The sequence below is a fragment of the Granulicella cerasi genome (assembly GCF_025685575.1).
Classification (GTDB): Bacteria; Acidobacteriota; Terriglobia; order Terriglobales; family Acidobacteriaceae; genus Granulicella; species Granulicella cerasi.
In genome coordinates this window covers 574,712-632,382 of sequence record NZ_JAGSYD010000002.1, presented here as the reverse complement: position 1 = coordinate 632,382, position 57,671 = coordinate 574,712, and the positions used below count along the sequence as shown (strand labels likewise).

The 57,671-nt window shown below is 56.4% G+C and carries 50 protein-coding genes and 2 pseudogenes (2 of these 52 running past the window's edge); 22 read left to right on the top strand and 30 right to left on the bottom strand.

The genetic code is table 11. The features are described 5' to 3' along the window. Together OHL11_RS08165 and OHL11_RS08160 are read left to right on the top strand one after the other, a co-directional pair. Positions 1 to 297, top strand: partial view of a VirB8/TrbF family protein gene (locus OHL11_RS08165; protein ID WP_263370995.1) — the 3' end only. 510 nt of this gene lie to the left of the window's left edge; 297 of the gene's 807 nt are visible here — the last part of the coding sequence; its start codon lies beyond the left edge, outside the window; its stop codon occupies positions 295 to 297. Next, a pseudogene (locus OHL11_RS08160) lies at positions 294 to 1,238 on the top strand (CpaF family protein); the annotation flags it as partial. The gene OHL11_RS08165 and the pseudogene OHL11_RS08160, both read left to right, overlap by 4 nt. A gap of 571 nt (positions 1,239 to 1,809) precedes the next feature. Here the strand turns inward: OHL11_RS08160 and OHL11_RS08150 are convergent. From OHL11_RS08150 to tnpA, 4 genes are all read right to left on the bottom strand, one after another. Continuing rightward, complete coding sequence (locus OHL11_RS08150; protein WP_263370994.1) at positions 1,810 to 1,968, bottom strand: hypothetical protein; 159 nt, start codon at positions 1,966 to 1,968, stop codon at positions 1,810 to 1,812. 32 nt (positions 1,969 to 2,000) lie between these two features. Next, positions 2,001 to 2,450 (bottom strand): SDR family NAD(P)-dependent oxidoreductase, encoded by a 450-nt coding sequence (locus OHL11_RS08145; RefSeq protein ID WP_263370993.1) that lies wholly within the window; start codon positions 2,448 to 2,450, stop codon positions 2,001 to 2,003. Positions 2,451 to 2,561: 111 nt separating this feature from the next. Beyond that, complete coding sequence (locus OHL11_RS08140) at positions 2,562 to 4,193, bottom strand: hypothetical protein (RefSeq protein WP_263370992.1); 1,632 nt, start codon at positions 4,191 to 4,193, stop codon at positions 2,562 to 2,564. After that, positions 4,181 to 4,591 carry an IS66-like element accessory protein TnpA gene (gene tnpA / locus OHL11_RS08135; RefSeq protein WP_263371270.1) on the bottom strand — a complete coding sequence of 137 codons (411 nt, stop codon included), beginning with the start codon at positions 4,589 to 4,591 and terminating at the stop codon, positions 4,181 to 4,183. The genes OHL11_RS08140 and tnpA overlap by 13 nt, the downstream gene beginning before the upstream one ends. A 106-nt stretch (positions 4,592 to 4,697) precedes the next feature. Between tnpA and OHL11_RS08130 the strand changes: the two genes are divergently transcribed. Continuing rightward, the gene (locus OHL11_RS08130) at positions 4,698 to 5,147 is read left to right on the top strand and encodes a hypothetical protein (protein WP_263370991.1); all 450 of its coding nucleotides are present in this window, start codon (positions 4,698 to 4,700) and stop codon (positions 5,145 to 5,147) included. A 1-nt stretch (position 5,148) separates the two neighbouring features. On the opposite strand, the gene OHL11_RS08125 is transcribed toward OHL11_RS08130, so the two are convergent. The 7 genes from OHL11_RS08125 to OHL11_RS08095 form a co-directional block, all read right to left on the bottom strand. Next, complete coding sequence (locus OHL11_RS08125) at positions 5,149 to 6,321, bottom strand: acetate/propionate family kinase (RefSeq protein ID WP_263370990.1); 1,173 nt, start codon at positions 6,319 to 6,321, stop codon at positions 5,149 to 5,151. Positions 6,322 to 6,330: 9 nt separating this feature from the next. Then, positions 6,331 to 8,712: a phosphoketolase family protein gene (locus OHL11_RS08120; protein WP_263370989.1), complete on the bottom strand. Its 2,382-nt coding sequence runs from the start codon at positions 8,710 to 8,712 to the stop codon at positions 6,331 to 6,333. Then, entirely contained in the window at positions 8,709 to 11,219 is a 2,511-nt protein-coding gene (locus tag OHL11_RS08115) for a glycogen/starch/alpha-glucan phosphorylase (RefSeq protein WP_263370988.1), read from the bottom strand. The genes OHL11_RS08120 and OHL11_RS08115 overlap by 4 nt, the downstream gene beginning before the upstream one ends. Positions 11,220 to 11,303: 84 nt before the next feature. Further along, positions 11,304 to 12,752, bottom strand: coding sequence for an efflux transporter outer membrane subunit (locus tag OHL11_RS08110; protein ID WP_263370987.1), 1,449 nt, complete (start codon positions 12,750 to 12,752; stop codon positions 11,304 to 11,306). Continuing rightward, positions 12,749 to 13,879 carry an ABC transporter permease gene (locus tag OHL11_RS08105; protein WP_263370986.1) on the bottom strand — a complete coding sequence of 377 codons (1,131 nt, stop codon included), beginning with the start codon at positions 13,877 to 13,879 and terminating at the stop codon, positions 12,749 to 12,751. Before OHL11_RS08105 ends, OHL11_RS08110 begins: the two co-directional genes overlap by 4 nt. A gap of 2 nt (positions 13,880 to 13,881) precedes the next feature. Beyond that, on the bottom strand, positions 13,882 to 16,617 hold the full coding sequence (gene rbbA / locus OHL11_RS08100) for a ribosome-associated ATPase/putative transporter RbbA (RefSeq protein ID WP_263370985.1): 2,736 nt from the start codon (positions 16,615 to 16,617) through the stop codon (positions 13,882 to 13,884). Beyond that, positions 16,617 to 17,663 carry an HlyD family secretion protein gene (locus OHL11_RS08095; protein ID WP_263370984.1) on the bottom strand — a complete coding sequence of 349 codons (1,047 nt, stop codon included), beginning with the start codon at positions 17,661 to 17,663 and terminating at the stop codon, positions 16,617 to 16,619. The genes rbbA and OHL11_RS08095 overlap by 1 nt, the downstream gene beginning before the upstream one ends. Before the next feature lie 820 nt (positions 17,664 to 18,483). On the opposite strand from OHL11_RS08095, the gene OHL11_RS08090 reads away from it, so the two are divergent. Beyond that, on the top strand, positions 18,484 to 20,103 hold the full coding sequence (locus OHL11_RS08090; protein ID WP_263370983.1) for a Na+/H+ antiporter: 1,620 nt from the start codon (positions 18,484 to 18,486) through the stop codon (positions 20,101 to 20,103). A gap of 6 nt (positions 20,104 to 20,109) precedes the next feature. On the opposite strand, the gene OHL11_RS08085 is transcribed toward OHL11_RS08090, so the two are convergent. Then, a complete protein-coding gene (locus OHL11_RS08085) occupies positions 20,110 to 20,721 on the bottom strand; it encodes an RNA polymerase sigma factor (protein WP_263370982.1) in 612 nt (203 codons plus the stop codon). Positions 20,722 to 20,818: 97 nt separating this feature from the next. On the opposite strand from OHL11_RS08085, the gene OHL11_RS08080 reads away from it, so the two are divergent. Together OHL11_RS08080 and OHL11_RS08075 are read left to right on the top strand one after the other, a co-directional pair. After that, positions 20,819 to 22,399, top strand: coding sequence for a DHA2 family efflux MFS transporter permease subunit (locus OHL11_RS08080; protein WP_263370981.1), 1,581 nt, complete (start codon positions 20,819 to 20,821; stop codon positions 22,397 to 22,399). 66 nt (positions 22,400 to 22,465) lie between these two features. Beyond that, complete coding sequence (locus tag OHL11_RS08075) at positions 22,466 to 23,113, top strand: TetR/AcrR family transcriptional regulator (protein WP_263370980.1); 648 nt, start codon at positions 22,466 to 22,468, stop codon at positions 23,111 to 23,113. 892 nt (positions 23,114 to 24,005) lie between these two features. Here the strand turns inward: OHL11_RS08075 and OHL11_RS08070 are convergent. Beyond that, positions 24,006 to 24,488, bottom strand: a complete 483-nt coding sequence (locus OHL11_RS08070; RefSeq protein WP_263370979.1) for a MarR family winged helix-turn-helix transcriptional regulator — start codon at positions 24,486 to 24,488, stop codon at positions 24,006 to 24,008. Between the two features lie 84 nt (positions 24,489 to 24,572). Here OHL11_RS08070 and OHL11_RS08065 point away from each other — a divergent pair, with 84 nt between their 5' ends. The 4 genes from OHL11_RS08065 (at position 24,573) to OHL11_RS08050 (ending at position 27,923) form a co-directional block, all read left to right on the top strand. Further along, positions 24,573 to 25,319 carry an SDR family NAD(P)-dependent oxidoreductase gene (locus tag OHL11_RS08065; protein ID WP_263370978.1) on the top strand — a complete coding sequence of 249 codons (747 nt, stop codon included), beginning with the start codon at positions 24,573 to 24,575 and terminating at the stop codon, positions 25,317 to 25,319. A 13-nt stretch (positions 25,320 to 25,332) separates the two neighbouring features. After that, positions 25,333 to 26,376: an alcohol dehydrogenase catalytic domain-containing protein gene (locus OHL11_RS08060; protein WP_263370977.1), complete on the top strand. Its 1,044-nt coding sequence runs from the start codon at positions 25,333 to 25,335 to the stop codon at positions 26,374 to 26,376. 181 nt (positions 26,377 to 26,557) lie between these two features. Next, on the top strand, positions 26,558 to 26,848 hold the full coding sequence (locus OHL11_RS08055; RefSeq protein ID WP_263370976.1) for an aldehyde dehydrogenase family protein: 291 nt from the start codon (positions 26,558 to 26,560) through the stop codon (positions 26,846 to 26,848). Beyond that, the gene (locus tag OHL11_RS08050; protein WP_317890640.1) at positions 26,751 to 27,923 is read left to right on the top strand and encodes an aldehyde dehydrogenase family protein; all 1,173 of its coding nucleotides are present in this window, start codon (positions 26,751 to 26,753) and stop codon (positions 27,921 to 27,923) included. The genes OHL11_RS08055 and OHL11_RS08050 overlap by 98 nt, the downstream gene beginning before the upstream one ends. 1,014 nt (positions 27,924 to 28,937) lie before the next feature. On the opposite strand, the gene OHL11_RS08045 is transcribed toward OHL11_RS08050, so the two are convergent. Continuing rightward, positions 28,938 to 29,819: an SDR family oxidoreductase gene (locus tag OHL11_RS08045; protein WP_263370975.1), complete on the bottom strand. Its 882-nt coding sequence runs from the start codon at positions 29,817 to 29,819 to the stop codon at positions 28,938 to 28,940. 70 nt (positions 29,820 to 29,889) lie between these two features. Here OHL11_RS08045 and OHL11_RS08040 point away from each other — a divergent pair, with 70 nt between their 5' ends. Beyond that, complete coding sequence (locus OHL11_RS08040; RefSeq protein ID WP_263370974.1) at positions 29,890 to 30,606, top strand: TetR/AcrR family transcriptional regulator; 717 nt, start codon at positions 29,890 to 29,892, stop codon at positions 30,604 to 30,606. A gap of 589 nt (positions 30,607 to 31,195) precedes the next feature. On the opposite strand, the gene OHL11_RS08035 is transcribed toward OHL11_RS08040, so the two are convergent. Continuing rightward, positions 31,196 to 32,011: an NADPH-dependent F420 reductase gene (locus tag OHL11_RS08035; protein WP_263370973.1), complete on the bottom strand. Its 816-nt coding sequence runs from the start codon at positions 32,009 to 32,011 to the stop codon at positions 31,196 to 31,198. Positions 32,012 to 32,144: 133 nt separating this feature from the next. Between OHL11_RS08035 and OHL11_RS08030 the strand changes: the two genes are divergently transcribed. Beyond that, positions 32,145 to 32,846 carry a TetR/AcrR family transcriptional regulator gene (locus OHL11_RS08030; protein ID WP_263370972.1) on the top strand — a complete coding sequence of 234 codons (702 nt, stop codon included), beginning with the start codon at positions 32,145 to 32,147 and terminating at the stop codon, positions 32,844 to 32,846. A 258-nt stretch (positions 32,847 to 33,104) separates the two neighbouring features. Here OHL11_RS08030 and OHL11_RS08025 read toward each other — a convergent pair whose 3' ends face one another. Genes OHL11_RS08025 through OHL11_RS08010 form a run of 4 tightly spaced genes read right to left on the bottom strand, consistent with a single transcriptional unit; the run spans position 33,105 to position 36,365 of the window. Continuing rightward, positions 33,105 to 34,112, bottom strand: a complete 1,008-nt coding sequence (locus tag OHL11_RS08025; RefSeq protein ID WP_263370971.1) for an amidohydrolase family protein — start codon at positions 34,110 to 34,112, stop codon at positions 33,105 to 33,107. Continuing rightward, on the bottom strand, positions 34,096 to 35,061 hold the full coding sequence (locus tag OHL11_RS08020; RefSeq protein WP_263370970.1) for an MFS transporter: 966 nt from the start codon (positions 35,059 to 35,061) through the stop codon (positions 34,096 to 34,098). Before OHL11_RS08020 ends, OHL11_RS08025 begins: the two co-directional genes overlap by 17 nt. Beyond that, entirely contained in the window at positions 35,049 to 35,369 is a 321-nt protein-coding gene (locus OHL11_RS08015) for an MFS transporter (RefSeq protein WP_263370969.1), read from the bottom strand. Before OHL11_RS08015 ends, OHL11_RS08020 begins: the two co-directional genes overlap by 13 nt. Before the next feature lie 54 nt (positions 35,370 to 35,423). Further along, complete coding sequence (locus OHL11_RS08010) at positions 35,424 to 36,365, bottom strand: AraC family transcriptional regulator (protein WP_263370968.1); 942 nt, start codon at positions 36,363 to 36,365, stop codon at positions 35,424 to 35,426. Between the two features lie 137 nt (positions 36,366 to 36,502). On the opposite strand from OHL11_RS08010, the gene OHL11_RS08005 reads away from it, so the two are divergent. From OHL11_RS08005 to OHL11_RS07995, 3 genes are read left to right on the top strand one after another with little or no spacing between them, the layout of a single operon-like run. Then, positions 36,503 to 37,486 carry an aldo/keto reductase gene (locus OHL11_RS08005; RefSeq protein ID WP_317890635.1) on the top strand — a complete coding sequence of 328 codons (984 nt, stop codon included), beginning with the start codon at positions 36,503 to 36,505 and terminating at the stop codon, positions 37,484 to 37,486. Between the two features lie 45 nt (positions 37,487 to 37,531). Continuing rightward, on the top strand, positions 37,532 to 38,314 hold the full coding sequence (locus tag OHL11_RS08000) for an SDR family oxidoreductase (protein WP_263370967.1): 783 nt from the start codon (positions 37,532 to 37,534) through the stop codon (positions 38,312 to 38,314). Positions 38,315 to 38,316: 2 nt separating this feature from the next. Then, positions 38,317 to 38,628: a putative quinol monooxygenase gene (locus OHL11_RS07995; protein ID WP_263370966.1), complete on the top strand. Its 312-nt coding sequence runs from the start codon at positions 38,317 to 38,319 to the stop codon at positions 38,626 to 38,628. A 189-nt stretch (positions 38,629 to 38,817) separates the two neighbouring features. Here OHL11_RS07995 and OHL11_RS17330 read toward each other — a convergent pair. Continuing rightward, a pseudogene (locus OHL11_RS17330) lies at positions 38,818 to 38,958 on the bottom strand (YdeI/OmpD-associated family protein); the annotation flags it as partial. A gap of 438 nt (positions 38,959 to 39,396) precedes the next feature. Then, on the bottom strand, positions 39,397 to 39,813 hold the full coding sequence (locus tag OHL11_RS07990) for a DUF1761 domain-containing protein (protein ID WP_263370965.1): 417 nt from the start codon (positions 39,811 to 39,813) through the stop codon (positions 39,397 to 39,399). 178 nt (positions 39,814 to 39,991) lie between these two features. Here OHL11_RS07990 and OHL11_RS07985 point away from each other — a divergent pair, with 178 nt between their 5' ends. Together OHL11_RS07985 and OHL11_RS07980 are read left to right on the top strand one after the other, a co-directional pair. After that, the gene (locus tag OHL11_RS07985) at positions 39,992 to 40,459 is read left to right on the top strand and encodes a MarR family winged helix-turn-helix transcriptional regulator (RefSeq protein WP_263370964.1); all 468 of its coding nucleotides are present in this window, start codon (positions 39,992 to 39,994) and stop codon (positions 40,457 to 40,459) included. A 67-nt stretch (positions 40,460 to 40,526) separates the two neighbouring features. Next, positions 40,527 to 40,925 (top strand): SDR family NAD(P)-dependent oxidoreductase, encoded by a 399-nt coding sequence (locus OHL11_RS07980; RefSeq protein ID WP_263370963.1) that lies wholly within the window; start codon positions 40,527 to 40,529, stop codon positions 40,923 to 40,925. Between the two features lie 377 nt (positions 40,926 to 41,302). On the opposite strand, the gene OHL11_RS07975 is transcribed toward OHL11_RS07980, so the two are convergent. Continuing rightward, positions 41,303 to 42,481 carry an ATP-binding protein gene (locus tag OHL11_RS07975; RefSeq protein ID WP_263370962.1) on the bottom strand — a complete coding sequence of 393 codons (1,179 nt, stop codon included), beginning with the start codon at positions 42,479 to 42,481 and terminating at the stop codon, positions 41,303 to 41,305. A gap of 547 nt (positions 42,482 to 43,028) precedes the next feature. Here OHL11_RS07975 and OHL11_RS07970 point away from each other — a divergent pair. Next, positions 43,029 to 43,310, top strand: a complete 282-nt coding sequence (locus tag OHL11_RS07970) for a helix-turn-helix domain-containing protein (protein WP_263370961.1) — start codon at positions 43,029 to 43,031, stop codon at positions 43,308 to 43,310. A gap of 71 nt (positions 43,311 to 43,381) precedes the next feature. Here OHL11_RS07970 and OHL11_RS17325 read toward each other — a convergent pair whose 3' ends face one another. Beyond that, the gene (locus tag OHL11_RS17325; protein WP_396269489.1) at positions 43,382 to 43,501 is read right to left on the bottom strand and encodes a helix-turn-helix domain-containing protein; all 120 of its coding nucleotides are present in this window, start codon (positions 43,499 to 43,501) and stop codon (positions 43,382 to 43,384) included. Between the two features lie 219 nt (positions 43,502 to 43,720). Between OHL11_RS17325 and OHL11_RS07965 the strand changes: the two genes are divergently transcribed. The 4 genes from OHL11_RS07965 to OHL11_RS07950 all read left to right on the top strand — a co-directional run bounded on the left by OHL11_RS07965 (position 43,721) and on the right by OHL11_RS07950 (position 51,298). Next, positions 43,721 to 44,365 carry an RNA polymerase sigma factor gene (locus OHL11_RS07965; protein WP_263370960.1) on the top strand — a complete coding sequence of 215 codons (645 nt, stop codon included), beginning with the start codon at positions 43,721 to 43,723 and terminating at the stop codon, positions 44,363 to 44,365. Positions 44,366 to 44,578: 213 nt separating this feature from the next. Then, entirely contained in the window at positions 44,579 to 45,643 is a 1,065-nt protein-coding gene (locus tag OHL11_RS07960; RefSeq protein WP_263370959.1) for an anti-sigma factor domain-containing protein, read from the top strand. Positions 45,644 to 45,724: 81 nt separating this feature from the next. Continuing rightward, entirely contained in the window at positions 45,725 to 48,844 is a 3,120-nt protein-coding gene (locus OHL11_RS07955) for a TonB-dependent receptor (RefSeq protein WP_263370958.1), read from the top strand. A gap of 66 nt (positions 48,845 to 48,910) precedes the next feature. Continuing rightward, positions 48,911 to 51,298, top strand: a complete 2,388-nt coding sequence (locus OHL11_RS07950; protein ID WP_263370957.1) for a hypothetical protein — start codon at positions 48,911 to 48,913, stop codon at positions 51,296 to 51,298. Between the two features lie 32 nt (positions 51,299 to 51,330). Here OHL11_RS07950 and OHL11_RS07945 read toward each other — a convergent pair whose 3' ends face one another. The 7 genes from OHL11_RS07945 to OHL11_RS07915 form a co-directional block, all read right to left on the bottom strand. Next, positions 51,331 to 51,471, bottom strand: coding sequence for a hypothetical protein (locus tag OHL11_RS07945; protein WP_263370956.1), 141 nt, complete (start codon positions 51,469 to 51,471; stop codon positions 51,331 to 51,333). Between the two features lie 44 nt (positions 51,472 to 51,515). Then, the gene (locus OHL11_RS07940; RefSeq protein ID WP_263370955.1) at positions 51,516 to 53,378 is read right to left on the bottom strand and encodes an asparagine synthetase B family protein; all 1,863 of its coding nucleotides are present in this window, start codon (positions 53,376 to 53,378) and stop codon (positions 51,516 to 51,518) included. Positions 53,379 to 53,455: 77 nt separating this feature from the next. Further along, positions 53,456 to 53,833 carry a lasso peptide biosynthesis B2 protein gene (locus OHL11_RS07935; RefSeq protein ID WP_263370954.1) on the bottom strand — a complete coding sequence of 126 codons (378 nt, stop codon included), beginning with the start codon at positions 53,831 to 53,833 and terminating at the stop codon, positions 53,456 to 53,458. After that, positions 53,814 to 55,826 carry a prolyl oligopeptidase family serine peptidase gene (locus OHL11_RS07930; protein ID WP_263370953.1) on the bottom strand — a complete coding sequence of 671 codons (2,013 nt, stop codon included), beginning with the start codon at positions 55,824 to 55,826 and terminating at the stop codon, positions 53,814 to 53,816. Before OHL11_RS07930 ends, OHL11_RS07935 begins: the two co-directional genes overlap by 20 nt. Further along, on the bottom strand, positions 55,823 to 56,980 hold the full coding sequence (locus OHL11_RS07925) for an aminoglycoside phosphotransferase family protein (protein ID WP_263370952.1): 1,158 nt from the start codon (positions 56,978 to 56,980) through the stop codon (positions 55,823 to 55,825). Before OHL11_RS07925 ends, OHL11_RS07930 begins: the two co-directional genes overlap by 4 nt. Positions 56,981 to 57,150: 170 nt before the next feature. Beyond that, positions 57,151 to 57,408, bottom strand: a complete 258-nt coding sequence (locus tag OHL11_RS07920; protein ID WP_263370951.1) for a PqqD family protein — start codon at positions 57,406 to 57,408, stop codon at positions 57,151 to 57,153. Positions 57,409 to 57,549: 141 nt separating this feature from the next. After that, positions 57,550 to 57,671, bottom strand: partial view of a hypothetical protein gene (locus OHL11_RS07915; protein WP_263370950.1) — the final stretch only. 1,432 nt of this gene lie beyond the right edge of the window; only the last 122 of its 1,554 coding nucleotides appear in the window; the start codon falls outside the window, past its right edge; it ends in the stop codon at positions 57,550 to 57,552.

Below are 57,671 nucleotides of genomic sequence, written 5' to 3'. Positions count from 1 at the left end.
CAAGGCGTCCGTGTGGCCCGAGGAACGGCGCTCATCACGCTGGACAAGCTCTACTCAGAACACACCTCTCATCAGCCGCGTACGGAGCATTGGCTGCTGTCCGCAACGTACTATCTGAATCCGAAGCAGGTCAGCGATCAGGCGAAGATCTTCCCTCAGTATGAGTTCATCAATCCGCTCGGGCTTACGTTGACAGAGTTCCATGAGAACCGTGTTTCTGTGGACGTACAGACGCCCGGCACAACCGAAGCGAATACGAACGCCATCGCCCAGCCCACTCCGGGGGCAGGACGATGAGCTTCGAACTCATATTGCCGTTCTTCCCGGAGGAGCTTCGCGCACTCCTCCAGGACGACTCGATCTCCGATCTCATGATTAACGGGACTACGGGTGTCTTCGCGGATCGCGGCGGAGTCGTGGGACACATCGCACTCTCCGCACCGTATGCCAACGACCGCCTTCAGGCTGCAATCGAGCGTGTCGCCCGCATTCTTGGCCAGGACCTCACCGGCCAGAATCCGATCCTCAACACACGCTTGCCTGACGGCTCGCGCGTGGCTGTCGTCGGAGCGCCATCGTCCATCAACGGGCCGACCCTGACTGTCCGCAAATTCAACCGCTGGTATACGAGTGATCAGCTGGTCGAAGCTGGCAGTTTTCCCCAGTCGGTTCGCGATGATGTGGTGGAGCTAATTCGCAAGCGGAAGAACGGCATCATCAGCGGCGGTACGGGCTCGGGTAAGTCGACCCTGATGAAGGCGCTCCTCGATCACGTTCCGATGGACGAACGCCTCGTCGTCATCGAGCAACCGGCAGAGCTGAAGATCGCTCATCCGAACGCCGTTCGGTGGGAGGCTGTCGCCGCGATTCCGGGACAGGTTGCCGTTACTCCGAGCCAGCTCGTGGCCGCTGCTCTACGCCATCGTCCCGACCGCATCATCATGGGCGAGATTCGGGATGAATCGGGCTATGACTTGCTCCAGGCCATGAACACCGGCCACGGCGGGACGATGGCGACTCTCCATGCGGATTCGGCCGTGGATGCCCTCGATAGGCTCGCAGACATGGCGCTGAGCGCCAGGACCAATCTGGACCAGACATTCGTTCGGTCACAGACCGGAAGAGCGGTCGACTTCGTTCTCCATTGCGAGCGCGATCACAAGGGCCGCCGCCGCGTCCGGGAGCTGATTACGGTCTCCGGATATAGCCACGCTGAGCAGCGCTTCCTGACGGAGGATAAGGATGTCTCCTTCGATCCGAAGGAGATGCGTCATTTTGACCACGGCTACGCCGTCACGTCGCACAGTTCTCAAGGACTAACATCGCAGCGCGTTCTCGTGAACATGGACACCGACGTCCATTCCGACCTCATCAACGCAAGATTCGCCTACGTCTCGGTTTCCCGTGCGTCTCACGACGCGCAAGTCTTCACAAACGACGCCTCTAACCTCGCAGAACGCCTCAGCGCGGATATGTCGAAAACCTCTGCTTTGGACTTTGGGAAGCACGCTGCTCAGGTGCCGTCAATAGCCACAACGCAGCCCCAACTCTCGAAGCAGGTGAACGGGTTAGGGCTGGCTCTTTCGCAGTGAGAGCCCTAAAGGCACCCCTCAACTTCCGCCAAGCCGCCCTCTCGTACTGAGTGCGATTGTGATTTAGCGCTTACCGAAATTCACCGATTCAGAATGACAAAGAGACAGGACCATAGGCCCATTGGGTTCAGCTTCCCGGATTAGCAGGTCCTCCGAAGGAGGCGCTTTCAAAATAAGCTCCAGGCTGTTTGGCTAGGCAACTTACTCATGAACTGTTTTATTCTCGCGATCTGTAACGGGTCGCGGGCGTGCCACGAAACATCCCTTGCAGCAGAGCTCCAGAGACAGCTTCGTAGTTGCTCAACAGGGCCTCATCTTCCAGCAAGGGAGCCGTGATCTGCTCGCCGCGATCCAGTCCCATAAGTGCTGCGTCCACGCAATCTTCTGTCGTCATGATGACGGAAGGGTTCAAGGGGTCAAGATCAGCGCCCCAGCAACATCCCATCCTTCCGACAGCACTGCGCCAGGGGTAACAAGCTGAACGCGAATTCCCGTTCCGGCTACCTGCGGCTGAAGAATCTGTGTGAACTGCATCACGTATGCCTTGGTGGGACCATAGACAGGAACCATGGGCAACGGGGCAAAACCAACTCCTGAGCCGATATTGACGATGCTTCCGGTGTTCTTCTTTTGGAAGAGCATAAGTGCTGCTTTGGATAAGGCCGTCAGTGCGGTGTTGTTGAGCGCAATCATGTTGCTGAACTGTTCCAGCGTCGTCAATTTTGAGGTCTGGAGCGGCGAGGTATTCCTCTGCTGCGATACGTTGCTGTCTTTCTGTTGCCCAGATGCGGTAAGTAGCAATGAGCGCGCAGATCGCAGCACATATCCCGAATCCCATCCGGGCATGGCTTGCGTCATAGAAGTGCGCAAAGAGTGCGGCTATCACTGAGAGAGAGCCGGACATAAGCGATCCGGTGTCTTTGAGCAGTACACCTAAGAATCCTCGGATAGATGCACGAGGAACCATATTTAGGCACCGACTCTATACAGTAGACGTTCCATTTCGTGAGCTTCCGTGACACCGAGGCCCACTAGATGGCTCAGGAACCTGTCCAGCCGTGTCCGCACAGCGTCAACATCGAATGCCTGTGGTGATTCGTTCAAAATCTTTACAAGAACAGCACAGATGCGACGACCGACGCTCCACTCGACCCAAAACTGATTGCTCTCGGGAAACCGTTCGAGCCATTTTTCAGCGCAGCCTAATACGCATGGCACCTGAACTTCATGCGGAGCAACCTCGAAGTAGTTCAAATAAAGAAAGGTCAAAAACGGAGAACGGCAAACGTCGATGAACTCTTCAAGAAGAGGCAGAAACGAGTCTGTGTCTCGAATGAGGTTCGGAGGAACAAAACATTTTGCAGGAGCAAAGCCACCGTAATAGATATTGAAGCAAACCGCTGCAAACGCAGTGGCGATATCTGATGTCACAGTTGTTTCGTCCCGATCCTTGTTCCAGGTAAACATGCGTGTACTTTGCAGTTGCGCCATAACGAAAGCACGAACCCTAGTCATTTGCGAGACGGAGAGAGTTTGGAAATCAAGATAACCAACATCGGCACTGCGTAGAAACGGCGTCACGGTATCCATCAAGGGCTCCTCTGGAAGCTCCGCAAAGAAGTCGCGGAGTCGCTGGTCAAACGCTTCCTCTTCCATGTGCTTCATACATCTGGCTGCAGCTTCAAAGTAGACGGAATTCCACTCAGAGGGGCCACGTTCAAAACGCTCCTGTTTATCTCCTCCATATCCGTTTGCTTGCTGCGTCCAGATCAGGTAGGCCTCAATCATCTCCGTCAGCCATGGCGCGGGAGTCTTTCCAAGCAGTGAACGGCTATGTCTGAGCCACAAAGCTGCGCGATGATAGTCAACACGCACATGTCTCAACTCTTTTGGGGCAGCTTCAGGTGTTTCAGGAGAAGGCGTTTGCTTCCGTGGTGGTTTAGGCTTTGCGCGCTTGATCGGGAACGCCGGCCACGCCGGTTCGCTTGCGCCACCGTTGAGCCAGCTCAGTTCATGTCGGATACGTTCCGAGAGCCGGTCTTCTAGGAGTTTGCTCCGTTGAGCCTTTTCTTCCTCTGAGATATTCCATGCGTTGTCAGGCCTGATCGCTCCTTCAAAAGCACAGCGCATCAGCGAAGCAGTGAGATTGGGCTGGGTTTGCTGAATCAGAGGTAAGGTCGCCCCATAGCCGTGAGCAGCGCCATACCCAACAGCGCAGGCGAACCGAAGGAGTTGGTCTTCATCTCCGGCACGACGGGAACGACGCATTAGTAAAACCTGTCCCGCAAAGGCAATGGCTGGTGGATTGAAACGCAAACCGTCCCGATGCAAATAGACCGGGTCAGCCTCACCTTCATACACTCGTTCAAATATGGACCGCACCCAGGAGCCTTCTTCCTCCAGAAGCTCCATCGAACCACTACGCGCCACGAGCGTTGCAGTAGATACGACTGCTTCCGCCATTGTCAGAAAATCCCCGGTGACATCGAACTCCAGTCGGTTGTCGAAGACGTTCTCGTGCTTCTTCGCCCACGTCAGAGCTTCAGCAAGAAACTTCTGTGTTGTTTCGGGACGTTTATAAAGCTCATTCAAAATCGCCATTCGAAGGGAGTTTTCTTGGAGATGCGGAGCCGCCTTCTGTCGAATCGGTCCCAAAGCGCCGCATCCACGGCGCCTTCAACGCTGATCATCGCTCGCCCGGGCAGTTCGATGTGGATCGTGCCGCGAGACGAAGCACTGGGGCTCACCTGCGCCTGGGCTGCTTCGGGCACGTCGTCGATGCTGACCGGCAGCAGCTTAACGGAGGCCTGCGGCAGCGCTTGTAAGCCGCCGCCCTCGTACAGCCTGCGCCACCCGAAGACCTGGTTCGCGTTCACTCCATATCGCTGCGCCACACGCGCAACCGATGCGCCAGGCTCCAGCGTCTCTTCTACGATCCTTCGCCGCTCCTCAACACTCCACCGCCGCCGCGGTGACCGCACAGCTACGAACTGGCCCATCTCCATGCCTGCCATACTGACATCGTCAACTCGGCAGCACACCTCGTCCAGGTGCCTTCACCGGACGCTTACGTTCGACTGGAGCCTCTGTTCGAAGAATGCTGACTTGCGCCGCTTTGTGTCGATGCTGACCAGGATGAGAAGACGCTTTGGCTCGACGTTTCGCGGCCACGGACTTTCGCTGCGCGAAATGTTGGAGCACTCCCACATCGAATGGCATGGAGCGAAGCTGTATTGTCCTGACTTTTCGGATGACTCTAATACACTGGCCGCTACCGTATATGCAGAAGATGGACTGGCACTTCACATGATGCTGAATGCCTTCTGGCAGCCCCTGCAGTTTGCGATACCTCCTGTACCCGATGCCACCCTCCATTGGTTCAGAGTGTTGGATACCTTCGAAACGACTCCAGAGTGCAGCCTCGAAGACGCGGACAAACAGATCGTAGGAGCAGAGTATCTTCTGCAGCCTCGGTCAATTGCTCTGTTGGGAATTAAGAGCGAGAAAAGGCAGTGGCCTGATCTGTCCTTCATGGCGCGGCGCACTTCTGAGTGAGCTATTCCTCCTCGACGCCAGCACCTGAAGCCGAGAGAGTGCCGAGTAGTCTTCGGCAGTGCCGAGCCATCTGAAGTTCCTCCTCTGCACGCATCACCATAAGCTTTCCGTCGCGGTCTCCGAGATCGAGACCAAGGAATGATAGACCAGCGCAGATTTTCTCTCTTACTTCGGCGCTGTGTTCTCCGATTCCGCCGGTGAAAACGAGAAGGTCCAGGCCTCCCATGAGGGCAGCGTAGCTGGCAATGAATTTCCGTACGGCTATACAGAATCCCTCCAGGGCAAGCACGGCCGCGGCATCCCGGGCCGCCACACGTTGCAGCAGCTGATGCATGTCGCTCTCGCCCTTGGACAGACCGAATAGTCCGCTCTCCCGATCGACCAGGGCTTCGAGAGCATCGACGCCCAGACCTTCGCTCCTCATCAGGTACAGCAGAACGCCGGGATCGAGATCGCCGGTGCGGGTTCCCATGGGAACTCCTCCGGTTGGCGTCAAACCCATAGAGGTATCGATGGACAGTCCGTTCCGCACGGCTGTAACACTCGACCCATTCCCAAGATGCGCGAACACAGCCCTCTCAGGAACCGCCGTGCCCAGACGATGCACGATGGACTCGTAGGAGAGTCCGTGAAACCCGAAGCGCATTACTCCTTGCTCGAAATAGCGTTGCGGCAATGGAAGATGGGTCGCAACTTCGGGCATCGTGTTGTGAAAGGCCGTGTCGAAACAGGCAAAGTGAGGAATTTGAGGGAAGATCTCCTGAGCCTGCTTTACGAGCGTCAAGGCAAGGGGGATGTGCAACGGCGCGAAGTGTTCGGCGGCAGCGAGTTGATCGAGAACGGAAGGAGTCAGCAACTGATGGTTCCGGAGATGAGGGCCGCCATGAACAATGCGGTGTCCGATCGCAACCGGGGATGTGCGGAGGTGTTCGTCGAGTGCGGCCGCGAGAGAACGCAGCGCATCTGGCTGCGATTCGAGTACAGGCGACTGTTCCCTAAGTACGGTCCCATCGGCTGCTCGAATACGGAGGCTTCCGGACTCGCGCCCGATGCCTTCAGCACTCCCTGAAAGCAGCTGTTCCTCATCCTCATAACCCGGCGCGAACAGACCGAACTTGAGAGAAGAGGAACCACTGTTCAGGATGAGAATTGTATTCTTGTGCTCATCTGCCACGAAATACTCCTACTTGATGGGCCAGGTCCAATCACGAATCTCCGGCTTATCGATTCCTTCCGCATAGGCATAGTTCAGGTGTTCGATGATCTGCTCCTTGAGCCAGTCCTTCACGTGTGCACCCGTCTTTTGCAAGTGCGACACACGGTCAATTACGTCGATCGCCAGATTGAACCGATCAATCTGGTTGATGATTGCGAGCTCGAGCGGCGTATTGATGTTGCCCTTCTCCTTGTATCCGCGCACATGAAAGTTCGCATGATTGGTTCGCCGATATGCCAGTTTGTGGATGAGCGATGCATAGCTGTGAAAATTGAAGATGACCGGCTTGTCTTTCGTGAACAACGAGTCGAAATCGCGGTCCGATAGTCCATGGGGATGTTCGATGTCCGGCATCAGCCGGAAGAGATCCACAACGTTGACAAACCGAATCTTCAGATCAGGAAACTTTTCTTTCAGAATCGCAACTGCGGCGAGAGACTCCATGGTTGGTACATCGCCGGCAGAGGCCATGACGACGTCGGGATCATCGCCTGCATCTGTACTGGCCCAATCCCAGATGCCGATCCCCTTGGTGCAGTGTTTCACCGCGGCATCCATATCGAGGAAGGTCAGATGGGGCTGCTTGTCCGAGACGATGACGTTGTAGTAGTCCTCGGAGCGAAGGCAGTGGTCTACCACGCTGAGCAGGCAATTCGCGTCCGGTGGCATATAAATCCGGACCACTTCAGGACTCTTATTCGTGACTACATCCAGAAAGCCCGGATCCTGATGCGTGAAGCCATTATGGTCCTGCCGCCATACGAGGGAGGTGATCAGCAGGTTGATCGAGGAGATTGGGGCTCGCCATCCAAGTTCGGTCTTCGATTTCTCGAGCCACTTCGCATGCTGGTTGAACATGGAGTCGATAACATGAACGAAGGACTCATAGGTGGAGAAGAAGCCATGACGTCCCGTAAGAACATAGCCCTCGTACCAGCCCTCAAGCGTATGCTCGCTGAGCATCTCCATCACACGTCCATCGACTGCTATCTCGGTTCCGTCCGCGTCTTCCGGCTTGTACTCGGCGACCCAGATCTTCTCCGAGGCCTTATAGATCCCGTCCAGTTTGTTGGAAGCTGTTTCGTCCGGACCGAAAACGCGGAAGCTGGTCATGTTCTGACGCATGACGTCGGCCAGGAACGTTGCGGCTGTCGCGGTCGGAGAGACATACTTTTGCCCGGGAGTCTTCACCTCGACCGCGTAGTCCTGGAAGCGGGGAAGGTTCAACGGCTTGCGAAGCAGACCGCCGTTCGCATGCAGGTTCGCGCTAATACGGCGCGAACCCTCCGGAGCCAGCTCCTGCAGTTCCGGGACGAACCTTCCCAATTCGTCGAAGAGCTCTTCCGGCTTATAACTCCGCATCCAGTCTTCGACGATTTTCAGACTCTTGCTGTTCGTCACCGGATCCAGCACCGGCACCTGGTGGGCCCGCCAAAAGTCTTCGACCTTGTGGCCGTCGACCTCTTTTGGACCAGTCCAGCCTTTGGGTGAGCGAAGCACGATCATCGGCCAGAGTGGCCGCTCAAACTTCCCGGTGCTTCGCGCCTGTTCCTGAATCGACCGTATTTCAAGAATGCATTTTTCCATGGTCGCCGCCATGAGCTGATGCATGGTATCGGGATCGTTTCCCTCAACGAAGTAGGGCGTGTAGCCGTATCCAAGAAAGAGCCCTTCGAGCTCACGGCGCGAGATGCGCGCCAGGATCGTGGGATTGGCGATCTTGTACCCATTCAGGTGAAGGACAGGCAGTACGGCGCCATCGCGGATGGGATTAAGAAATTTATTGGAATGCCATGACGTGGCAAGGGGGCCGGTCTCAGCTTCTCCATCGCCCACCACGCAGGTCACGATCAGATCGGGGTTATCGAAGGCTGCGCCGTACGCGTGAGAGAGGCTGTAACCAAGTTCTCCACCCTCGTGGATGGAACCCGGTGTTTCCGGGGTGCAGTGGCTGCCTATACCACCTGGAAATGAGAATTGCCGGAAGAAGCGAAGCATGCCCGCCTCGTCCTGGCTTCGATCGGGATAGATTTCGGAGTAATGCCCCTCGAGGTAGCTATTAGCAAGTGTTGCGGGCGCTCCATGCCCCGGACCGGAGACGTAAATCACATTCAGATCGTATTTCTTGATCAACCGATTGAGATGAATCCATGTGAACGACTGCCCTGGGTCAGAACCCCAATGGCCCAGCAACCTGTTCTTGATGTGCTCCGGCTTCAGCGGCTCTCTGAGCAAAGGATTTTCCCTCAGATAGATCATGCCGACCGCCAGATAGTTGCAGGCTCTCCAGTAGGCATTCATCTTCCTGAGCTCTTCGGCGGTGAGTACGACTTCGACAGTGGGGCTCATTTCGATCTCCGTTTGGTTTGCGGGTTGGGAGTGGTATTCTTCGGGGCACCTGAAGATGACGGAACCGGTACCTTCCATATGTCGCTGCAATACTCCCGGATGGTTCGATCCGAAGAGAACTTGCCGGAACGTGCCGAATTCAGGATAGACATGCGGTTCCATCGCTTCGCATCCGCATAGGCTGCGCCTACCTGGGCCTGGGTGGATGTATACGAATCGAAGTCGGCGAGCAGGAAGTAAGGATCGACATTCAGCAATTGATCGAGCATAGGACGGAACACTTCGCGATCGCCGCGACTAAACCTTCCTTCCGAGAGCCCGTCAATGACCTCACGCAACTTCGAACTGCGTTCATAGAATTCCTGCGGTCGATATCCCTTTTGGGTAATCTGGTCGATATCCTGGGTCGTCAGGCCGAATAGAAAGAAGTTGTCCTGGCCGACTTCTTTGCGGATCTCGACATTCGCACCATCGAGCGTTCCGATGGTCACCGCGCCGTTCATCTGAAACTTCATGCAGCCTGTTCCTGACGCTTCTTTGCCTGCCGTCGAAATCTGCTCCGAGACGTCAGCGGCGGGATAAATCCGTTGTCCGAGGGAAACGTTGTAATCGGGAAGAAAGACGACCTTCAGGCGGCCTTTCACGTCAGGATCGTTATTGACGAGATCGCCCACCGTGCAGATCAGCTTGATTATCAGCTTCGCCATCACATAGGAGGGAGCAGCCTTGCCACCGAAGATGAATGTCCGTGGAGTGAACGTCACATTAGGATTCCCTTTGAGCTGACAGTACAGACTGAGAATGTGCAGCGCATTCAAATGTTGCCGCTTGTATTCGTGAATACGCTTCACTTGAATGTCGAAGATCGATTGTGGATCGGTCTTGATGCCCTGAGTCTCTTCGATGTACTGCGACAGCTTTGCCTTCGTCGCTTCCTGGGTCCTACGCCAGCGTTCAAGGAACGCCGAATCCGAGACGAATCGCTCGAGCTCACGCAATTCCCAGAGGTCGGTATGCCACTTGGTCCCGATCGCCTCGTTGATGAGACTAGATAAGGGAGGGTTCGCCAGCATCATCCAGCGCCGCTGGGTTACACCGTTCGTTTTGTTGCTGAATCGGTCGGGAAGCGCCTCGTAGAAATCGCGCAGCGTGCTCTGCTTCAGGAGATCCGAGTGAAGCTCCGCGACGCCATTGACCGCTTTGCTGCCCACGACTGCGAGGTTGGCCATACGAACAGTTCGTTCGCCTTCCTCTCCAATCATGGACATCCTCCTGATCCTGTCTGCGTCACCCGGAAAGCGGTTCCGCATCCGGTCCAGAAAACGTTCGTTGATCTCGTAAATAATCTCCAGATGGCGAGGCAGGAGGGCGGCGAAGAGCGGAAGCGACCAGCGTTCCAATGCTTCAGGGAGCAGTGTGTGATTTGTGTAGCCGAAGGTCGCTTGCGTAATCTCCCAGGCTTCCTCCCATCCGAGCAATTCTTCATCCAGCAAGATCCGCATCAACTCCGGTATGCCGATCGAAGGGTGGGTGTCGTTCAGTTGGATCGACCATTTCTGGTGAAATTCTGTGATCGGTTTACCCTGCAGCTTGTGCAAACGAACCATGTCCTGCAAAGAGCAAGAAGTGAAGAAGTACTGCTGCGCAAGACGGAGGCGTTTGCCCGCATCGTTGTCGTCACTCGGATATAGGATCTTCGAGATGGTCTCCGACTCGACTTTCTGACGGACTGCGCCCATATAGTCGCCGGCATTGAAGTCGGAGAGGTCGAACGAGTCCACGGCTTCAGCGCTCCACAACCTCAACCGGTTGACGAAACCGTTCCGATACCCCGGGACCGGGGTATCGTGTGGGACCCCTCTCACCTTACGTCCTGGAATCCAGCGCCAGCGTACAAGACCGGAGTCGTCCGTATAGGTCTCCGTGCGACCGCCGAAGCCTACCTCGAAGCTGGCGTCCATGATCGGGAGTTCCCATGGGTTGCCGAATTGGAGCCATTTGTCTGTTCGTTCCACCTGCCAGCCATCCCGAATCTCCTGGCGGAAGATTCCGAATTCGTAACGGAGGCCATAACCAATGGCGGGGACTCCGAGAGTGGCGAGCGAGTCCATGAAGCAGGCCGCAAGCCGTCCCAATCCACCATTCCCGAGCCCAGGTTCCGGTTCCTCGCGCGCAAGATCGTCGAGATCGACCTGCAGAGAAACCAAGGCCTCGCGACACGACTCGGTCGCGTCCAATGCCTGCAGATCATTCATCAGGTGAGGTCCGGGAAGATATTCGGCCGAGAGGTAGCCGACCACGCGAACGTTCTTGTTCTTATAGCTCTCGACGGCTTGGATCCATTGCTCCATCAACTGGTCGCGCACCGTATGGGAGAGCGCGTGATACCGTTCGACCATCGAGGAGAACTCGAGAGGTCTCCCGATCGTGTGGGTGAGATGGCTGAGAAATCCACTGCGGATTCCGTCAGATGTAATTGCATTCTTCTTAACCGCCCGTTGAGCCATTGGTGCATCTCTCCTTCTATGCCGAGACACATACTTCAGTTTTCACGGCACCAGACCCGTCCAGCGGGGTCGCAGCCGAGAACATTACTGCCATCCGCCACCGAGGGCGGCGTATAGCTGGACGAGAGAAAGTGCCTCCTGCTCCTGCACACTTGCCAGATTCAATTGCGCGGAGAAGAGATTGGTGTCGTTTGTAAGAACTTCGAGATAGCTGCTGCGGCCATTGTCGTAGCGAAGCCGCGCAAGCTTCACCGACTGACTTGCAGCTTCCGTTTGCTTCTCCTGTGCGATACGGTCTTCCTTCGACTTCTGGTAAACAATCAGAGCATTCGAGACATCCCGGAATGCGGAGGCGATCGTCTTCTGGTAGTTGACGACCACCTCTTGCTGCGTGGCCTCAGCCGCCTTGAGATCGTTCTTCAGTCGTCCGCCGGCAAACAGCGGCTGGCTGATCGCGCCGTTCGCAAGCCAATAGCTGCTGCTTGAATCGAAGAGCTTGTTTAGCTGGCTTGTTGACGTTCCTCCAAGCGCAGTGAGGCTGATCTGAGGAAAGAATTGCGCGCGGGCCACACCGATGCGGGCGTTGGCAGCCACCAGTTCTGCTTCGGCTCTCTGGATGTCGGGACGCCGCTCCAGGAGTTGAGAGGGAATCCCCGTCGGAATCTCTTCCGGATGAGGCTGCTCGGTATTGCGCTTGCCGCGCACAATGGGCCCTGGGTTGCGTCCCAGCAGGAGTGACAAGCTGTTTTCCTGCTGGCGAATCTGGCTTTCAAGCTGCGGCTGAACTGACTCGGCAGCATACAGAAGCTGCTCCGCCTGATGGACATCGGCCATCGTGGTTGCTCCGGTCCGCTCCCGCAGACTCACCAGACGCAGGGACGCCTTCCGGGAATCAAGCGTGGCCTTTGTAATTTCGAGCTGGGCGTCGAGCGCACGAAGCTGGACATAGGCCGACGCAACGTTGATGACAATAGAGCTAAGCGTGGCGCGGCGGCCCCACTCTGTCGCCAGCAGTTCGGCTCGTGCGGCTTCGTTTTGACGCCGATAGAGTCCCCAGAAATCGAGGTTCCACGCCGCCGTTGCAGTGAAACCCCCACCGTAATACTTTGGGGAGGTCTCGTTGCCAAGAAGTCCGCTGGGAATGCCGACGGCGCTGTAGGCCGCTCCGGCATTCGCGGACGGCAGCATCTGGGCTTTCGTCACCCCGACCTGAGCCTGCTGTTCGAGAATACGTTGCGCCGCAATGCGTACGTCGTAGTTGTTCTTAATCGCCTCGGCTAGCAGAGCTTTCAGATCTTCATCCTTGAAGACCTCTGACCACTTGAGATCAGCTACGGAGGCCTGCCCTCCCGGATCCTTCGTCACCAGCTCTGCGTCACGGTAGGTGGGCGGGGCCACAACCGCGGGGCGCTTGTAGTGAGGGCCAACCATGCATCCGCTGAGTAATAACATGCTGGCGACAGAAAGACCGGCAATTTCGGCCGGCTTTGTTTTTCGGCCCCGTTTCTTGTTGGCTTGTATAGGCTGCGTCATGATTGCATCGATCCAATCGACCGCCGGAATCGCACCAGCGCGGCTGTAAAAAAGAGAGCGGCAATCCCAAGCATCGCAAGGAACTGTGGCCACACAACATCGAATCCCGCCCCACGGTAAAGAATCGCCTGAGCCAGGCTCACGAAGTGCGTGGTGGGTGCAACCCGCATGATCTTCTGCACAAGCAGCGGCATGCTCTCGCGTGGTGTCAGTGAACCGGAGAGGATCTGCAAGGGCAGGAGAATGAGGATCATCAGCAGGCCGAACTGAGGCATCGAGCGGGCAATCGTACCGAGGAAGATGCCCATGGAGGTCGTCGCGAGCAGGCTGATCACCACACCGGCAAGAAACAGCGGCACGGAACCGGAGATCACTACTCCGAGAGCTCCCTTGACCATCACTTCCAGTCCGAATGCGGCGGCGAGAAGAACCACCAGGGCCATCGACCAGACTTTCGAGACCATAATCTCGAACGGCGTAAGAGGCATCACCAGCAGGTGCTCGATGGTTCCATGCTCGCGCTCGCGGATCAGCGCGGCGCCCGTAAGGATAATCGAAAGCATCGTGACGTTATTGATGATCTCCATCACGCCGGAAAACCAGGACTGTGTGAGGTTAGGGTTGAACATCATGCGCGGTTCGAGCGATATAGGGGCTGCTTCGACCGAACGATACCGCTGGGCGAAGTCGGTGACATCGCCACTCACGATGCTCTGCAGATAGCCTGCACCGATAAAGGCTTGACTGACCAGAGTTGCGTCTACATTCACTTGAACCGCGGGCGAGCGCCCCGCGAGCACATCCCTCTGAAAGTTGGGAGGGATGTCCACGGAGAAGGTATAGCGGCCAGCATTCATACCCGCGTCCGCGTTCTGCTGCGTGGTGATTGTCGGAGCATTGAAGTAGGGAGGGTAGATGCTATCGATGATGTTCATCGATAGCTGGGACCGATCCTCGTCGACAATGGCGACGGGCGCGCGTTGCAGCGTTTCCGGCTGGGCGTGAGCCGCCACATAGATCCCGAGAGAGAATGACCACGCAATGAGGATCAGCATGGCAGGATCGCGATACAGGCTCCGGAACTCTTTGATGCCGAGATGAAAGATATTCCCAAGGCTGCGGAGCATCGCTACTCTCCCTGCTTCTTCAGCAGCAATACGCTGCCGATGGTGAGTACCGGAATCGTTGCAAGCAAGGCGAAGAACGATCCAGACAGATCGGAGAAGGAGAGTCCCTTCGAAAAGGCACCGCGGCAGATGGTGAGAAAGTGTGTGGTGGGATAGATATGGCCGATGAATGCTCCGAAGCCGGAAAGAGACGATACAGGATTCAGCAGCCCCGCAAACTGGACTGCGGGCAGTAGGGTTCCCATAGCCGTCCCAAAGATCGCTGCAATCTGGCTTTCCATAAGCGTCGAGGTGAGCAGACCGAAGGCGGTCGACGCTGTGACATAGATAACGGCGCCTGTGGCAAGCGCGAGCAGGCTGCCATTGATTGGAACACGAAACAGAAATACTGCCATAAGGGTCATAAGGACGAAATTAATCATGCCAACGACGATGTACGGCAGTTGCTTTCCAAGTAGAAACTCGAGCTTCGTGACCGGCGTGGTGTAAAGATTGAGGATCGACCCAAGTTCCTTTTCACGCACGACCCCAAGAGCCGTCAGCATGGACGGAATGAAGATCAAAAGCAGGGGAATCACTGCGGGAACCATCGCGATCAGGCTTTCCACGTCCGGGTTGTAGCGGTACCTTGTTTCGAGAGAATAGAGACCCGCCGTGCTGGCGCCGAGGCGGTGGACCGCAAGGTCGGAGAGATAGCCCCCATGCATGCCCTGCACATAGCCCAGGGCCGTCTCGGCCCGCTGCGGCATGGAGCCATCGAGCCACACGCCGATCGCCGGCTGGGCACCCCGGAGAAGATCGCGTCCATAGTTCGGCGGAAGCTCGATGGCCAGGCTCAGCTCGCCGCTGCGGAGCCGTCGATCCATCTCCTGATAGTCCGAAATCGGCGGTTTTTCTACGAAGTAGCGTGAGCCGGAGAGATTGAGCGCATAGTCCTGGCTGGCTGCACTCTGGTCGTGGTCGAGCACCGCAAAGGTCAGGTTGTCGACGTCCATATTGATGCCGTAACCAATGATGAACATGAGCAACAGCGTCCCGCCCAGAGCGAGGGTAATGCGGATGGGATCGCGCCGCAGTTCCAGCGCCTCTCGATAGGCGTAACTCAGCAACCGCTGCAGGCTGAAGGTCCTGTGCTGTCGCGTTTTGTTCCCAGCTTGCGTTGGAGCTGGTTGAGTAGCAGTCTCCGGAGTGGCATCATGCTTTGCATCGGAAGCCTGGGCCTGCTCGAGATACAGGATGAATGTGTCCTCGAGTGTCTTTTGCCCGCTCTTTGCGACCAAGTCGGCGGGCGTTCCGGTGGTCAGGATTCGTCCCGCATGCATGAGCGAGATCCGGTCACACCGCTCCGCCTCATTCATGAAGTGTGTCGAGATGAAGATCGTCACGCCATCACTCCGGGAGAGGTCCAGCATCAGCTCCCAGAAGGTGTCGCGTGCTACCGGATCGACCCCAGAGGTCGGCTCGTCGAGGATCAGCATCGCAGGTTTGTGAATGACTGCGACCGCGAGCGACAGGCGTTGGCGAATTCCCAAGGGCAATCCTTCAGGAAGTTGATCGATGACCGAGGCCAGATCGAAACGCTGCACCATCTCATCCACACGCCCATCGATCTGCTCTTTAGGCACTTGAAAGAGCTGCGCATGAAGTACCAGGTTCTGCCCGACCGTAAGCTCCGTGTACAGCGAAAACGCCTGAGACATGTATCCGACATTGCGGCGGGTTTCGATGTCACTGCTCACCGATTTGCCGAACAACAGTGCTGTGCCTTCGGTCGCCGGAAGAAGTCCGGTTAGCATCTTCATGGTGGTCGACTTGCCGCAACCGTTCGATCCGAGAAAACCGAAGATCTCCCCACGCTCCACGGTCAACGTCACATGATCGACGGCGGTAAATTTGCCGAAACGCCGGGTCAGGTCACGCGCTTCAATCGCCACCTCCGCATTCGGCTTTCGTGGCGGAATCACAAGCGTACGGTGGCCCTGCCGGTCCTGTTCCGGGAGTAATTTCACGAACGCTGCGTCGAGTGTCGTTTGACCGGTACGCTGCCGTATTTCCGCTGCGGTCCCTGTGGCCAAAACGCGGCCAGCATTCATGGCGACCAGCCAGTCGAAGCGTTCCGCTTCTTCCATATAGGCGGTCGCAACGATCACGCTCATGCCGGCACGACGCGAGCGTATCCGGTCGATCAACTCCCAAAACTGACGACGTGAGAGAGGATCGACACCGGTGGTGGGCTCATCGAGGATCAGCAGATCGGGATCATGGATCAGCGAGCAGCACAGGCCAAGTTTCTGCTTCATGCCACCCGAAAGCTGACCCGCCGGACGGTCGCGAAAGGCAGACAAGTCTGTGCTCTCAAGCAGCTCGTCGATGTGCCACATTCTTTCCGACTTCGATTGACCGAAGAGGCGCCCGAAGAAGTCGATGTTTTCGAGCACAGAGAGCGTGGGATAGAGGTTTTTTCCCAATCCCTGCGGCATGTACGCAACCCGTGGGCAGACGCGCTCACGATGGCCGCTATCCGCCATGCTGCCGCCCAGCACTTCGACAGAACCGCTCTGGATCTTTCGTGCTCCTGCGATTAGCGCCAGCACGGTAGACTTGCCGGTTCCATCGGGGCCGATAAAGCCGACCATCTTTCCTTCGGGGATATCGAGCGTGACCCCGTCGGTGGCGAGCGTCTTGCCGTAACGATGCGTTACGTCTTGAAGGCGCACCACGGAAGAGGTCTGAGCCATTATTGGGTGATCCTTGTCTTCAGGTTGTCAGGCCAAGGCACAGAGGGATCCACGCGAACGTAGGCAACTCCGGGCAAGCCGGACTTCACCTGCGTAATGTGCTTGCGCAGCAGATCGGGATCGATCCTCGCCTTAATGCGGAAGACAAGCTTTTGGCGCTCGCTTTCGGTCTCGACTGTTTTTGGTGTGAACTGAGCGACATTGGCGACAAAGGATACGGTGGCGGGGATGACATACTGCGGAGCAGCATCCAGCACAATATGAACTTCAGATCCCATCGCCACCTTTCCGGCCACCGTCTCCGGCAGGAAGAAGGTCATATAGACATCGCTGAGATCGACCATGCTGAGGACTTTGCCGCCTGGGGAGACGACCTCACCCGGTTGGGCAATGCGGAACTGGACCCTTCCGGACCGCGCAGCGCGCAGCTCGTTGTCCGCGATCTCTGACTTCAGACGATTCTCCGTGGCGATAGCGGCGTCCACATGAGAGCGGGCTTCCAATACCTGGGAGTTCGCTGCGGTGACCGTTGCCTTTGAAGCGGCGGCCTGCGCCTTGGCTGCAAGGACAGCTGCCGCGCTTCCTTTCTGGCGAGCCATGTCGTCTTCGTACTCCTGGATGGAGGCCGCATGCTGTTCAGACAGAACCCTGGTGCGTTCCGCGGTCTTCTCGGCCGAGACCTGCTCCGCCTCCCGCTGGGAGACAACAGCGTTCGCGGCCGCGACTTCGCTCTGATGCTGACCGACAACCGAAAGCGCGGCCTCGATCGCGTTCCGCGCCTCGGCTTCTTCCGCCTTTGCCTGCTGCAGTTGTGCCTGAAGGACATCCGTATCGATGCGGGCTACCACCTGGCCAGCGGTGACGAAGTCACCATCGTTCACCAGCATCTCGGTAATGCGTCCGGCATTCTTGGACGCAATATCCAGTTCGGTGGCTTCCACGCGTCCGTTCCCGCTCGCGAAGGCCGGACCTAATGTCTTCGGCCGCAGGCGTAGCCATGCAATGAATCCCGCAGTAGCCAGCACAGCAACAATCAGCACAGCCACGACTCCCCTAATCAGGCGGTGGACTGATGACGGAGCCGTGGGGATACTGGATGGCGGCTTTATGGCAATGCCAGCTGCGGGTTGAGGAGGCTGTTGCGAAGAAGGGGTGTCATTCATGCTGTCAGCGGTCGGTCCTGGACTAGAGAATTCGCGGGCGGACTAGAACGATTTTGTCGGCCGACCGCGCGTACTTCTCAGATTCAACTCGCTGCAGCAAAGTCGCAGAACTTCACTCGGAGTCCTTCGGATGAGCTTACACTTTCGAGCGATACGCATCCCTATACATACTGTATACGAAAGGCGAACGGGGTGGTAATCGGTCTCACGGCAATGAGAAGTACGTAGAACCGGGTTCATCAATGAGGGACTGTCTGAGACAGACTATATGCAAGCCCTAACAAGCTCCGCAGGCAGGGTTTGTGACGCCAATCACATCCGAAACGAACGCAGGGTACCTGCCGCGGTTCTGAACGAGAGGGGTTTCTTGGTCATGGACGTTCAGGTTTCGTGACGACGGCGCAGATACGGTACCGTCTTTTCGAACGCACGACGGATTCCCGTTGAGAGGAATTGAGCCTAAGCTTCCAAAGCTGCCGACAAGGTGCCTGTGTCATATACATACTGCATCGAGAGCGCCACCGGCCTCAGGTGGTGAGTCACGATAAGGAAGTCGTCGCGGGCCTCTACCTTCTGGTCAAGTTTCATTTGAAGTGAACCAGAAATGCGACTGTCCTATCCGAGGGTTCATCAAACCCATGGCAGGGCATAGGAGATACACCTCCTCATACGCCCTGCGGACTTATTGAGGAATGGGCCGCGCTTGGAACAACTCACTACGATTCTTGTTCTGCTTTTTGCAGTGTGCGTAACGGGTGTGCTTTCGCTCGTATCGCGAATCCCATTGCCGCTCCTGCAGATCGGTCTCGGCATAGCTCTGGCCGCTCTTCGCGTCCACAGCGCTATGGAGCCATCCTTGTTTCTTCTATTATTTGTGGCGCCCCTACTTTACGTGGACGCCTACCGCTTTCCTCGCGCGGAATTTGTCAGCCTGCGGACTCCCATTTTGAGGATGGCTGTAGGCCTGGTGGTGTTCACCGTCGTCGGAGCTGGTTACTTCATTCACTGGCTCATTCCATCCATGCCGCTGGCTGCCAGTTTCGCCCTCGCCGCCGTCTTGTCGCCTACGGACGCTGTCGCCCTTTCAGGTTCGATTCGAGGTGTGCGTATCCCCTCTCGTCTGCTTCACCTGCTGGAAGGAGAAGCCCTTCTTAATGATGCGTCAGGGCTTGTCTGCTTCCGGTTCGCGGTTGCGGCAGCACTTACGGGCGTATTTTCCGCGACTCATGCTCTGATGACCTTTCTTCAGGTTTCACTGGGTGGCGTTGCTGTCGGGGCAGTGGTTGCCTTTCTCGTGATGCAAGGGGAGCGATGGATTGGAAAGAGACTCGGTTCTCATCCCGCCTCCCAGATCCTGATGACTCTGTTGCTGCCGTTCGCTGCCTATCTCGCAGCGGAACACATGGGTTTCTCTGGCATCTTATCGGCCGTCTCAGCTGGATTCATCGGCAATCTTGTCCTCCAGGAGATCCCGGAAGCAGAGACCCGGATCAAGTCGGAAGTCATCACCGATATGATCGAATTCACCTTCAACGGCCTCATCTTCATCCTTCTTGGTCTGCAACTGCCCGCGATCGCGAGGAGCATTCCGGCCGTCATCGAGGAACATCATCTTCACTCGTCGTGGGTTCTGGGCGCATTTGTTTTGGGGATCACAATCGTTCTCGGGTTCCTGCGATTCTTCTGGTCATGGTCCTCCCTAAAATGGACTTCTCTCCTGAGGAGACACAAGGAGGACGTCCGGACCCGCACGCCCAAAAGACTGCTCGTGGCTACAGCCTTCGCTGGCGTTCGGGGTGCGGTGACGCTCGCTGCGGTACTTTCACTACCTACCAGTTTGAACGATGGCACGCCATTCCCCGGACGGCAGTTGGCGATTCTCCTCGCTGCCGGCGTGATTCTGTTTTCTCTCGTGTCGGCCTCAGTGGCGCTGCCTATGGTCATGAAAGGGATTCACGATCCACCAGAGTCTTCTCTTGCGGCGCAGAGTCGAAGAGCTCGGATCTCAGCGGCTCATGCAGCGATTCGAAGGCTCGACGAGCTTGAAAAGGAGTCGGCAAAGGAAAGCAGTCTGCCGGAAGACGTAGCAACGGTTTCGAACCGTCTGAAGGATTACTATCGCAGGCGGGTCGTGGGGCTTGATGGTCAGGGTGCGGGCAGTGAAAGAGCCAATACACATCGGCAACAGGAGAAGAGGCTTCGCATGGAGGCACTGCGTGCGGAGAGGCACGAGATCAACCGCCTGGTTCAGGAAAGGCTTCTCGACTCGGAAGCTGCGCGTGTCATCCTGCACAAACTCGACAATAGCGAGGTGACGCTGTAGGGACGTCTACGCGCGGATACGGGCCGACGCGCGTCCATGCCAAACCGACGCAGCGGCGGACATTCTCTTCTGCAGCTCGCGGCGCGCACGCAGGCGCCGGGATTTTACGGCTGCCAGCGAAAGATTCAAGCGTTTTGCCACCTCTGGGAGAGGAACCTCTTCCGTAAGCTCGATTTGAAGGATGGTCCGGAAGGAAGCCGGCAGGAACATGATCGCCGAGCGAACCTGGTCAATACTCTGCTGTTGAATGAGCCGTTCCTCAATGGACTCACCTGCAGGAAGCCGGCCCTTTCGGATAAGGGCAGCCTCCATCGTCGTCAGTTCATCGGAGTACTCGATACGACGATGTTCCTGACGTCTGTGAATCATATAGACCTCGTTGATGACGATCCTCGTGATCCACGTCGAGAAGAGAGACTCATTGCGAAAAGTAGTCATGTTCCGCCACGCCTTGAAGAGTCCGGACTGAACGGCGTCTTCCGCCTCAGACCGGTTAAGAGTATATCGTTCTGCGGTCCGGAGCAGGCGTTCGCGCCACCGCTCGCTCAGCACTTCAAAGGCTCTCTCATCCCCATTACAAGCCTGGCGCGCGACGGATTCATCATTCTCGTATTTCATGGAATCCTATCCGCTTCAACGATTGTGCCCCTTGCAGCATTCGATTTGATATACGTACTGTACATGAAGAATCGATTAACCTATCGGAGAGCGGACGATGGCAAATGCGGAACGATGGCAACCTAAGGCAAATCCGTGGCTTATCGCGGCGACCGTTGCGCTAGCTGCTTTTATGGAAGTGTTGGATACATCCATTGCGAATGTCGCCCTTCCCCACATCGCAGGCAATCTGGGTGCCAGCCAGGACCAGGGAACATGGGTGCTCACAAGCTACCTGGTTTCGAACGCAATCATCCTGCCGGTCGGAGCGTGGGCTTCGAGCGTCATCGGGCGCAAGAACTTCTTCCTGCTCTGCATCATCATCTTCACGGTCGCCAGTTTTCTCTGCGGCATCGCCCCATCGCTTCCGATTCTGCTGCTAGCTCGCATCATTCAGGGAATCGGTGGAGGCGGTCTTCAGCCGATGGCGCAGGCCATCATGGCCGACTCCTTTGAAGAGAAGAAACGCGGATTGGCGTTCTCGCTCTACGGACTCGTCGCCGTTCTCGCTCCGTCCATCGGACCGACTATGGGAGGTTGGATCACGGACAACTATTCCTGGCGATGGATCTTCTACATCAATCTTCCGGTTGGTATTCTGGCGTTCGTTCTGGTGACCAGGCTTGTCGAAGATCCACCCTGGATCAGAGCAGATCGCAACAACCTTCGGCGGCTGGATTACATTGGCCTCGCGTTTCTGACATTGGCCATGGGTGGTATGCAGATCTTCCTGGATAAGGGCGAGGAGAACGACTGGTTTGCGTCCAATTTCATTCGCGCGTTTGCGGCCATGTTTGTGGTCGGCATGGTAGGTCTGATTTGGTGGGAGTGGCGCGCGAAGAATCCCATCATGAACATCAAGCTCTTTCGCTACAAGAACTTTGCGATCTGCTGCGCTCTGATGATCCTGGTGGGTGGCGTATTGAACGCCGCAACCGTGCTCCAGCCACAATTCCTCCAGCAGTTGCTGGGTTACACGGCGACCAGTGCCGGGGAGGCGCTCACGTGGGGAGGTGTCACTCTCCTCTTCGTCATGCCGATGGCGGGAATTGCGACAAGCAAGTTCGCCGCGAGGAACCTTGCTGCAGTCGGATTCTGCTTTTTCGCGGCTGCTTACTATTACGCGTCCACCCACCTAAGCCTGCAGATGAGCTTTAGCTTTGCCTCCTGGCTGCGGGTGATCCAGATGATCCCAATCCCGTTCTGCTTCATCGCCATCACCAATGCGGCTTATGTCGGTCTGCCGAAAGAGGCAAGCAATCAGGTGTCAGGCATCATCAACTTCGTTCGCAATGTGGGCGGCAGCATCTTCATCGCGGTGACGGGTGCCATCGTCACCAATCGCTCGCTCTTCCACCAGGCGCGGCTGCAAGAGGCGATGCAGCCAGGCAGTATTGCCTTCACGAATCAGGTGAACGCCCTTACCGGTTATTTCCAGACGATGGTCAGCCATCCGGAGGCTGTCCAGATGGCCCGGGGAACGATCTACCAGCAACTTAACCAGCAAGCCGCCGCGCAGGCCTACCAGGACATCTATCGATGGTTGTCGTGGATGTCCGTTGCCATGATCGCGGCGGCGTTCATGCTCAGCAAGAACCGTCCCGGCGAAGGGGCCCCCGCGGGGGAAGCTGTTCACTGATGCGAATCTCTTCCCTACGGATAAAATGTTGACTTGCCACAATCGGCGACTTGGTACTCTACGCAAATGCCTCGGAAATCTGCTTCTACTCATACCGCTCCAGCGAGGAAACCTCGTCTTTCCCGCCAGGAGCGCAAGACACAGACGCGCGCCAGCCTCATCGAGACGGGGCGGCGCCACATTCTGCGTGAGGGGCTCGGAGACGCTGCTGCGGAACGTATCGCTGAAGAGGCAGGGTTTTCCCGGGGTGCATTCTATGGCAACTTCACCGACAAAGAGGATCTTTTTCTCACCATCGTGCGGGACGATCAGGAAAAACGTTTCAGCGTGTTCCGAACGATCCTTGAAAGCGATGAACCCGTCGAGAGCCTCTTGAAGCGTCTTCGCGAAGCTCTTGCGGACCGGGTCACCGATCCGGAATGGATCATTCTGGAAGCAGAATTCGAGGCTGGCGCGTTACGCAGCGAGAAGATGCGTCAGACCTACATCGAGCTGTATCGCAGCATGCTGAAGGATGGGCGGCGGATCCTCAAGAAACTGGCTCAACAACCTGGAATCCAGTTCACCCTGCCTCCGAACGAGTTCCTGATGGCGATGCTTAGCTTCGCCCATGGCATGGCCGTGAGCCAACGCCTGCTTGGATCGGAGATCTCCGTCAAGGGGACGCGCAAGCTGATCTGCTCCATCTTCGATCGGCTGCTTACGACGAAATAGGGGAAAGCAGAGGAACTCGTCAACATCAGGGTTGCGCCTCCAACACCGTCAGGCTGCGGCCGGTAGCACCCGTTCGAAGGGAGTCCGTCGTCACTGCCAGCGTCACCCCTGGAGTAAGTTCCCCGTCCAGTAGCGCGCGAAACGCGTCTGGAATGTGAACGCGACGACGTTCCGAGTCGCTCAGTTCTTTGCTCCCAACCCAGTTCTCTCCAGGCAGGGGCAGCTGCATCCAGTGAAATCCTTTGGCATCAAACCTGTGTCAAGCTATATGCCGCGGTTTCTGTGATCTCTCCGGCAATCGTTACAGGAGAAGATCCAATCAGAATCCCGTTGCGCAGAACGATCAATCTGCGATCGGCGCCACTGAGAATGAGCGAGACTGGACAACTCGTCGACTTCTCCCGCTGCCAGATCCAAGCACCATCCTCCGCTTTTTCCGTAGAAGCTTCACTCTGAAGCAGGTCCGGCGTGGGTGCGACCCTCGGAACTTCGTCCAGTTCCGTAATCACGACCGTCATTCCTAGCGCCGTCGTGGCATACAGCAGCTTTGCAGCTCAAGCCTGGGAGCGATTATCGCGTTGCTACAGAGCCCGTTCGGACCGCGACCGAAAAGGTATACGACACCTACAAAGGACAGATCGAGCGATTCTCGAAGCCTGAGCTTCCTCACGTAGTTCCGTGACGCAATCTCTGGGGAGCCATGTAAGTGAATGTTGTGACAGCAATGTCGTGCGATAGCCGTTCATCCGTGGCATTCTTTTTTTGACTTGCGTATAGAGCAGGTCCTGGAATTGCCTTCGGAGGGTGCACCAAATCGTTCAACGAGTCGCCTTGACACTGCGGGTTCCAAGTTGCGTTCTGCACTTCTACTGGGCTATCCGACACGGCAGCGCTACGGATTGCCTTCCGCGGGCTGGATCGAACCGCTTAGGTTTCGATTCGCGCCACGCTCCAGTTCTCGCAGAACTCGAACCGCTGCCATGCCGTCCTTCTGACTGATCTCCCGCAGCAGATCGTCACGAAGATCCCGAATCACCTTGTCGAGCTTTCTTACCAAGCCCCTTCCCTTAGGCGTTAGATGGATCGTTTTCGCTCTCCCGTCCCCGGGATCGGGTTTGCGTAATAACAATCCATCCCGTTCCAGTTGATCGACGGAGCGTACGACTGCCGCTTCATCGATCCCGGCCTCATACGCAATAACCTTCTGCTGGACCCCGTTGCCCATTCGCGCAACCACGAGAATCGGTGCTGCCACAGAGAGAGAAACTCCAAAGCGTTCCAAAGCCGCTCCAGCGGCCTTCTGCCACGCGCGGCCGGCTGGAAGAACCATCCAGGTCAAGGCGACCGCCCATTCGTCGCTCGATTTATAAGACATAAAGATAGTTGACGCATCAACGATCTCTCGCGTCTAACAAAGAGTAGCACTCCTCCGAGCGGACGGGTGCAGGGAGAATGGCATATGAGCAGACTGCAGGGAAAGGTGGCATTGGTTACGGGAGCCGCACAGGGGATGGGCGAGTCCCACGTCCAGCGCTTCATCGCAGAAGGCGCGAAGGTGATCCTGACCGATCTCAATCAGGATGGAGGGTCGGCGCTCGCTGCCAAGCTCGGGAAGAACGCTTTGTTCCTTCACCATGATGTGACGAGAGCTGAGGACTGGACAACCGTTATCCAGAAGGGCGAGGCAGAATTTGGGCCCATCACCATCCTTGTGAACAATGCCGGCGTACTTGGTCCAGTTGCAAAGACAATCGATATCAGCGAAGCCGACTACCTGAAGGTTTGTGCGATCAACCAGACATCAGTTTTCTTGGGCATGAAGGCTGTCTTGCCCTCGATGGTGAAGGCGGGCATCGGTTCCATCGTCAACATCTCCTCCATTGCGGGCATCGCAGCCAACTATGGCTTCCCGAACCTTGCATATGTCGGCAGCAAGTTCGCGGTACGAGGCATGACGAAGGCCACCGCAATCGAATACGCTTCGAAGAATATCCGTGTGAACTCCGTGCACCCGGGCTTCATCCAGACACCTATGATGGTGGCGGCAACCGATGAAAAGGGCGGAGACGCACTCAGTCTGATTCCTCAAGGACGCATCGCCGAACCGGGTGAAGTCACCAATCTTGTGCTGTTCCTGGCCTCGGATGAGGCGTCCTTCATCACCGGTACCGAACACATCGTCGACGGCGGCATGCTGGCCCAGTAACGGAGGAAGATACATGCGAGCTATCCAACTGAAGGGCATTGGAGATCTGGTTCAGACCGAAGTGCCGAAGCCAAACATTGTGGCGGGGCAGGTGCTGCTCCGCGTCACCGCCGCCGGCATTTGCCAGACCGACGTGCACATTCGGCGATCCACCAAGCGGATGATTCCGGACGGGACCATTCTGGGCCATGAGATTGCGGGAGAGATCGTCGACATTGCCGACGACGTACAACGCTTCTCGATCGGTGACCAGGTTGTCGTCCATCCGGTATGGTCCTGCGGCATCTGCCGCATGTGTGTTGCGGGCCAGGAGAACGCCTGCCGCAACACCGGGGGGCGGTTCTATCCACCACCAACGCCCGGAGTTTCCGTGAACGGGGGCATGGCTGAGTACGCTGCGGTGCCGTCATCTGCGCTGGTGCCGGCTGCAGGCCTCGACCCGGTCTTTGCAGCCGTCCTTCCGGACGCGGGCCTGGTTCCGTACCATTCGATCGAGGCGGCCAAAGACCTGCTCCGTCCAGGAGCGACGGTCGTTGTCATCGGCATCGGAGGGCTGGGACAGTTCGCCATCGAACTCCTCCGTGAACTGACGGGAGCAACAGTCATCGCTCTCGACATCAAGGACGACCTGCTCGCCGCCATCAAGGATAAGGTCTCCTACGCCTTCCGCTCCGACGATCCGGCGGTTGCCGCGCAGGTGCTGAAGGTAACCGAAGGCTACGGTGCGGACGTGGTCTTCGACATCGTAGGAAACACCGCCACGCTGGCGTTAGCTGCTGCGGTCGTTGCTCCTTACGGAGCCATCCGCGCGCCGGGACTCAGTAACGGCGTCTTTCAGTTCGAGACGAACCAGCTGTCCACCTCGCTTCCATGGGGCGCTTCGATTACTCGCCCGTATAGCGGGACGCACAAAAACCTGCACGACCTTGTAGCGCTAGCAAAGACCGGAAGGATCAGGGCAAACCTCACCCCGTACACCTTCGATCAGGCTCTCTTGGCACTCGATGATCTGGAGGCCGGAAAGATCAACGGCCGTGCGGTCATCAAGATGAGTTGAACAGCTTCAACGGTGAACCGGGCCTGGATCTGATCTCGCGCCGCGCTGTCTCTTCCGTCAGAGACACAACGATGGCCGAATCTGTGCGTCGGCCCAGCTAGGCGGAACGCGCGTCAGCGAAAATGCAGCCGGCTTAGCTTGTTCACAACCAATGGAATGAATCGAAAGGAGGATAGCCTCTATGACCTATCAGACAATCAATCCCAATGACGATGTGTTGATCAAGAGCTTTCCGGAACATAGCGACGAACAGATGGAAGAGATCATCGCTCGGGCTCAGTCGACCTACGAGAACGACTGGAGCCGGAAGACTCTGGCTGAGCGCAGGACGATTCTCAAGAAGGCGGCTTCGATCCTACGGGAAGACGTGACGAATTTGCCAAACCCATCACTCTCGAGATGGGCAAACTATTCCGGGAAGCGCGGGGCGAAGTGGACTCAGTGCCGACATCCTGGATTACTACGCCGATAATGCCGAGGCACTTTTTGCACCCGAAAAGCTGAAGGTGGAGGAAGGCGAGGCCTATGTCGAGAGTGCACCGCTGGGCGTGATCTTCTGCGTCGAACCTTGGAACTGCCCGTACTACCAGCTGGCGCGGGTCGCAGGGCCGAACCTCATGGTGGGCAATACGCTTATCGTGAAGCACGCCCCAAACGTGCCACAGTGCGCTCTAGCATTCGAGAAGCTGTTCCTTGATGCCGGTGCTCCCGTCGGAGCTTATAGCAACGTTTTCCTCTGGAGTGAGCAATCAGCTGTAGCGATCGCGGATACGCGCATCAAGGGAGTGGCTCTGAGTGGTAGCGAAAGGGCTGGCGCCGCAGTCGCCGCAGAGGCAGGCAAAGCGCTCAAGAAGAGCACGATGGAATTGGGCGGCAGCGATGCTTTCATCGTGCTCGACGATGCGGACATGGATACGGCCATCAAGTGGGGTGTTTGGGGCCGTATGAACAACACCGGCCAGTGCTGCGTGGCTGCTAAGCGGTTCATCCTTGACGAGAAGATAGCGGATACGTTCGTCGATCGATTTAGAAAAGAGCTAGAAAAGCTCGTTCCCGGCGACCCGATGGAAGAAAAGACGACACTTGGGCCATTGTGCACCGCTGGCGCTCTCGATCTCGTCCAGCAGCAGATCAAGACCGCTGTAGATGGTGGCGCGAAAGTGCTGAACGGAGGACAGCGTTTGGACCGGAAGGGATACTTCCTCGCCCCGACGATTCTGACCGACATCAAACCGGACAATCCTGCTTATTATCAGGAGTTCTTCGCTCCCGGGGCCCTGATGTTCCGCGTGAAGAACGAAGAGGAGGCGGTGACGCTTGCGAATGATTCCCCGTACGGTCTTGGTGGAACTGTGATCACCAAAGACATAGAGCGTGGGAAACGAGTAGCCCGACAGATCGAAACCGGAATGGTCTTTATCAACCAGGCAACATGGACCGCTCCGGATCTGCCATTCGGCGGAGTAAAGAACTCGGGGTATGGCCGTGACCTTTCTGATCTTGGCATCGGTGAGTTCGTGAATAAGAAATTGATTCGCGTCGCCTGAGCGGCGCGACTGGGACCGTTTGCAGGAAGCTACCGAGTTAGGAGCCTCACCCGTTTGCATACTGCCAAAATGTCCGCGTCACTCATGAGCTATGTACAAACTCGTGGGTGACACGGATCTTAGGAGTGATCCGTGGGCTCGTGACGAGAAATCCCGCCGCTCCAGATTCGCTGCCGGTCCTATCGCTATGACCTGTCGCCTGAACCGATGGTTGCTCCAAAATGCGATATGGCGTAGGAACAGAATGCAAAATCTGGGAACATCATGGGAACAATATCCTTGTCCACCGGAGTTTTCAGAGCTTATGGAGCGACCAGAGCCTTAATGATTCAATAAGTTAGCAGAACGGTCGATTATGGCATGGAAGAGGTCATCGGTTCGATCCCGATCAGGTCCACCAACAATCTCAAAAGCATAGGGCACCCTCCTTTCAGCGACTCCATCGCATCCTTGCACGAAATCTCGACTTCGCGATTCCAACGGACTTTGGCTTGGCTGCTGTGTTGTGCCTGTGTAACGCCGGGTTTGGCGTTTTCCGGGGCGGCAGTGTCCTTTTTGTGCGGGTCAAGTCTGCGTGAATCGAGTTGATTGCCACAGGGACTTCAGGTGCCAAAGTCTGGATGTAGATAGCCGACTACGATGCGGTCTTTAATCCCATCCGGGCCGCGCTCCGGGCGACAAACGGAACAATCGGTAGATCCAGCGATTGCTGGCGCAGCCATCTTCAAATTCCTGAACGCGCCGGCGCCGCCTCTGCATCTTCTGCTGAGGTCGGATGCGTCCGACTATGTACAGAAGGGCCCGGACGCATTTCGCAGTGAGTTCCCCTCCTGCGAGTCGATAACTCGATCGCCGCACTTGAAAAAACGGCGCGGGCCATTCGTCGCTTCGGAGAGGTTCGATCATCGTGAACCTGACCGGGGCTTGATCTGTAATGAGAAGTCGGCTTGCTAGAGGCGATGCGGTTCAACTTCAGAGAACGGCGTTTCTCGTTATCTATCAGGCTGGACGAGCTTAATGAGCTTGCGGCACACCGCCGTTGGTCAGATATGGCATAAGAACGGCTTGGTACTCGGCGGGCTTCCGCATCAACACCCTTTCGAGTGTTGGGGTGACGATATTGAATTCGTTGTCATGGATAGCTGCGAACATGGAGAGCAGCATGCCGACCATGGGCTCCGGAAAGCCGCGTTGCAGCGCAGCTTGACGGTAGGTCTCTGCGGAGATCAGTTCGAAAACGACTTCGCGGTTAAGGGCACCTGCGGCGAGCCCCGCGATCTCGGCGAACGTGTAGGTCCGGGATGCGGTGAGTGGAGCGGTGATCCCCTGAAACAAACTTGTGTTGATCAGGGCAGAGACCGCAGCCTGGGCGAGATCGTCCCGCAAGGTCCAGGACACGTTGCCATCTCCGGGGAGCGCGAGCTTGCCTGTGGCCTGGATGCCGCCCAATTGGTACAAAGAGGATTCCGCATAAAAGCCGTTGCGCAAGGAAACGAAGTCGACACCGGAAGCCTTCAGGAGTTCCTCGGTAGCCGCATGGTCACGCGCAAACGCCACCTTGGAGGTAGGGCTTGCAGCCTGATGACTCGTGTACAGGATGCGCTTTACGCCTGCATCCTTTGCAGCCTGAATCGCACTTCCGTGGAGCCGGATTGCCTCGTCACCCAGGACGTTTGCGGACACAAGCAACACCTGCTCTGCGCCATCGAATGCCGCGGCGAGGGTTGCAGGTTCGGCGAAGCTAGCCTTTTCGACCCGGATACCTTTGGCCGTCAGGCCCGTTGCCTTCTCCGGGTCGCGCACACTGACGTCCAGGTTCGATGCCGGCACTCTGCTGATCAAACCCTCCACGACCTTGCGTCCGTAATGACCTGTTGCTCCAGTGACGACAATCATCAATAACCCCCAAATGTTTTCAACGATAACAGTATGCTGTATCCTATGTAAACACGTGGAGAATGATCTTATGCGAAACGCTTCGGGCACGGAGGCTCACAGGGACAAGGTGCTAAAGGTCGCCTTGGCGCTGCTGACGAAACATGGCCGAGACGCGGTAACAACGCGTTCTGTGGCCGAAGCCGCAAAGGTGCAGCCGCCTGTTTTGTATCGATTGTTTGGAGACAAGGACGGGCTACTCGATGCGGTCACCGCGTACGGCTTCTCCGGTTACCTCGCAAAGAAGCAATCGCCTGCGTCGGGCGGTGACCCTGTAGAAGGTCTCCGTGTCGGTTGGGACCTCCATGTTGAGTTTGGACTAGGAAACCCGGAGCTCTACCTACTGATGTACGCTAATCCTCGACCGGGAGCAGAAAGCCCCGCCGCGCAAAAGGCATTCGCAGTTCTTGACCAACACATGCAGCGCGTGGCGGCTGCCGGACGGCTTCGAGTGAGCGTGGCAAGAGCCTGTGCCCTCTATCACGCGGCCGCGGTGGGAATTGTGATGCTTCTGCTGTCACAAGCGCCGGAGCAACGCGACCTTGGACTGTCTGCGATTGCGCGCGATCATGCGTTAAGCGGCATCACGAACACATCACAAGCTATCTCAAGCTCAACGCTCCCCGCCGTAGCAAACCAGATGCACGCATTGCTGGGAAACCTGAGCGGAACGTCAAACGTTCTTTCAGACGCCGAACGGTCTCTCCTATTGGAATGGATGCAGCGCCTTCTAGGCTCGCCCGTTTAGTCCTTACAAGTCGGCATATCGGAAGTGATCCGACGAGGTTGTTGCCCGCTCTCTCGGGCGGTCACTCAACTTCCGCTAGCGGCGTTTCTTGCTAGCAATCACGAACTGACGAGAGCGGCATTATAGGGAGTCATGCAGGACGATCTTTATGCCTTGCTCTTGGCTCCACGATGCCAGTCTAGGAAACGGACGTACGCCAGCAACGAGCAGAACAAGGTCACCATTATGCTGATGGCAGCTGCCAAGCCACCTTCCACATGAAGACGTCTACTCGAAACGTGAACAGCTGCAAAAACGGATATGCAGGACAGAAGCACTGCTCCTAACGCCGATAGCAGAGCTTTAAGCAACGCCAAACGCCGGGATATGGGAGTGGTGTCACGGCGCTTTTGAAGCTCTAACCGACCAATGCGCTTCTGCTCTTCAGACCACGGAATACGCTAATCGTATACGGGGGAACAACTACCGCGAAGTCGGCATATGGGAAGACGCTCCCGGAGTGTTTCTCAACTGGCGAGAACAGGTCGATGCGCTCGTCGACCGCTCTCGATTAGCACGTTTGCGATTTTGCGTCACCAATCCTGTGAGGTTATGCTTCACGGGATCTGGTCAGAATGGCGAAACCCATGTGAAGGATGGCAAACCAGCTTCGAGGCTTCCACGTATCGAGACCGGCGGAGAGTCGGGCGATACGGACGAGTTCTTGCGGTGGAAAGTCAGGAGGCAGCTTTGCCATCAGCTTCGCCGCCTGGTCCCGATTCGCAACTGCTTTGGCTCGATCGGCTCTCCGCAGCAGCGCGGGCAACTGCGCGATTGTCGGATCAGGGCAGTACGCTGGCGTTCCAGGCTGATAGCGCCAGGATTCGGAGAGTGGCCCCGCATCGATCGCATCGAAACCCATCGCATCCAGCAGACCGATGACGAGTTGCTTAGCTCCAGCATCCTCTCCGGAGACTGGAAGAGCGATCCTCCCTTCCGACCCATGAGGAAGGGCCTTGTGTAGGAGGCTATCCGCAGTAATGTTGTTGAATGCTTTGATGACTGGGCGACCAAGGATGCGAGAGGTCCACTCACTCTCAACCATCCCGGCGTTTACTTCAGAGATATCTCCATCGCGTAGGGGATAGTAGTTCCCGGTATCAATGATCGGCGACGAGGCGGCGAGAGCGGAGAGAAGATTCGCGGGCAGGGAAGGAATGCTCTTCATTGGAATGGTAATGACGAGCAGATCGGCCCCGTTCGTGACCTCCGTGATGGCGACTGGCTTTGCACCCGTCTCCTGCGCGACGACCGAAAGCGTCTCTGGTCCGCGTGAGTTCGCGATGAAGACCGTATGACCGAGCTTTTGAAAGTGCTGCGCTAGCGCAGATCCAATATTGCCCGCTCCGATGATTCCAACCTGCATGTCTTTCCCCTATCGCTGCTGATGTGCGTGCGTGCCGCTGCTATGCGGAAACGACCGTTTCCCCATGAGATGCGGAAACGATCGTTGTTGATTCATTCAGTCTTCTCTATTCTTAGAGAATGGTGACGAATCAATGAAGAATGCGACGAAGGAGAGTTCCAAGACGGCCATGGTGGCTGAGAAGGATCGCCTGATCGTATTGAGCGCCCGTGAGCATTTTCTGCGGGACGGATTTTCAGGGGCTTCCATGGATGCGATCGCGCGTTCTGCGGGTGTCTCCGTGAAGACGATTTACAGCCATTTTGCAAACAAGAACGAGCTTTTCAGCCATGTCATGGTCGCTGCTTGCACCGACCATCTTCTCTCCGAGCCTCTTCCCCCTGAGGAAGCGTTGGCGAAGCAGTTTGCCTGGTTTGCAAACGCAACGCAGCCTGGGCTCGCGCGAGCGGGTGTGGAGTATCTTCAGCACCTGCTCTCGGAGGAGCAGGTGGCACTCTATCGCGTGGTGACACGAGACGCTGATCAATTCCCGGAACTGGGACAGCATTACCAGAAGAACATTGCTCGCGGCAGAACTGGCATTCTGATCGCCTACCTCAAGAGCGTTGCCCGGAAGCGGTCCTGGCTCAAACGAGATGCTGCTCAGGATGCTGCGCTCTACGAAGCCTTGCTGCGTGGTGCATTCTACGAACAAGTGTTGCATGGTCTCGTCAAAGTCAACCCGGATGCGATCGAGGCACAGGCGCGCTCCGCCGCCAGCAGGATGTGGCGGGTTCTCACGACGGAACAAAAGGAGTCCCACCGATCGACAAGGATCCAAGGCGCGACAAGGTGATCGAACGCGCACGCTGAGTCGTTACATCCCGGTCCGCACCGTGTATCGCCTTTCATCACGGCTCTCATTGCAAAGCTGACGGCTTTGCTCAGGGCTTTGCGTCTCTATTCTCGATGCAGCGGCAGAATCCATCGGGTGCTGTCCAAGGTAAGCAGACACAATTCCTGCCTATGACGCCTCCAGTTACTCGTCACACCCACGAGCCCAAATCCGCGCCGATCATGGGTCATCAGACTGGGCCGCAACTCGCGTGGAAAGCTACAGGCCGGGCACAGAAATGCGGTAGGTATGCATCGCCGTGCGGTGGAAAAGATCTGCTTTCTCGTTTGCGGTGAAGTCGCGCGTGATGTACTTCATAGCGTTCCAGACGGGAACGTACCCTGCCGAGTATCCATCAGGAGGGAAGTTGCTCTCCATCATGCATCGTTCCGTGCCGAACGCTTTGATCGCCGTTTCGACGTAGGGCGCCCAAGCATCTGCCAGTTCACGGTAACCGACCTGTTCCTGCTTCTGCTCGAAGCCGAAGCCGGAGAACGGCATGCCGAGGCCGCCGACCTTGCAGCGTGTATTTGGTCTTTCTGATAGTCTTTCCATTTCCTTCCTCCAATGCTTGAAGCGTTCGGCGCGCTCGCCGTCAGCGCCCAACTGCATGGGCATTCCAAGATGATCAAGGATGATCGTGGTATCCGGGAACGCATCGACGAGATCGATAAGGTCGGCTAATTGTGTGTGAAAGACAGTGGCATCAAAAGTCAGCTTCCGCTCGGCGAGATGACGAAACCCGTCCCGAAATGCAGCGTTCGACAAAAGTCCCTTTGGCGGCGGGGCGAGCATGAACTTGTAGGGCTCGTCGCTCGGATGATCGAGCGCAACCTGACGGAAGCCTCGCAGACGGTCTGGCGCAAGCTGAAGACCGCGATCAAACAACTCAGCGACCGCATTGCCGTGTCGTAGATCCGCGTGTCCGACGATAGCCGCATTGACGAGCGTCTTTCCATACCTTCCGCTCGCCGCGACGGCACCCACACCGTTCGCGAACTCGATCTCGCCGAGCGGACGCAGGACCTCCGGACCATCTGGGCGGAGGAAGCCAGCCGTCTCGATGTATACCGATGCGACGATATTGTGTCCAGCCTGCACATCTTCAAGGTAGTCATCGAACATGTACCGGGCTTCAGGAAGGTCAAACAGATGAAAATGAGCGTCCACTATGGGGAGTGTGGGATCAATGATGATCTCGCCGCGTCCTTCACTTCGCTTTTCCATGACTACTCACTCCTAGTGTTGAGCTCTGATATTGCTCGTTAGCACTGCGTGTCAATGTGTGACGGATGCGCGGCGCGCAACGAGTGTTGACAACACCAATGAAACACCCGCTGTGGCGAAGACTACCCTTATGCCCTTGAAGTCGAACAGCACACCACCGGCAGCCACACCGATCACGACGGCGAGGTTGGAGATGGCAACGTAGAGCCCCCCCGGCCGCTTCCGCTTCTTCCGGTGCGCTTCGCGCCATCCAGGTCGACCATCCAACAGGTAAGGTTGCGTACGCCATCCCCCAGACCACCATCATGGCGGCGGTGAAGAGCTTGTGCCCGCTCACCAAAACCAGTGCGAAGGCTGCAGTCGCCAAGGCAATCGGCATGAAGACCAGAGTGCCTTGCAACGATGCACGCAGCAGTCGAACCGAAAGCAGATTACCGATCAGGTTGGAGAGACCATAGAGAAGCAGAACGCTGGCAATCTCATCTGCACTGAAGTGTGCGATCTGCTGCAACATCGGCCGCACATAGGTGTACAGAGCGAAGTGCCCCGAGAAGCAGAGGAGCATCGTTCCGATGGCAAGCGCGATGCCAGGACGCTTGATGACGCGTAAAACCGGCAGACCACGCGGCGGCAGCGCGACCGGTAAGCGAGGCAGCGTTAACGTCTGGCCTAGTGCAGCAAGTACGCCAAAAACGGCGAAACCGAGAAAGATTGGACGCCAACCCACCTTAGTCTCAAGTGCCGTGGCCAGCGGAAGCATCGCCACGGTCGCAACCGAGACTCCTGCGAAGATGATTGCAAGCGCCTTCGAGACGTGAGATGGCGGAACCAGACGAAGAGCGAGGGCAGGCACCATCGACCACAGGCCGCCCACTGCGATTCCAAGTATCAGGCGCGCTGCAATGAGCAGCGGGAAACCTGGTGCAAAGGCCACCATCAGGTTGGACAAGGTAAGCAGAACGGAAAAAGTATCACCGCAAGCTTACGGTCAAGGCTGCGGAGCATGACGGAGATCAGCAGACTCACAACCAGACCGATGATGGCATTTGCGGAGATCGCCTGACCGGCCATCCCTTGCGTAATGCCAAGATCGGTCGCCATCGGTGTCAGAAGCCCAGCGGGCGCAAACTCCGAGGCGACCAGGCCGAAGACACCAACGAAAAGCGAAGCAACTCCTGCCCAGTTGGGTTTGTTGCTTGCAGGAATGATGCTTGGCTCACGCGACGATTGAAGCAGAATGTCACTTTCCTTACGCATGGAACATACCCGGTGCAGCTTGCGAGATAACAGCCTCAGGCGCTATGTGAAGCCTCATGCAGAAGCTCGGAGAGCTTGGATATCTCGGATGGGCGGTCGACCGAAGTGCCGACTGTATTCTCTGTTGAATTGACTGACAGTTGTGTAGCCGACGCCAAACGCTGCCGTGGTCGCGTCGATTCCCTCTACGAGCATCTGCTGCTTAGCTGCGTGCAATCGAAGTTGCTTCTGGTACTGCAGAGGAGTCATGGACGTGAGTGCGCGAAATTGATGATGCAGGGTGGAGACGCCCATGTCTGCGATCCGAGCCAAATCCTGCATTCGGAGCGGTTTCTCATAATTGCTCTTTAGCCAAGCGATTGCTTTCGCCGTCTGCCGACTGAGATCGCCCGAGGTCGCTATCGCTCTCAGACGGCTACTCTGCGGTGTCTTTAGAAGCTCGTAGACAAACTCGCGATGGAGCAAGCTGCTCAGGTAGCGAACATCATTCGGCCTGTCGAGTAGCGTCACCATCCGGCGGCATATATCGAGCAGACAATCGTTCGCTTGCCCGATTCCCAATCCGGTCCCTCTCATACGGATCTCAGGGCCGGCCAGATCAGCCTCACTGATGACCTCGCGAACGATTTGCATATTCAAGCGAAGCATCATTGCCAGAACAGGTTTCTTAGGTGTTGCGGTCACAACCTGGCTTTCGACGGGAACATCGATAGATGCCAATAAGAACGATCCAGGATCACAGTGATAGATGGTGCCTCCCAGATTGATTCGCTTATTGCCCTGAGCAAAGACACTCACACTTGGTTCATAGGACACACGATGGCATTCGTCCGGAGCGGTCTTACAAAAGAGGCTCATTGCTGGATCGACAGTGAGAGTCTCGCCTGTTGAAGGAGTGTGCGACGCAATTGCGTCTGCTAGCCCCTGCAGACAGCGCCCGCTGATAGCCGTTGATGAACGTTCACGATTCAATATGACCCTTGCGGCATGTCGCATGCCGATGTCTCTTCGAAGACAGTTTACTCAAAACAAGTCATAAACGCGCGTTCGCGACAGGATCAGACAATCCTTAGGCAGGATCGGCAAAGCTCACATTCCAATTCTTCATCCTATGGCTTGATGAGGAGAACAGCATGATGACAAAGCGTGTACTAGGCCGCAGTGGACTTGAAGTTTCGGCCCTAGGTCTTGGCTGTATGGGGCTCACGATGCAGTTCGGGCCTGCAACAGATCGAGCTGAAGCGGTGAAGCTGATCCGAGCCGCATACGATCGTGGGGTCACCTTCTTCGACACAGCTGAAACCTATGGTGCGGCCAACGAGGAGATGCTTGGTGAGGCGGTCGAACCATTCCGTTCGAAGGTCGTACTTGGCACCAAGTTCGGCTTTAAGAATGGGGATTACAAGACAGGGTTCGATAGTAGCCCGAAGCGCATTCGGCTTGTGGCGGATCAATCCTTGTCTCGGCTCAGAACCGATGTCATCGACGTGTTTTACCAGCACCGCATCGACCCTCAGGTTCCGATCGAGGAAGTTGCTGGAACGGTGAAGGACCTTATTCAGGAAGGTAAGGTACGGCACTTTGGCATGTGTGAGGCTGGGCCGGAAATGATCCGGCGTGCACACGCAGTTTTGCCTGTTACTGCGCTCCAGAGCGAGTACTCAATGTTTACCCGCGATCCCGAGGAACAAATCCTGCCCCTGCTCGAGGAACTGGGAATTGGCTTCGTTCCGTTTAGTCCGCTCGGCAAGGGTTTTCTCACGGGCAAAATCGACGACAAGACTACGTTCGCGGATGACGACGTGAGGAAAACTCTTCCGCGCTTTGCGGGCGACGCGCGCATCGCGAACCAGAAGCTGGTCTCTCACATTGGAGAGATCGCATCCTGCAAGGGCGTAACCCCGGCACAGATAGCGTTAGCTTGGCTGCTGGCGCAGAAACCCTGGATCGTTCCGATACCCGGTACGACTAAAGTCGCTCGCCTGGAAGAAAACGTGAAGGCGGCTGATCTTGAACTCACGGCACAGGATATCCAGGAGTTGGATGCTGCGCTGACAAGCATGCCGGTGCAGGGACACAGGTATAACGAGCAACTGCAGAAGCTCGTGAATCGCTAGCGCACATCAGTTCATTCGTACCAACAAATACAAGGGAGACAGCACATGGAAATGCAAGTCATGAAGGGCCGCGTGGCCTTGGTCACCGGCGCCACCAGCGGATTGGGATTCGCTTCGGCAAAGCGCCTTATCGAAGAAGGGGCTCATGTGTACGTAACAGGTCTGGACGACAAGGCACTTGCTGAGACGCAGGAAAGGCTAGGACCTTCAGCAACGGCAATTCTCGCGGACTCCGGCGTTAAGAAGGATATGAAGCACGTCGCTGAGGAAATCAAGAGGGCACACGGAAAGCTCGACTTCCTGCAGGTGAACGCTGGGCGCCTCGCTCACAATATGCCTTTGCCCGAGCTTACTGAAGAAGAGATCGATAGGACCTTCGACACAAATTTCAAAGGTGTCATTTTCACGGTTCAGACGATGCTCGACGTTTTGCGCGATGGTGCGTCAATCGTCCTGACGTCCTCGGTCACTGTCGACATGGGGTTGAAGGGCTTCGCGCACTATGCAGGGACCAAAGCAGCCGCCCGCGCGTTCGCGAAAGCCTGGACGACGGAACTCAAGGACCGTAACATCCGCGTGAATTCGATCAGCCCGGGTATCGTCCCAACCGAAGGTTTCCATACGGAACAGGGAATGAGCAAGGAGCAGATCGCTGATTATTCCGCAAAGGTCTCAAAGGACATTCCAGCGGGCCGCGTGGGAAAAGTCGAAGACATCGCCAATGCGGTCCTGTTTCTGGCTTCGGATGCGAGTGACTACATCCGTGGAATCGACCTGGTGGTCGATGGAGGCTTAACCGAGGTGTATGCGGGAAAGAATGGAGAATAGAAATGTCCGAAACCAGGCAAGAGGAACGACACATCCTTTGTGAACTCAACGCCAAGCCTGCTCACGCGAGCGAAGTGAAAGCGTTGCTTCTTCAGCTTGTTGACCCGTCCCGAAAGCAAGAAGGCAACTTGGCCTACAACGTCTTTCAGGACAGGGACGAAGCAAGCAGGTTCTATATCGTCGATGCGTGGGCGAGCGAGGCAACTTACCAAGCACATCACTCCAGCTCTCACGTAGCCCACATCGTCGAGCAGATGAAGCCTTTCCTGATCGGTAAATACACAGAAAATGTAGCGGTGCGACTCAGCGAATGATGTGGTCAAGCGTGAATACCGGCCCATCCCATGTCGGTGTTCACGCTTGCATAGTCCGACCAAGGTTCCTGAATGACTCACGGTCAGCGCCGTATGCGGTTTAGACTGCTGCGAGTTGCACCGTGCCCGCGAATCGCTGTGCAGAATCATGTTGTGGATCAGCAAGGATGGTCGTCCAATGAAAGCCGCGATTCGGCGATTTCGCGTGTCTGCTTTCTTCACCGTCTCCAAACCCCGCAAAATGTCATACCGAGCCAACTTGGACAAGGCAAAGTAGCGTTTCTTTGCCTTCGGATGCTCGTCAAGAGCAGCGGTAAGGTCAGCCGGCATTTGTGCAGTTCTCGCGGAAGAGTACGCTCGATCCCAACGCCCGTCTGCTTTTGCCGCAGCTACCACCTCCAGGCCTCTCTCCTTCATCCTGCGTAAGCGCCGTGGCACGTTCTCGGTTGACCTGCGACCACTGGCTGCGCGGCCTCCTTGGAGTCAGACGTACCAGATAAGAAGATTCGTCATAACCCAGCCCCTGTCCATCAATCGAGCCATGACAGAGAGACGAGTCGATCATATCCTGCTGCGAGACCGGCTGGAATCCTTCGCGCTTCTTTCGGAGTCTGACCCAAATTCCTGGTGCATCCATCGGTTGTTGACCGATCCACTTTTCAAGGGCTGCGCCTGTGCCGAATGCTCTGACGGGAAGTCGCGCGACCTTGCGTTTAGCCGACCTCAAGCCGTCAGTTTGCTCCATTGGGTTGCAATGGCCGCTTGCCATTAGCGCAGCAGATAAAGTGTTGCGCTGATGAGAACGCTGCTCACAAAGAAGAAACCGGCGCTGAGAAAACCATAGGCAAGAGGCCTGCGGATGTTCGGATTGATACCCATGTTGACGGCAGTGGTACCGAGGTATCCGGCTCCAACGACCGCACCGAAGCTGATCGCGGAAGCAAGGGAGGAGATGCCCCTCGCGGGCATCAACCATGCGCTGGTCACCACAGTGAGCAGCATGCATATCATCGGGCCTACGAAGTACAGGGAGGGCATCTTAGCGGCGGGATTGTGCTCGCGTCCGAGCACCGAAGAATAGACCTTTCCGAAAAGCGCAGTGAACCATACCCAACCGAGCATGCTGACGACGAAGGCTGCGGCAAGGATTGCCAGGGGGTTGATGCGAGTCATGACAGTTGGCATGTGGGGAGTCTTCTTTCATTTATTAAGCAACTGAGCGGTTGCACTCAGGAATTAGTCAGAGCTATCAATTGACAATGTACTGTCATTTCTGCGATAGTCTCATTATGACAATAAGTTGTCAATGCGACTTGCTGATGCAATTGACTCTCGACGGTGAGCACGCTTGGAGGTGATATCGATGGAGCTTCTCTCTCTACAGGACTCCGAAAACGAAGTGACGAAGTTGATCCTCAGCATCTTTCGGGTCAACGGTGCACTGCTTGTTGCCGGAGATCGCCTTACCGCTTCCATCGGCCTCACGAGCGCACGATGGCAGGTGCTAGGAGCGGTCGCGAAAGCCGCGGATCCTCTCACCGTGGCTGCCATTGGCAAGAGCATGGGTTTAACTCGCCAGAATGTACGCATCATCGTTCGTGAGCTCGAAGCTGCGGGGATGGTCCGACTCGCGGATAATCCGGCCCACCAGCGCGCCAGCCTCGTGAGGCTCACACCGAAGGGGAAGCGAGCCAACGCTTCCGCGAGAGATCTGCAGGGTCCGTTTACGGATGCGCTGAGTAAAGACCTCGACCCATCGCGCATCGCCAACTGCGTCGATCTCCTGCATACCCTGTACGCACGACTGAAAAGCCACAACGAGGAATCGTAGTGCTGTCATCGGCTTCATTTAACACAAAGGAACAACAGGCGGTCAGACCGCCGAAAGGGTTAGCAACATGCAAAAGGTATGGTTTATCACTGGTGCGAACCGTGGACTTGGCCGCGCGTTTGTTGAATCGGCTCTTGAACGCGGCGATCAGGTCGCTGCTACCAGCCGCAATCTCCAATCCGTTGTAGACCTGAGTGAGAAGTATGGCGATCTCGTTCTTCCCCTGAGCCTCGACATAACGAACAGGGAAGCAGTCCAGAAAGCAGTCCGGCAGGCAAAGGAGCATTTCGGCTGTCTAGACGTTCTCGTAAACAACGCGGGCTTCGGCACATTTGGAGCCGTTGAGGAATTAAGTGAACAGCAGCTTCGCCAGCAGTTCGAGGTCAACGACTTAAGACATGGAAAGAGTGGGAACACGTTTCAACAGCTGAGGGGCTGGGGGAAGCCTTCCCCGGTTGAAAACTGACGATGCAGCTAAAACGGAAGTGCGTCGCCGTTACGGACGGAACAGCAGGCATCAAATCGCCGATGCACGCATCGACCAGGTTGGTAACGCGGCGTCGACAGCCCAATCTGCGACTTCTGGGACGGAATGACGTTTCATGCAAGGAGCCGACTGTAAACGAACGTGGTTGTCATCCATAACTTCTGGATGAGGTGATCGTGCGGCACACCATCTACCGCTGCATTCCGCCTCCGAAATGACTGCGCCTGTTCGATGTTTCCGGACCGAGAATTCCTGACCTTTGTGATCGTGATCGCACGTGCCAAACTACGAAGGCTGCGTCAGGGGGATCTCGGAATCTCGCGCTGTTGCATCGTACGACCCTGGGCAAGGGTCTCTCAGCTAAGCTTTGCGGTTAGTTCGGCCAGCAACTGGGTGGGTGGCATCACCTCGGTATCGGCGTCCAGCTTGTAGCGCTCGTTACCGGGGTAGAGCACAATCTGTCGTGATGCGGCGACGTCTTGACAGCCAAGATAAAAGCCCTTAGCCGGGTTGGGGCTGCTGACTGAGCGTTTGACCTCAATGGCCCAATGCTCGTTCTTCCCGAAGTCCAGTATTAGGTCGATCTCCGCACCTGCCGCAGTTCGGTAGAACGAGGGCCGAACGGTGTCGGGGAGCATGTTGAGAACGGCTTCGAGCACGAAACCTTCCCAACTAGAACCGACGACGGGATGCCCCAGAAGCTCTTCCTGATTGTGAATCCCGAGAAGGGCATGGGTCAGGCCGCTGTCTCGGACGTAAACTTTGGGGCTTTTCACGAGCCGCTTTTGCGCATTGCTCGCCCAAGGTTGAAGACGCCGCACGAGCAGCAGGTCCACCATGATGTCGAGGTAGCGTGCGATGGTTTGCCCGCTGACGCCGAGGCTGCCTGCGAGTTGTGCCGCGTTGAGAAGTTGGCCTTGATTGTGAGCTAGCATCTGCCAGAAGCGACGTAGCGTTTCGGCGGGAATGCGAGGGCCAAGGGATGGCACATCGCGCTCCAAGTAGGTCTGGATGAACGCACTGCGCCAGCGATAGCTGGCGGCATCCGACGTCGCGAGATAGCTGTCAGGGAATCCGCCACGCGACCAAAGCTGATCGAGTGACGAGATTGGAATCTCATCCACCGAAAACGGGGTCAGTTCTTCGTACGCAATGCGCCCAGCCAAGGTCTCAGCAGACTGTTGGAGCAGATCCATGGAAGCTGAACCCAGCAACAGAAAGTGGCCGACCTTACGTCCTTTCCGGCGCCGGCGATCGATTACGCCACGAAGAACGTCAAAGAGTCCCGGAAGGCGATGAATCTCGTCCAGAATGACCATCTTTGCTTCGTGTTGTTCTAGATAAAGCTCAGGGTCAGTTAGCTTGGCGCGATCTGCTGGCCGTTCGAGATCGAGATACAGGGTGTCGTTCCCTATCTTGTCCGCGATGGCATGAGCCAGCGTCGTCTTTCCAACCTGACGAGGGCCGAGGAGTGCGACAGCAGGGAACTCACGGAGTCGCTCAACAACACGTGGCTCTATTCGGCGTTGAATCATCCCTGTAATTATGCCATGGCGTGGAAGATTTGCATGGTTAAATTCATGGCACGCGACCCCTATCCAAATCGTTCGAGCTCGGTCATTCAGGATCGATCTAGGCGAGAAGACGCAAAAGTGAATGTGGCTACGGCATTGCTCGTGGTACAAAATGCAAGCGGTTCTGCGAGTTCATCCCCGCTATGCCCATTTCGCCGCACATGCTCTTGGGTGGTTAGAATGGCCGCATGAATATCACAGCTATGCTCGCTCAGATCGATGCTGAGATCGCGCGCCTTCAACAGGCTCGTGCAGCGCTGGTCGCTTTGGAATCGACTGCACCTGTGCGTCGCGGTCCAGGACGTCCCCCGAAGTCAACTAGCGTACCTACCAAAAGCACGAAGCGTACTATGAGCCCGGAAGCTCGTGCTCGTATCGCAGCAGCGCAAAAGAAGCGGTGGGCTGCTCAGAAAGCAGGGAAGTGATTCTTTGTTGACTTGAGGGTCAACGGGGAAACCAGCAACTATAGTTGCTGGTGCGGATTCGCTCTAAACGAAAGCATGGCCTTGTGGCCAAGCCTGTTGGAGCAGAGAAAAAGCGGAAAGGATCAACACCTAATCAGGTGTTCGGCAGAGCCGTCACTGAAATGCGGCTGTCGCGTGATCTCTCTCAGGCTTCTCTTGCCGATTCCTTGGGCTACAGCAATTACTACGTAGGACGCATCGAGCGGGGCGAGGCTAACGCCACTTGTGACGTTATGTCAGCTATCAGCCGTTATTTCGGGTTGAGCATCGGAGAGTTTTGGATGTTTGCAGAAAAGCTCTCAGGCAAATCTAGTCACATGAAGTAGGACCCGGTGTTTGGTCCGGCGCTGTGGCGAAACCCTCTGCGTAAAGCCAAAAACGGCTCATTGGAAGCATTTCAAAAATACATCACGATGGCATACATGACATCGAAGCTGATGTTTTCCTTGCCTTGCTCAGCGTTGCGCAACGAATACTCGTTGCAACCCACCGACGTCGCAACAACAGCCTGCGACACGTCCTTCTTGATGCGTAAGGCGGTTATGGCCGCACCGAAAAGCTCTCGAGGAGTGTTGGTTCGTCGCGTGTTCGTTACTCCGATCCGCCTCGACACACTTTAAATCGTCCGCTCAAAGCAAATATTGAAACAGCAACTATAGTTGCGTATACTCCGATTCAGCAACTATCGTTGCCATATGGTGAGTGCTGTGCTGGGCACGGCACGATCGGAGGGCGTGTGAATTCCGAATCTGCGCTGCCACTCATTGCCACCTTGTTGGCCGATCTTCCCACCGAGCTGGATAACGTCGCCAATATCAAAGGCGAGACAGATGCACCCGCTGACGAAGCTCTGCTTGAGGCGGTAGCGAAACGCGATAAGGACGCGCTCTCTGTCTTATTTAGAAGGCACGGAAGAGCCGTATACAACGTGTCGTGGCGGATTCTGCGCGATGACGCGGAGGCCGACGATCTACGTCAAGAGACGTTTCTTTATCTCTTCCAGAAAGCCTACCTCTATGACCCGAGTAAGGGCTCTGCGTCGTCGTGGATTATTCAGGTTGCCTATCATCGCGCCATTGATAGAAGGAGGGCTCTGATCTCCAGAGAGCACTACCGAACCAAGGACCTGGACGAGCAGAGCATTGGCTCTCTTTTCGCTCGTCCTTCGACGGACCACATTGACGGCAAAGCCATTCTGGAACGTCTGCGCGGAGAGCTCTCGTCAGATCAGCAACAAGCCCTGGAACTGCACATCTTCGAGGGATACTCCTTCAAGGAGATCGCAGAACGGAATGCTCAGAGCATCGGGAATGTCCGAAATCACTACTATCGGGCTCTGGATCGTTTAAGATCGAGCCTTTTCATGAAGAAACGGGGATAGGGTGAGAGAATGGGCTGACAATTTTCCCGTGAGGCAGTCGACACTGTGAACCCGCGACTTCATGACGAGTTCGTAGAGATGTGCGCACTCTTCTACTCCGGAGAACTCTCCGAAGAAGAGTGGTCGCTGCTGCAGGTGCATATGGCCTACTGCGATTCGTGCCGTGCGACCTTTGAGGAGTTCGCTCACGTCTCGCAAGAGGTCATTCCTGCAATGGCGCAGGCTGCCGCTGCGCAGGCACCGCTAGAGTCTCAGGAACAGTTCGATGCGGCGGCGAAAAGGTTCGCCGCGCAGTTGGATACGGTGCCGGTTCCGCAAGCCAAACCGCGCGCAAAGGGAAACTGGCTTCTGTATGGCACGATCGCGGCGTGCGGTCTCACTGCATCCACTTATGGCGTCAGGAGCTACATACAACATCAAGCGGATCGCTCGACGATGACCAGATCTGCAACGACGATCACGAGGCCGACTGTTGCCAGCTCAGCGGTAGTATCCACAGAAGTGGTTCCTGCGAAGAATAGCGAAAGCGAGAATGCTCAGCTTCGCAAGCAGCTTACTGACCTTCAACAGGCAGCTCTTGCGGCCAGATCGGCACAGGCAGATCTGCAGAAACAGCTCGACGCCGACCGGCTACAACTCGACCAGGCCTCGTCCGACAAGCAGGCTCTGACCGTGCAGTTGAACGCGGCACAGGGAAGCGTGCAGACCCTTCACGAGCAGCTCGCGGCGGCGCACGCAGCTTCTGGGCAGCAGGACGTTCAGATAGTCGCATTGACGGATAAGATCCGCAGCTTGAATGCGGAGCTTGCCGACCTCAACACGAATTTAGAGAGCAAGGAGCGGATGCTTGCTCTCGACAAAGACTTCCTCTCCCACGACAAGGACATCCGAGACCTTATCGGCTCGCGCAATCTGTACATCGCCGACATCTACGACACGACAGAGAAAGGGAAGACGGCCAAGCCCTTTGGACGTATCTTCTATACGCAAGATCGTTCGCTGGTGTTCTACGGCTTCGACCTCGACAAACAGCCTTCTCTCTCTCGCGCCGTTTCGTACCAAGTGTGGGGAAGTGGAAGTGACCATGATCCCGTGAGCCTCGGGCTCTTCTATCAAGATGATGGGCATAAGCGTTGGGTACTTCGCTGCAACGACTCGAAGAGTCTGTCGCGTTTGAACATGGTCTTTGTTACGGTGGAACCATCGGGTGGAAGCAACAAGCCCACCGGGAAGCAGCTTCTTCGGGCCTACTTGCAGATCGAACCGAACCATCCGTAAAAGAAAGATTGATACAACTTTCCCAGGTCGTCCGTATACGGAGTGCATTCAAAACACTCCCAACCTCCGGAGCGACCTTTCGTGAAATCTCTTGTCTTGCTGCTGTGTTTCATCTTCCCCGGCCTGTCGTTCAGTCAGTCAACCAATGCAACGATCAGCGGTGGCGTTACTGATCCGTCCGGCAATCTCATCGTTGGCGCGGATGTTCTGATCAAGAACGATACGACGGGGGTTGTCTATAACGCCAAGACGAATCGCGTCGGGATGTACCTGATCCCGATCCTGCCGCCCGGGCACTATCACGTTCAGGTTGCGAAGCCGGGATTCAAATCCATCATTAGAGCGGATGTAGTGTTGAACGTTGAGAGTGCTGTGGCGCTCAACTTCGAGCTTCCAATTGGTGCCACGTCGGAAAGCGTCACGATTGATTCAGCCTCGCCCGCCATGAACACAACGGATGCTTCGGTCTCCACCGTGATCGACAGGAAGTTTGTTGAGAACGTTCCGCTGAACGGAAGAAGCTTTCAGGATCTCATCTCGATGACGCCGGGTGTCGTTACGGTCAGCCCGCAAGCGCAGGCTGGTACCGGTATTCAGCACACTGGCGATTTCAGCGTGAATGGTCAACGTTCCGAGTCGAACTATTACACGGTCGACGGTGTCTCCGCCAACATTGGAGCAGGGAACACCGCTGGTAGTTCCTCCAATGGTGCGAGCGGTGGTTTGCCTGGATCTACCGCGCTAGGCACTACTCAAAGCATTCTCCCACTCGATGCGCTTCAAGAGTTTCGTGTCTTGAGTTCCACCTATTCTGCGGAGTTTGGGCGGAGCCCGGGAGGACAGTTCACGTTTGCTACACGCAGCGGCGCGGATCAATTTCACGGAAGCGTCTATGACTATCTGCGCAACAACTACTTCGACGCTAACGACTGGTTTAACGATCACAATCATGTGCGAATTGCAGCTCTGCGTCAGAACGATTTCGGAGGAACCTTCGGAGGACGCGTCCTTCTCCCGCGCTTGTATGACGGACGAGATCGCTCCTTCTTCTTCGTCGCCTACGAAGGACTGCGTCTGACGCAACCTCAAGCCGCGACGATTCAATATGTCCCCGACAGTTTCATGGGAGCTCAAGCGAGCTCAGTGATGCAGCCTATCTTGAACGCCTTTCCTCAACCCACCGCGGGTGCCACTGACTACGGAAGCGCATCAGCGCCGAGCTTGGCACAGTTCATCCAAACGTATGCTGTCCCCAGCCGCATCGATTCGACGAGTGCTCGGCTTGACCATCAATTCAATCGTCGTGTCTCTGCCTTCTTCCGGTGGGGTAACACTCCCAGCTCTACGTCAAGCCGAACTCTTTCCGCACTCAACACTCTGAGCGTGAATACAGGAACGTATACGTTCGGTCTGAGTACGCAGATCACTGATGCCCTTACGAATGACTTCCGCCTTGGCTATGCTCAGGCGGACTCGGTCAGCTCCCAAGCACTCGACAGTTTCGGAGGAGCAACTCCTATTGATCTTGGATCGGCGATGGCTCAGAGCACGAGTGCCACGATGGAGCCATTCGTTTTTATCTCCATCTCGGGCATTGGTACCAGTAGTCTAGGTTCTTACAATTCAGCAGCGAATCGGAGCCGACAGTGGAATATCGTTGATACGTTCAGCATGGTGCGCGGACACCATTTTGTCCGATACGGATTTGACTTCCGTCGCATCGAGTCGCCGACTACGGCCGTGTCACCGGTCATCCAGGCCGAATACCTTTCAGCCGCATCGCTGCTCAACAACTCTTCGGACTTAACCTTCCTCATTAAGCGTAACCAGAGCTCACTGCTCTTCCATGAGGCCGCCGCATTCGTTGAAGATGAGTGGCGCCTTTCACCACGATGGAGTTTGTCTGGAGGTCTTCGATGGGAGGTGAATCCTCCTCCTACATCGAGCAACGGGAATCCGCTCTACACACTTGCGGGGGACATCTCGCAGCCCTCGACTTTGACCGTGGCACCTGCGGGCACACCGCTCTGGAAGACCTCGTGGTACAACTTCGCTCCACGTCTTGGTTTTGCGTGGACTCCTCATGGAACCGATGGGAAAGATACGACCGTTCTGCGAGCCGGTGCAGGCGTCTTCTTCGACACCGATAACCAGGTTGCTGCTCTCGGCGTGACGGGCCTCGGATTCCTCGCGCAGTCCACACTAACGAAGGCGGCTCTTCCAATCACCGCAGCCCAACTCTCCTTTCCGATCTCGACCGAAGCTCCCTACACGAGCGCGAGTCTGTACGCCTATCCGCAGCATCTGCAGTTGCCGTATACGCTGCAATGGAACGTGAGCCTGCAGCAAGCGCTTGGACGCAATCAATCGTTCACGCTCACGTATGTTGGGGCGAGTGGTCGCCGCCTCTTGCAGAGCCAACTCATCAACGTAAGCTCACGCAATCCGTTGTTCGGCTCAATCTACTTCACGCCATCGGGTATCACATCGAACTTCCAATCGCTCCAAGCTCAATTCCAACGCAGCATCAGCCACGGACTGCACGTCCTCGTTTCCTACACGTGGGCTCACTCCATCGACTTCGGTTCCAACAGCACGACCTATCCCGTGGTGCGGGGAAACTCTGACTTCGACGTGCGCAACAATCTGAGTGGTGGCTTGAGCTGGGATATTCCTTCTGCCGGTAAGGGGCTTCTTCGCCCAATCGTTAGTGACTGGGGCGTCGATGGACGGTTCATGGCTCGTACCGCCTTCCCGATCACGCTGAATGGAAGCTCACAAACGGATGCCACCGGTGCGATCTACTACACGGGTGTGAACATCGATCCCACCAAGCCGCTCTACCTCTACAGCTCCACCTATGCGGGTGGGAAGGTCATCAACCCCGCGGCCTTCAGCCTGCCTGTGGGCGCCGCAATGGGAAATGCTCCCCGCAACTCCATTCGTGGATTTGGACTTGAACAAGTGAACCTAGCCGTTCGACGCAACTTCCACATCGTTGGTGATGTTCATCTCCAGTTTCGAGCAGAGACCTTCAACCTCTTCAACCATCCGAACTTTGGCTATGTGAACCCCACGCTTTCGAGTGCTCAATTCGGTCAGGCCACAAAGATGCTGAATCAGAGCCTCGGAACGCTGAGCGCGCAATACCAATCTGGAGGACCGCGTTCCATGCAGTTCTCCCTCCGAGCGAGCTTCTAGGCAAGCGCACCGATCACCCTAGACATCTTCGGAGACACCATGAGACTGCACTCTCGCATGTGTGGCATGAACACGCTCGCGTTCCTGTTTCTGTGTGCTCAGTCTTTGAATGCACAGAAGCATCGCTTCACTGTCCGCGATTCCATCGAGATGGTTACGATCAGCGATCCGGCCCAAGTTGTTCAACATCCTGAGGTCAATTTCTCCCCAGACGGTTCGAAGTTCTTGGTCGTCACCACACGAGGAATAGTAGCTACCAGTCAGATCGAATCGGATCTTCTTGTCTATGACGTGGCGGAGGTCACGAGGTATTTGACTTCGTCTGCGGTCGCGCAGCCTCCAAGGCCGCAGCATCTTGCGACGATCCGAGGGACGCATCGACTCCTTGTCGATAGACCCTATGCCGCTGTGATCGCAGCGCTACGCTGGTCTCCAGATTCTCGCACGGTGTATTTCTTGGGGTCCGACGCGAGCGGCGTGCGAACGCTCTATCGAGTGGGGCTGCAAGATCCGGCACCCCGCGCGATGAACCCCAAGGGTGTAGATGTACGAAGTTTTGAGCTTGGCTCGCATCATGAAGTTTACTTTTTCGGCGAAAGGATTGATGAGGTCGCCCGTTCGACAAGTGAACTGAACGGCGTTCCGCTCTATGGATCAAGCCGAGTCGTCACAGGCATTCCGCTGCAGCAACTCTTGTTTCCACAGCTTGAGAATGGAATGCGTCCTCGCCGCGATTCGTTATGGAAGGCGGATGGTCGCTCTGCGCCCAAGCTTATCGCCGACGCGAATCGTCTAGGTGGTCCCAGCGCCGATAACTTGAGTGCGCGTACGCTCGCAATCTCACCAGACAGCCGGCACGCGGTATGGCTTGCGCCCGTGTCATCGATCCCTTCTTCATGGAAGGACTACGATCCGCTCCCGATGTTTGAGCATCTGCGCTTCAGAGAGGGCGATGCAAAGCAAACTTCATCGTTCAACTATTGGCGGACGCGGGCTTATTCCATTGTCGATCTACGTTCCGGGCGGAGTCGCCCACTGTTGGATGCGCCTTCCGCGAATGGGTTCGGCTACTCCGACAAGGCCGTGGCCATGTGGTCTCCCGATGGCACGAATGTGCTTGTGACAAATACGTTCGTACCGTTGTCTCGCGAAGATCGTTCCGGACGGGGCCATCTCCCATGCGTGGCTCTATCGATCGAGATCGCCACCGGTAGCCGACAGTGTCTCGCTCTGACTCGCGATGTTCAATCCAGGGTGAATGGTGAAGCTCAGATTCCTATGCACCTCATCAGCGCGCGGTACGACCGTAGCGTCACGAACTCGATCCTCTTGGTGTTCGCTCGCAACGGGAGTAAAGAGCTCATCGAAGAGCGTTATGTGAATGGCACCAAGGGATGGCAGAAGGTCTCAGAAGTATTTCACGCGAGTGCTGCTCAGCCGCTTTTCGTTTCTGTTCATCAGGCCATGAATCAACCACCGACGCTATGGGTTCAGAAAGCGGAAGCTCCGTCGGACGGTTCGGCGAAGCTCTTGCTCGATCCCAATCCTCAACTGCGCCATGTCGCGCTCGGTCAGGCGCGAGTCTACCGTTGGACCGACTCGAGCGGGAGAAAGTGGGAGGGAGGCCTTGTCCTTCCCGTCGATTACGATCCTTCGCATAGATATCCGCTTGTGATTCAAACCCACGGCTTTGCTCCGCATGTCTTCCTCGCCGACGGGTGGTATCCAACGGCGATGGCTGCGTTTCCTCTCGCGAGCGCCGGAATCGCCGTATTGCAACTCGGCTCGAATGCAGACCACTTCGTTACGCCGCTCGAACTTGGCGATCAACTCCTGGGCTATCAGTCGGCGATCAATCACCTCGTTCAGGACGGCATTGTGGATAGACAAAGGGTCGGCATCATCGGCTTCAGCCGAACGGCCTGGCACGTCGAAGGCGCTCTCGTGCGCGATCCTCGACTCTTCGCTGCAGCCACGATAGCGGATGGTGTGGACGTGAGCTACACGCAGTACATGCTCTTCGGCGAGAGCAACGCAGGACTTGCCGGAGAATTCGACCGGATCAATGGAGCTGCTCCGTTCGGAGAGGGACTTCATCAATGGATGGATACGGCGGTCGGCTTCGAGCTTAGCAAAGTGAAAACCCCTCTTCGCATTGAGACGATCGGAAAGATGTCTCTGCTCGGCGAGTGGGAGACTTACTCATCTCTGCGGCAACAACGAAAGCCCGTCGATCTCGTCTTCATTCCAGATGGGCAACACATTCTGCAGAATCCTGCGGATCGTATGTCTTCGCAAGAGGGCAATGTGGCCTGGTTCTGCTTCTGGCTGCTCGATCGATCAGAGTCGGGGCACTGTCCGACCGTGCCTGCCGAGGAGAAGCTCGCTTGGGAAAGGATGCGTGATGATCAGATTCACAGTTCCGTACTCAGAACGCACACCGGGACCCCGTAGGATCCCGGCGTGTTTATCGGCAGATGAAGCTACTACTCATCGGCTTCATACGCGGCTGAAGTACCGATCGGTTGGGGATTGTCCTGCAGCGCATTGTCTTTGACCATATCGCTCTGGACAGCAACCAACGCCGGGACCGTTGCAAGAACGGACGGTTTGGAATAGTTCATCATGGCTCTTTCCTCCTTTCGTCAGATTCCCGCGAACAAGCAGTTGATCAATCTGCCGGTGCGTGAGCATGGTGGCTTCTTTCCGTGACGGAAGAGGTAGCTTGCTTTGAAAGCCTCGTCTCCGTCGGAAATAGTGAACGAAGCCAGATCTCATAGAGGGCGGCTCGGACGATGGCCGGCCACCATTGAATGTTTGCGCCCTGCACGACCTCTGCCACACAGTCGGAAAGAATCGCAGGTTCGATCAACCCCAGTTCTGCCAATCGGGAATCGCAGAAAAGAGACGCGAGGCAGGGAGCGGACTCTTGCATGGAGCGAAGTGGGCCGCGGATCGCGAAGGCCTTTCTACGTCGCTCCAGAATCTCAACCGGCACGGTGCCACGCATTGCTCGTCTCATCAGTGAACGTCGTCTGCCGGATCTAACCAGCTGCTCTCGCGGCAGACTTAAGAGAAATTCAACGAGATCCTTGTCCAGATATGGGTAAGCGTATTCAAACTCGGGCCTGCACCGTCCCGAGTTGCTGGCGAGGCTCTCGACCACCGTCTGCCAAGCAAAGCTGTTTGCAATGGCGCTCGGGCGCGCCGACATCCGCTGGGCAAAGCTGGGCGTGAACAAACTGCAATCGTGTTCCACGGCAGGTTTATCTTCGCGGATCCATGGTGACCGATGAGAGGCCGAGCGGGGACCTCCGAGGTACATTCTCGCGGTGAACGAAAGCAGCTCCTGTGCCAATCCAAGCAACGGACGCCTGCTCTCCAGGCACCACCTCATGCTTTGGTTTCGCAGGTTCGAGATCTCAAAGGATCGGAGGTAATCTGCCAGTTCTGGGATCGCGTAAGGAACGCCGCCGAGCAGTTCGTCTCCGCCAATCCCCGAAAGAACCGAGCGTGCACCAACGCTCCTAAGACAGTCTTCCACGATGCGTCGTTGCTTTGCATTCGCTTGGGTTGTTCCAGGCCAATACTCTATCCCGAAGTCGAAAGAAGGGGACTCAAATCTCTCTTGATCCAGATGGAACTCAACATGGACGCCTGGCTGACCGCGCTGCTTCTCCACTGCGGTAAAGTACGGCCTTTCGTTCCAGTTCGGTTCTGCATCGTCGAAGTAGGAGATCGTCTTGATGGGATCCACGACCTCTCCGCTCGTCTGGCACACTCTGTCCGCCATACAAACGATGGAGCTGGAGTCCATGCCGCCACTCAACTCTGCGATCACCGGATACTCAGCACCTGCGACGCGGCGAGATACGGCTTGGGAGAAGAGGTCGAGGAAATGCTCCTCAAAAGCTTCATCGCTGGCGTAGCGGGCTTCACTTTCTCGCAAAGGTGTCCAATGGCGCTTTGTAAGGCAGCCACCTCTGGCCAGCCGTACGACGCACGCGGAGGGCACCGCATGGATCCCTTCAAAGGGAGTTCTGTCACCGATCCTTTGTCCCGCGAGATAGGCACGTGCGAATTCAATGGACGGCCGGGCCGTAGGCAACTCCTCCAAGATTGTTGCTAGTGAAGAAGCCCACAGAACTTCTCCGCCTTGGTGACGGTAGTAGAGAGGTCTCGTTCCGGCATGGTCGCGAGCTAAGAACAGCGTTTCTTCATCCTGCGACCAGAGAGCGATTGCCCAATCACCCTTCAGGTGTGCGAAGCATTCTTCTCCATAGAGCCGGAAAGCCTTGGCCACAATCTCTGAGTCCGAAGCCTGAGCGTCATCGAAGCCCAGCTCCTGGGATAACGCGGCGCGGTTGTCGAGTCGACCTTCGAACGCCGACACGCAATGAAACGCATCCGCAAAAATGCCACTCTTTGTTAGCGAGCGCTGATGTACATACCGAAGTTGCGTCCCCACTCCAAAACGGCCTGCAGTATGGAAGTGAGTGGCATCGGGCGGCGCGCCTGATGTCGCGTAGCTCATCGCAACAAGTCGACTTCTATCGACAACAGTTCCCCCGGGCTGGAGGACTCCAAACATCTGGCTCATCACAACCTCCCTTAGAACTCTTCAAGCACGGCATACTTCTCGCGCATGTAAGGCTTGTCGTTGACGACCGAACCTGCGACCTCGCACCAGGCATGGGATAGAAAGGGGACAATCTGGGCGCCGATCACCATCGTCGCGTTCCACCCGTGACGTTTGAGCAAAACGGTTGTCGCCGCCGAGCGCTGAAGACACAGAACGGGCTTGAAATAGAACACGCACGCTAGATCCATCGCATGACACAGGTTCTGCACATCCACTTCGTCGCGCTTTTCCCTTGAAGCCACTTCTTGCTCGCAAACGAACTGCTTGATTTCCTTGAATGCCCCGAACTTCATGACCCATTCGATATAGGCCAAGAGCAGCCAACCTTCAAGCGCGTAGCGTTTCATCGGATCCTCCTCGCAGCATGTCGATTCCAAGCTCGTGACACAGGAAGGCAATGCGCCGGGTTAGGGCATCGACTTTGACGGAGAGCGGAAGGGAACCTGCATGGCCTCGCTCAAGGCTGTAGTCCACAAGGACAGGATTCGATTGACACTTACGGCCTTGCATCAGCGCGGCCATTTTTCGTACGTGTGCTGGATTACAGCGATCATCCCTGTCACCCGTTACGAACAGGCACGCCGGATAATTCTGGGTGGCGGACACACGATGATAGGGAGAGTAGGCGTGGAGGGCGTGGAACTCCTCTGCGATGTCGATGGTTCCGTATTCGCTTCGCCAGTTCGCAGCGCGGTCGAAGCGCTCGTACCGAACCATATCCAGTAAGGGAGCGATGCAGAGCACAGCGCAGAAGAGGTCAGGACGCTGTGTCATCGCGGCAGCAACCAGCAGCCCGGAGTTCGAGCCTCCAAAGATGGCAAGCCGGTTGGGATCACAGATCCTTTCGTTGCGAAGCCACTCTGCCGCGCAGAGGAAATCATCAAAGGTGTTTTGGCGTTTGGTCCCTCGACCTGCTTCATGCCATGCTGCGCCTTCTTCTCCACCGCCACGAATGTGAGGAATCACGAAGACGGCTCCCATCTCGACCAGCAGTTTCACGAACACCGAGTACATCGGTGTCATCGATCTTCCGAATCCCCCGTAGCTAGTCATGATGGCTGGAGTTCTTTGAGAAAGATTGGCGTCTCGTTTGGAGATCACCGATACAGCGAAAGAGGTGCCGTCGCGAGACGCCACGCTGTCCTGCTTCACAGTCCACAACGCACTCGGTTCCTCGTCCGTTACGCGCTGATTCGGAACCAGCACACTTTGCCCATTCGAATACTCATACACGAGTGAGGCTGACTCAAAGGATTCGAGGCTAAAGAGAAGTGTCGATGGTGCTGCACAAAAACTGGATAGCAGAAGCAGCGTCGCGTTCGGAAACCGAAGCACTGTTGTGCGGTGACCATCAAAGGACCAGCCTTCGAAAATGCTATCCAATCCGTAGCTTGATCCGACGAATATGCCCTGCGTTGTGATCGTCACTCGGTTGAGTGAGGAGTCTAACGATGGGACGATGGTGTTCAACTCGCTTCCGTTCTCCGACAAGCTGACCACTCGAGTGCAGGCCACTCCATCGCCGACTACCGCGTAGATTTGCCCATTGGCGAGGATTGGTGAGAAAGGAACCTTTCGCGCATGGGCGAGGAGAGACCACTTCGGTTGGGCGTCGATCGTCGCTACCCATAGATCTATGTACGACTCTCCGTCATGAAACCGGATCACCATCACACCCAGACGATGATCGTCGGAGAGCAGGAGGATCCTGCTGCACTCAGATCTTGGGATCTCAAAGACCGTTCGATCTTCCCCGGGCGCATCGAAACGCCGATGGCATATACGATAAACATCGCTGGAAGCGGTGGTCTCTTGGCTGAAGAAAAACCCCTCCGCTGTGAACGCAAGTCCACGAGGATACCCCAGGTCAATGGTGGCTAGGTTCTGATCTCCATCGAGCAGATTGATGACGCGGACGGTGCGCTTGTCGCTTCCGCCTTGAATGACCTCATAGGCCACAAAACGCCCGTCGGAGGATACGCGATAGAGGCTCACGGACTGGTAGGGACCAAGCGTTTGCGGGTCGACGAGGATCTTTTCGTTGTCACCCGAGGCATCGCTGATGCAGAGGCAGCGATGCTCTCCGGCACGAAACCGCTTGCGATAGATGTATTGGTCGCCGCAACGAACGACCTGATCGATCATGACGTTTCCGAGTTCTTGTGAAACACGGAGCGTAATCGTCTCGGGCACTCCGATCTGGCGGAAGTAGTCCGCGAGGGGCAGTTGTTGTTGGTCGATCCACGCTTGTGTCTCGGTGGAGTTCCGGTCTTCAAGCCACTGATACGGATCCTTTACAGCGACCCCATGGAGCATTTCTTCAATACCATCTTCGATCACTGGAAGCCTCCGGACTCCGCGGCATTTTGTGCGGCGCGATCCAACTGGCGTGCCATGGTTCGTGCGTAGGTTTCGAACCATGCCGGCTGTCTAGCGTGATCGCCAATCCATCGACCGTGAGCGAGAATCTTGGCGTAAGGCGACAGCAATGATCCGAGGCGCAAACCAGTCTGGGTAGTCTTCCCGCCCCACATCTCTGCATAGCAAGCTTGTGTTGAATCGACCGGATGGTTCGTCGCACGCGATAAATCATCGCAGCAGAGGAAAGGCATACCCACTCCCGTGACGCACCAATCCGTCACGCAGCAACGATCTGAGTTGACGAGAAAATTGTCGCAATGGAGATCGTTGTGAAGCACTGTGTCCGGCAGGTTCAACGCCGCAAGCTCCTCACATGCACTGTGAAGGATGGCGCCAAGCTCCTTCACGCGCGAGCTGGTCAGCGGCATCGAGTTGGTCGATGTCTGTCGTGGCATTGAGTAGAGGAGGTAGTCGACTACCCGTTCAATCGAGAACATCAGGTGCTCAACTCGCAAGTCGATGGCCCCTGCTTCGAAGAGGGAATCCGCACTGCCAACGAGCCTCGCTTGCAAGGAAACAAAGCAACGAGTTGCGCGTAACGCTGTGGTCTGTCGTGGGTCGGAGCAGAGAGACTGCCCCGCGTCTTCCATTATCCACGCATTCCACGCAGATCGTGTATCTAGTAGAAGTGGCAACGCATCAGGAGCTCTCTCCGCGAGAAGTCGGGTGATGGCGAACTCTTTCTGGTTCGGCGAACCCGTGGCTTTGAGCCAAAAGCGCCTCTCATCGTCTGTAATAAAGGAAAGCAGCGCGAATCCTTTACCGGCGTTGAGTTGCTGGATCGATTTGATCCTTTCCACCCCGTAGCCAGCCGACTCCGCAATCCAATTTCGTGCGCGTTCCGTCCAGCCGATGCTCGACACAGAACACGCATTCTCATCATTGAGAAGTGCAGTAAGCCGTTGCATCTCGCTATCGCTGAGATCAGCGCAGCAGAGATTTGAAGTCAGGCCAGAGCCATTGCCGATCGAATGGGAGCCGATGAGTGTCTCCATCAACACGCACGGCTCAAGCGCGTCCTCTTCGGAGAGCAGATCTACCATCAGTGCCTCTATCTGAAAGAGATTCTTCATCGCTGCGCACAATGCTTGGGCCGGACGATGTCCGAAAGGGATGGAAACGTGTAGGACCTGGAGCCGGCCATCCGTTCTGCGAATCAGCTCTCGCGAATGAGCGCAAACCACAACAACCCGATAGAGCACGCAATCCTTTTTTGCTGGACCGATCATGAGACTCGCTCCTATCACTCGCTCGTGATCAAGTGTTGCGCTGTGAGCTGTTCGAGAAACTCTTCGATATCGAGGCGCAGTTGCTCTTCGGGAAGTTGTGTGGCATCGGCAAGGGACTGCAGCAGTTGTTCTTTGCTGTGTCCTTGTTCTATTCCGCGCCAAAGCATCGCGCCCGTCGCGTTGAGCGTCGTAAGTGTGCCTTGCTCAGCGTCGAAGATGGCAGCGCCATCGGAGTTGATTACGCTGCGAAGATGGGGAAGATGGAGGGGCATGCTACCTCGACCGCCGGATTCGGTGACATCTCGAACCGCTGCGTGAAGAGAGCATGAGTCAAGTTGTAGGGGATCACAACGTCAAAGTGCGCAGATGGCCAAAGTTACTCTTCCTCTAACCGGCGCGTCATTTGCAAAGCTTCAGGCCGGTATGACGGCTCCACAGACACGTCGGAGCGCACCGAACTTGTTTGGCTCGATTTGTACCTCATGCGCCTCGCGATGAGAGCCTTGCCTCAACCACAGGCTATCGTTTCGATTCT

Excerpts from the sequence above, each read along its gene's own strand:
- OHL11_RS07920 (WP_263370951.1), bottom strand. The coding sequence starts at position 57,408 with ATGCCCCTCCATCTTCCCCATCTTCGCAGCGTAATCAACTCCGATGGC.
- OHL11_RS07960 (WP_263370959.1), top strand. The coding sequence starts at position 44,579 with ATGGCGCAGGCTGCCGCTGCGCAGGCACCGCTAGAGTCTCAGGAACAG.
- OHL11_RS07980 (WP_263370963.1), top strand. The coding sequence starts at position 40,527 with ATGCAAAAGGTATGGTTTATCACTGGTGCGAACCGTGGACTTGGCCGC.
- OHL11_RS07990 (WP_263370965.1), bottom strand. The coding sequence starts at position 39,813 with ATGCCAACTGTCATGACTCGCATCAACCCCCTGGCAATCCTTGCCGCA.
- tnpA (WP_263371270.1), bottom strand. The coding sequence starts at position 4,591 with ATGGGCCAGTTCGTAGCTGTGCGGTCACCGCGGCGGCGGTGGAGTGTT.
- OHL11_RS08015 (WP_263370969.1), bottom strand. The coding sequence starts at position 35,369 with ATGCGTAAGGAAAGTGACATTCTGCTTCAATCGTCGCGTGAGCCAAGC.
- OHL11_RS08115 (WP_263370988.1), bottom strand. The coding sequence starts at position 11,219 with ATGGCTCAACGGGCGGTTAAGAAGAATGCAATTACATCTGACGGAATC.
- OHL11_RS08085 (WP_263370982.1), bottom strand. The coding sequence starts at position 20,721 with ATGAAATACGAGAATGATGAATCCGTCGCGCGCCAGGCTTGTAATGGG.
- OHL11_RS08025 (WP_263370971.1), bottom strand. The coding sequence starts at position 34,112 with ATGGAAAAGCGAAGTGAAGGACGCGGCGAGATCATCATTGATCCCACA.
- OHL11_RS08075 (WP_263370980.1), top strand. The coding sequence starts at position 22,466 with ATGCCTCGGAAATCTGCTTCTACTCATACCGCTCCAGCGAGGAAACCT.
- OHL11_RS07995 (WP_263370966.1), top strand. The coding sequence starts at position 38,317 with ATGTCCGAAACCAGGCAAGAGGAACGACACATCCTTTGTGAACTCAAC.
- OHL11_RS08055 (WP_263370976.1), top strand. The coding sequence starts at position 26,558 with ATGACCTATCAGACAATCAATCCCAATGACGATGTGTTGATCAAGAGC.
- OHL11_RS08080 (WP_263370981.1), top strand. The coding sequence starts at position 20,819 with ATGGCAAATGCGGAACGATGGCAACCTAAGGCAAATCCGTGGCTTATC.
- OHL11_RS08145 (WP_263370993.1), bottom strand. The coding sequence starts at position 2,450 with ATGACGCAAGCCATGCCCGGATGGGATTCGGGATATGTGCTGCGATCT.
- OHL11_RS08030 (WP_263370972.1), top strand. The coding sequence starts at position 32,145 with ATGAAGAATGCGACGAAGGAGAGTTCCAAGACGGCCATGGTGGCTGAG.
- OHL11_RS08005 (WP_317890635.1), top strand. The coding sequence starts at position 36,503 with ATGATGACAAAGCGTGTACTAGGCCGCAGTGGACTTGAAGTTTCGGCC.
- OHL11_RS07945 (WP_263370956.1), bottom strand. The coding sequence starts at position 51,471 with ATGATGAACTATTCCAAACCGTCCGTTCTTGCAACGGTCCCGGCGTTG.
- OHL11_RS07950 (WP_263370957.1), top strand. The coding sequence starts at position 48,911 with ATGAACACGCTCGCGTTCCTGTTTCTGTGTGCTCAGTCTTTGAATGCA.
- OHL11_RS08040 (WP_263370974.1), top strand. The coding sequence starts at position 29,890 with ATGCGAAACGCTTCGGGCACGGAGGCTCACAGGGACAAGGTGCTAAAG.
- OHL11_RS08065 (WP_263370978.1), top strand. The coding sequence starts at position 24,573 with ATGAGCAGACTGCAGGGAAAGGTGGCATTGGTTACGGGAGCCGCACAG.
- OHL11_RS07975 (WP_263370962.1), bottom strand. The coding sequence starts at position 42,481 with ATGATTCAACGCCGAATAGAGCCACGTGTTGTTGAGCGACTCCGTGAG.
- rbbA (WP_263370985.1), bottom strand. The coding sequence starts at position 16,617 with ATGGCTCAGACCTCTTCCGTGGTGCGCCTTCAAGACGTAACGCATCGT.
- OHL11_RS08070 (WP_263370979.1), bottom strand. The coding sequence starts at position 24,488 with ATGTCTTATAAATCGAGCGACGAATGGGCGGTCGCCTTGACCTGGATG.
- OHL11_RS08045 (WP_263370975.1), bottom strand. The coding sequence starts at position 29,819 with ATGATTGTCGTCACTGGAGCAACAGGTCATTACGGACGCAAGGTCGTG.
- OHL11_RS08035 (WP_263370973.1), bottom strand. The coding sequence starts at position 32,011 with ATGCAGGTTGGAATCATCGGAGCGGGCAATATTGGATCTGCGCTAGCG.
- OHL11_RS08010 (WP_263370968.1), bottom strand. The coding sequence starts at position 36,365 with ATGCGACATGCCGCAAGGGTCATATTGAATCGTGAACGTTCATCAACG.
- OHL11_RS07985 (WP_263370964.1), top strand. The coding sequence starts at position 39,992 with ATGGAGCTTCTCTCTCTACAGGACTCCGAAAACGAAGTGACGAAGTTG.
- OHL11_RS08105 (WP_263370986.1), bottom strand. The coding sequence starts at position 13,879 with ATGCTCCGCAGCCTTGGGAATATCTTTCATCTCGGCATCAAAGAGTTC.
- OHL11_RS07935 (WP_263370954.1), bottom strand. The coding sequence starts at position 53,833 with ATGAAACGCTACGCGCTTGAAGGTTGGCTGCTCTTGGCCTATATCGAA.
- OHL11_RS08120 (WP_263370989.1), bottom strand. The coding sequence starts at position 8,712 with ATGAGCCCCACTGTCGAAGTCGTACTCACCGCCGAAGAGCTCAGGAAG.
- OHL11_RS08110 (WP_263370987.1), bottom strand. The coding sequence starts at position 12,752 with ATGACGCAGCCTATACAAGCCAACAAGAAACGGGGCCGAAAAACAAAG.
- OHL11_RS08000 (WP_263370967.1), top strand. The coding sequence starts at position 37,532 with ATGGAAATGCAAGTCATGAAGGGCCGCGTGGCCTTGGTCACCGGCGCC.
- OHL11_RS08140 (WP_263370992.1), bottom strand. The coding sequence starts at position 4,193 with ATGGCGATTTTGAATGAGCTTTATAAACGTCCCGAAACAACACAGAAG.
- OHL11_RS08060 (WP_263370977.1), top strand. The coding sequence starts at position 25,333 with ATGCGAGCTATCCAACTGAAGGGCATTGGAGATCTGGTTCAGACCGAA.
- OHL11_RS07925 (WP_263370952.1), bottom strand. The coding sequence starts at position 56,980 with ATGAAGAATCTCTTTCAGATAGAGGCACTGATGGTAGATCTGCTCTCC.
- OHL11_RS07940 (WP_263370955.1), bottom strand. The coding sequence starts at position 53,378 with ATGAGCTACGCGACATCAGGCGCGCCGCCCGATGCCACTCACTTCCAT.